This window comes from Kribbella sp. NPDC004536 (assembly GCF_042873835.1).
Classification (GTDB): domain Bacteria; phylum Actinomycetota; class Actinomycetes; order Propionibacteriales; family Kribbellaceae; genus Kribbella.
In genome coordinates, this window is the sequence record NZ_JBIALY010000002.1 from 1066507 (window position 1) to 1123768 (window position 57262).

Consider the following 57262-nt stretch of genomic DNA (forward strand, 5'->3'; position numbering starts at 1 on the left):
GACGGCGTTTCCACCAGGGACTTGAGGTCCGCGAGCAGCCGCGGCCAGCCGTCCTGGATCATGGTCCGGATCGTGCTGCCCGGTTCGAACCCGCTGTGGATCACGGTCAGCTTCACCTGGTCCTCGACCGGCTCGAGCTCGAAAGTTGCCGTCGACAACGGCTCCGTGCTGGCCCGCTCGTACGTCTGCTCGTCGAACCCGACCTCCTTCGCGAACTCCGGCGTGATGTGGTGCCAGGCGTACGACAGCCGCGTGTACGGCGTGTGCTCGACGACGACCTGCCCCGGGCCGGCGATCGCGACGTCGCCCTGGTGCCAGACCATCGCGGACCCGGCCGCCCAGTCGGTCTCGTGGTACAGCCCCCAGTACTCCTTCGTGAAGGCCGGATCGGTCAACGCCTGCCACAGCCGCTCGGGCGTGGTCCGGATGTAGGTGGTGTAGACGAAGTCGTTCACAGGTTCCTCCAAAGCCGTCTTCAGGTCGGCGAACAGCTGCACGCGCCGACGCTCGTACTGATGGATCCACCGGTCCGCGATCGCGTTGATCGGTTCGGCGTTCAGGTGGTGCAACTTCTCCCGCCCGCGCCACACGGTGGTGATCAGGTTCGCGCTCTCGAGGACGGCGAGGTGTTTGCTGACGGACTGCCGGGCCATGTCCAGTTCGGCGCACAGTTCGCGCAGGGTCTGCCCGTTCCGCGCGTTCAGCAGGTCGAGCAGCCGGCGCCGGCTCGGATCCGCCAGCGCCCGGAACACCTCGTCGTCCATCGCACTCCCGATCATTCATGCAGCCAATCGGCTGCATAATCACAATAGGCAGCCAAGAAGCTGCATGTCAACCGTGATGTGATGACCTCGTGGAGATCATCAGCCTCGGCTATCGGACCGACCTGTTGCTGCTCGAGCTGGGCGGCAGCGAGTTCCGCGACACCGGCGAGTACGTCGTCGTCCGGACACCGCAGAACCCGGGCTTCTGGTGGGGCAACTTCCTGCTGTACCGGACGCCGTTCGCGCCGGACGACGCAGAGCTGCGGCTGGCCGACTTCCACCGGGAGTTCCCGGACGCGAAGCATGTTGCCCTCGGCATCGACAGTACGGACGGCGACGTCGGCGCTGTCGACGAGCTGACCGCCGCGGGTCTCACCATCGAGCCCAGCGTGGTGATGACCGCGGAACGGGTCGTACCCCCGCCGCGGCCGAACACGCAGGCGACGTACCGCTTCCTGACCTCGGACGCGGACTGGGAACAGCTGTACCAGCAGAGCCTCGCGACCGCGGAGCTGGAGGTCGACGCCGACTACAAGGAGTTCACCCGCCGCAAGCTGATCGCGAAGCGGGCCGTGGTCGACGCGGGGCACGGGAAGTGGTTCGGGGCGTTCGACGGGGACCGGCTGCAGAGTTCGCTCGGGCTGATCTTCGACGGTCACGGACTCGCGCGGTTCCAGAACGTGCAGACCTCGCCGGAGGACCGCGGTCGCGGCCTGGCCGGGACCCTGGTCCACCACGCGTCGACGTACGGCCTCACTCAGGCTGACAAGCTGGTGATGGTCGCCGATCCCGGCTACCTGGCGATCCGGATCTACCGGTCGGTGGGCTTCGCCGACACCGAGACCCAGCTTCAGGTGGTCCGCCCGCCCGCGTGAAGGACTGCGTGAAAGACTGACGGCATGAGTCGGGTCGTGCTGGTCACCGGTGGCAGTCGTGGGATCGGAGCGGCCGCTGCGGTCGCACTCGCGGCGGACGGCTGGGACGTCGGCGTGAACTACCGTACGCAGGCGGACGAGGCCGCGCGGGTCGTGAAGGCGTGCGAGGAGCTGGGCCGGCGCGCGATCGCGGTCCAGGCCGACATCACCGAGGCGGACCAGATCGAGCGGCTGTTCGACACGGTGACGGCCGACCTCGGCCCGATCGGTGCCGTGATCAACAACGCGGGTGTGGTCTCGCCGTCCGGTCGGGTCGCGGAGTACGACGCCGAGCGCCTGGAGCGGGTGTTCCGGATCAACTCGATCAGCGCGTTCCTCGTGGCGGGCGCCGCGGTCCGGCGGATGTCCACCACGTACGGCGGGAACGGCGGCGTGATCGTCAACGTGTCCTCGCGAGCTGCGGTGCTCGGGTCCGCGGGGGAGTACGTCGACTACGCGGCGAGCAAGGCGGCCGTCGACGCGTTGACGATCGGCCTGGGCAACGAGGTCGCGAAGGAAGGCATCCGCGTCCTCGGCGTCCGCCCGGGGCTGATCGAGACCGACATCCACGAGCCCGGCCGGCTCGACCGGATCGGTACGACGCCGCCGCTGGCCCGCCCGGGCAAGGCGGCGGAGGTCGCCGAGGTGATCGCGTTCCTGGCGTCGGACCGCGCGTCGTACATGACCGGCTCGAGCGTCGATGTCGCCGGCGGCAGGTAAGCAGCGACTGCGCCCGGTCGACCTGGCGCGCAGTGCCGGCGTCTCGACGCAGCTCGTCCGCAACTACGAGGCCGACGGGATCCTCCCGCCCGCGCCGCGCTCGGACACGGGTTATCGCCAGTACGGCCCGGAACACGTCCAGGCCCTGCTGACGTACCGCGCGCTGGCCCCCGGCTTCGGCGCCGAGACCGCGTCCGCGATCATGCGCGCCGTCCACAACGACGACGAGGCGCTCGCGTACCGGCTCGTCGACGCTGCCCACGCAGCCCTCCACGAGCAACGGCAAGCGACGGATGCGGCCAGCGATGCGCTCGCTGCGTTGGCCGCCGAGTACGTCGACGAGCACCCGGTGACCGGGCCGTCGTTGCTGGTGGGGGAGCTGGCGCACCGCCTGGGCATCCGCCCGTCGGCGCTGCGCGTCTGGGAGGCGGCCGGTCTGCTCGCCCCGACCCGCGAACCGGGTACGAAGTACCGCCGGTACGGCCCCGAGCAGGTACGGGACGCGCGCATCATCCACATGCTGCGCCAAGGCCGGTACTACTTCGAGCAGATCAAGCCCGTCCTCGACGGGTTACGACGTACGGGCAGCACCGATGCGCTCCGGAACGCGATCGCCGAACGCCGGGCCGCCCACGACCGCCAGACCAAGGCCATGCTTTACGGTGCCGCGCTGCTGCACGAACTGATCACTGCGGGACGGCCAGCCGGGTCGGAACCGACCGTCCCCGCACCGTGACCAGATCGCTCTGCCGCCACTGATCCGACTCCGCCGTCGACGCCTCGTCGACCGCACTCATCGAGGCGATCAACCGCCCGGGCGCCGTCTTCGCGAGCTCGCTGAGCCGGGCCGCCTCGTTCACCGGATCGCCGATCACCGTGTACTCGTGCCGGCGTACGTCGCCGACCGTCCCGGCCACGACGATGCCGGCGGTGACGCCGAGCCCGGCCGTTGCTTCCGGCAACTCGTCGGCCAGCCGCCGGGTCAGTGCCCGTCCCGCGGCCAGCGCGCTACCCGCCGGATCCGCGAGCTCGACCGGCGCCCCGAAGATCGCCAGCGCGGCGTCACCGGCGAACTTGTTCACGAACCCGCCCTGCCGATCCACCTCGGCGACCACGATCGCGAAGAACCGGTTGAGCAGCTGCACGACCTCGGCCGGCGGCCGCTGCGCCGCGAGCTCGGTCGAACCGACGAGGTCGACGAACAGCACCGCCGCGAACCGCTCCTCACCGCCGAGCTGGTCGCTGCTCAGGGCTTCCTGCACCACGCCGGGTCCGACGTACCGCCCGAACACGTCCCGGATCCGCTCGCGCTCGCGCAGGCCGTCGGCCATCCGGTTGAACCCGGCCTGCAGCGAGCCCAGTTCGGTACCGTCGAAGACCGGAATGCTGACGTCGAGCCGCCCCTCGCCGATCAGGCTGAGCGCGTCCCGCACGGACCGCACCGGCGCCACGACGGACTTGGCCGACAACCAGGTGAGCAGGCAACCGTTGCCGAGCGCCACGATGCCCAGGGCAAGGATGACGACAGACAACCGGGTCGAGGTGACATCACCCTCGATCAGCGCGAGGACGGCCGCGAGCATCAGGCCCGCCACCGGCACGCCCGATCCGACCGCCCAGAAGAACAGCGTCCGCGCCTTGAGTCCGGCTGCCAGCAGCCGACGCGGCGGCGACGAATCGGCCAGGGCCAGAGCAGCGATCGGCCGCAGCGTGAACTCGGTCAGCAGGTACGACACCGTGGCCGTGATGATCGTCGCGTCGATCACCGTGAGCGCGACCCGGAGCGCGTTCTCGGGCTGCATGAACACCGTCATCACGGTGAACAGCACGGCGGCGCCCAGCCAGAGCAGCACCTCGATGAGCGTGAGCCACAGCGGCAGCTGCAGGGTGGCGATCTGCTCCCGGCGGGTGGCCGGCCGATCCAGGTCGACCCAGCGCGTGACCCGGCGGACCAGGCGACTGCTCCAGACGTAGCAGACCGCCATCGCGAACAGGAAGTAGAGCGGGATGACGATCGCGTCGATCAGCTGGAGCCGGTCGAGCAGCGACGGCCCGGGGAGTACGAACACCGCCAGCACGAAGGCGACGAACGCTCCGATCAGATTCGTGCCGATCGAGAACACGGTCATCAGCACGTGCAGCCGGATCCGGAGCCGTTTCGGGCTCTGGCCGGCCGGCCCGAGCAACCAGGACCCGAACGGCCGCCGTTTCAGCACCAACTCCGGATTCCCGTGGGTCATCCCCCTAGTGTGCCAAGTCAGGTGCGTGGGCGGGTTTTGGCACGGTGGTGCGGGTGGCCCAGATTGGCCGTCCGATCGGGCCGGGACGTGGGTACTGTTCCCCGGACGCCTCACTCGGGGAGCATCCCTTGACGCACGATCGCCACTCCTACGCCGAGCCCGCCCTGGTTCGGACTACCCACCTCGAGCTCGACCTCGCGCTCGATTTCGGCCGGCAGGTACTGGCCGGCACCGCCACGCATACCTTGGCCTGGTCCGGCCCGGGTGACAGGCTGGTGCTGGACACCCGGGACATCACCGTGCTGGGCGTCGAAGGGCAGACCGCGGACGGCTGGGAGCCGTTGGAGTACAGCCTCGCCGCGGCCGATCCGGAGCTGGGTTCCGCGCTGACGATCGCGACCGCGGGCCATCCGCGGGTGAAGGTCGAGTACCGGACCGCGCCGACCGCGAGCGGGCTGCAGTGGCTGGAGCCGGCGATGACCGCCGGCGGCGTGATGCCGTTCATGTTCAGCCAGTCGCAGGCGATCCACGCGCGGAGCTGGGTGCCGCTGCAGGACACCCCGAGCGTCCGGTTCAGCTACGCCGCGCACGTCACCGCGCCGCCGGAGTTGATGGTGCTGATGAGCGCCGACAACGGTACGACCTCCCGCCGCACCGGCTCGTACGACGTGGTGATGCCCGAGCCGATCCCGTCGTACCTGCTGGCGATTGCCGCGGGCGACCTGGTGTTCGAGCCGCTCGGCGAGCGCTCCGGGGTGTGGGCCGAGCCCGCGACGGTACGGAAGGCCGCGACCGAGTTCGCCGACACCGAAGAGATGATGCGGGTCACCGAGGAGCTGTTCGGCCCGTACCGCTGGGGCCGGTACGACCTGCTCGTGCTGCCGCCGTCGTTCCCGTACGGCGGGATGGAGAACCCGCGGATGACGTTCGCGACGCCGACCGTGGTGATCGGCGACAAGTCGCTGGTCAGCGTGATCGCGCACGAGCTCGCGCACAGCTGGTCCGGCAACCTGGTCACGCAGGACAGCTGGGACGACATCTGGCTGAACGAGGGCTTCACCTCGTACGTCGAGAACCGGATCGTCGAGGCGGTGTACGGGACGGAGTTCGCGGTGATGGAGACCGCGATCAAGCAGCACGCGACCGTGGTGAAGCTGGACCCGCTGACTCCCGACGAGCTCGCGGTGGAACTGCCCGGCCTGCACCACCGGTCCGAGTACCACGGGACGACCTCGACCGGGCCGCTGAAGGGGTCGTGGTTCCTGTCCTGGTTGGAGGCGCGGTTCACGCGGGAAGTGTTCGATCCGTTCCTGCGCGGGTACTTCGACCGGTTCGCGTTCCGCAGCATCAACACCGACGACTTCGTCGCGCACCTGCAGGAGACGCTGCTCGCGTCGCATCCCGATGTCGTGACGGCCGACGAGCTGGCCGCGTGGTTGTACGAGCCGGGCATTCCGGCGTTCGCCGAGCGTGCGGTGTCGGCGCGGTTCCAGGTCGTGGACGAGGCGCGGACGACCTGGTTGACGACGGGGGAGCTGCCCCAGGGCGCGGAGCAGTGGACGACCCAGGAGTGGCTGCGGTTCCTCGACGCGGCGCCCGACGTACTGAGCCCGCTGTTGCTGCAGCAGCTGGACCGTGCCTTCGGTCTGACCGGTACGGCGAACGGCGAGATCGCCCGTCGGTGGTACCAGATCGTTGCCGCCAGCAGCTACGAGGCGGCCTACGCCGAAATGGCGGAGTTCCTGACGAAGGTGGGCCGGATGAAGCTCGTCCTTCCCGTCTACCAGGCCCTGGCCGGCACCGACCGGGCCTTCGCCGCCGAGGTCTTCGCCAAGGCCCGCCCCGGCTACCACCCCATCACCACAGCCGCCGTACAGAAAATCCTGGGCCAGTAGGCCTTACAGGTCGAGCTTGCGGCGGTTCACCTGTTGGTGAGGGCGGTAGCCCAGGCGTTCGTTGGTGCGGCGCATCGCGTGGTTCGTGTCGACGGTGTCGGTGACCAGGCCGTCGAGGTCGGGGAACTGGTGACGGACCTGGTGGATCTGGGCGGCCTTCATCCACAGCGCGAGACCGCGGCCGCGGTGTTCGGGAAGTACGGCGGTCCCGTACAGCTGGCCGTCGCCCTTCCCGTCACCCGGTACGACGACCTCGGTGAAGCCGGCCATCCGCCCGGTGTGGTCGAGGACCGCGACGACCGACAGGTGTTCGCCGCGCTGCTCGATCACCTGCGCCGCGTGCCGGGTCCGCTCGTTGTCCCACACGTCGACCGGTGCCGCGATCGTGCCGGACGGCGCATCCGCCATCCCGGTGCGCGCGTCGGTGAACGTCTGCAGCAGCTCGTCCGGTACGACGCCGTCCCACGACACCAGCCGGTACCCGGCGACCGCCGGTATGTCGGGCGTCGGCCGGGCGAGGTCGAGCCGGGCGTAGATCAGCCGCAGCCCGATCTCGAACCCGTGGTGCTGCAGGAACCGGTCGCCCACCGACGCGACGTCGACGTCGGCGATCACCGTCCGTACGTCGTGGTCCTGCGCGCCGGCCGCGACCGCGCGGAGCAGCGTCGAGCCGATGCCCTGGCGGCGTTCGGCCGGGTGCACGTTCAGCTCGAAGTCGGCGAGGGGGGCGTGCGTACGGCGGCTGTCCAGGCGCAGGAACGCGGATCCGACCGGCGTACCGTCGGGCCGCGTCGCGAGCCACGCGATGCGCCGGCTGAACGGGCGGAAGTCGGGATCGGTCAGCGGAATCAGTCTGATGCTCAAGCCGTCAACATAACCCGGCCGTGGGATCAGCGGTCCTGCCCGCCAGTTATCCGCTACCGTGGCGCGAAGCCGAGCGGGGAGGAGCCTGGGGTGGAGCTGGACGGGGAACGGGTCATCCGTACGATCGGTGCCGACCATGTCGCGCTGCGTGAGCAGGTCCTGGCGGAGCTTCGCCGCCGGATCGTCGACGGCGAGTACCGCGAAGGTGAACGGCTCACCGAGCTCCGGCTGGCCGACGACTTCGGCGTCTCCCGGAACCCGGTCCGCGAGGCGCTCCGCGTGGTCGAGGCCGAAGGCTTCGTGCAGATCCTTCCGCGGCGTGGAGCGGTGGTCGCGACGCTCGACGAGACGGCGGTCCGGGACCTGTTCGCCGTCCGGGAGCAACTCGAGACCCTCGCCGCCGGCCTGGCCGCCGAGCGGGCGACCCCGGCCGGGATCGCGGCCCTCCGCGCCCTCGTCGACGAGGCAGCCACGGCGACCGCGGCCAAGGACTTCGACCGGGTCGCCGAGCTGAACAGCGAGTTCCACCGCACCGTGATCGAGCTCAGCGCGAACCGCTGGCTGCTGTCGATGTCCGCAGCCATGTACCACCACGTGCATTGGGTCTTCCGAGCCGGGGCCGCCCAGCGCGCTCCGCACTCGTCCGAGGAGCATGTGCGCCTGATCGACGCCATTGAAGCAGGCGACCCGGAGGCAGCAGCTGAGGCCGCCCGCAGCCACGTCGAAGCCGCGGCGAAGGCCGCGCTCGGCTCGTGACTTGGGGAGGATCGTGTGCCGAATCGGGGCAGGAATGCTCCCCGACCCAAGTCAGCGGCCTACCGCGTAGCCCTGCATTCCGCGGGGGTTGGCGGCGGCCGCCAGCACTCCGTCGGGTTCCCGGCGTACGGCGCACAGCCGGCCGAGGCTCCACGGGTCCGACTCGGTGACGACGTGGCCTCGGCGTACCAGTTCGTCCCGGATGTTCGCGCCGACCCGGCTCTCGATGACCAGCCCACCCGGCTCGGTCGCCCGCGGGTAGAACGACGACGGGAAGCTGGTCGTGTGCCACGCCGGGGCGTCGATCGCCTCCTGCAGATCCGCCCCCGCGCCGAGATGCCTCAGCAGGAACAACAGTTGCCACTGGTCCTGCTGATCACCGCCAGGTGAGCCGCACGCCATCACCGGCTCGCTGTCGCGGAGCACCAGCGTCGGCGTCAGCGTGGTCCGCGGTCGCTTACCGGGCGCGAGGGACGCGGGCAGACCCTCCTCGAGCCAGAACATCTGGGCGCGCGAGCCGAGACAGAACCCGAGCTCCGGAATCGTCGGCGAGGACTGCAACCACCCGCCACTCGGTGTCGCCGAGATCATGTTGCCCCAGCGGTCCACCACGTCGACGTGACAGGTGTCGCCGCGCGTCTCGCCGACCGCGGACACCGTCGGCTCGCCGGTCGTCGCATCGCCGGTTTCGTTGCCTGTAGCAATCGAAGGCAGAACGGGCGTACGACCGTCGGGCGACCCCGGGCGAAGCTCCAGCGACGCGTCCGCCCCGACCAGCTTCGCCCGCTCGGCCGCATACGCGGAGGAGAGGAGCGTCGCCAGCGGCACGTCGGCGGCGTCGCCGTACCACGCCTCGCGGTCCGCGTACGACAGCTTCATCACCTCGACCGTCGTGTGCACACCCTCGGCGCTGTCGAGATCCACCTCGCCCAGCGCCGCCAGTACCGCGAGCGACTGCAACAGCCCCGGTCCCTGACCCCAGGGCCCGGTCTTCGCGACCGTGTACCCGTTCCAGTCGTACGTCGCCGCGTCCTCCCAACTCGCCTCGAACGCAGCCATGTCAGCGCCGGTGATCAGCCCGCCGTGGTCCGCCCCGCTCGAATCCCGGTGCGGCAACTTCGAGAACCCGTCGACCGCTTCGGCGACGAACCCTTCCCGCCACGCCCGTCGTGCCCGCTCGAGCTGCTCCTGCCGATCGCCCTCGCCGGCCTCGCGGACCAGCCGCTCCAGCGTCCCGGCGTACGCCTCGTTCCGGAACCGTCCCGACACCGGCCGCCCGCCCTGCAACCACAGCGCCGCCGACGTAGGCCAATGCTCCTCGAACAACTCCTGCACGGTGGCGATCGTGTCGGCCACGCGCGGTACGAGGGGATGCCCGTTCCGCGCGTACTCGATGGCAGGCTCGAGTACGACGCTCAACGGCAGCGTCCCGTGATCGCGCAACAGCAACAGCCACGCGTCCACCGCACCGGGAACCGTCGCCGCGAGCGGTCCCGACCCCGGTACGAGCGTCAGCCCGAGCTCCCGGTAGTGCTCGATCGTAGCCCCGGCCGGCGCGACGCCCTGTCCGCAGAGCACCCGTGGCGCCGGGTTGTCCGCGGTGGCGATGATCGCCGGTACCTCGCCGCCCGGACCGTTGAGGTGCGGCTCGACCACGTGCAGCACGAACCCGGCCGCGGCGCCCGCGTCGAACGCGTTCCCGCCGAGCTCGAGGATCCGCATCGCCGACTGGGACGCCAGCCAGTGCGTGGACGAGACCATCCCGAACGTACCGCGCAGCGTCGGCCGGGTGGTGAACGTCATTTTGCGACTCCTTCTGTAGTCCGTACGTCTGGTCCGGCTCCGTCGTCGGTCACGAGGTGACAGGCCACCTGGTGTCCACCTTCGCCGATCACGCGGGGTTCCGGTACGACGGTCCGGCAGGTGGCCACCGCGACCGGGCACCTGGTGTGGAAGCGGCATCCGGCCGGCGGGTCGATCGCCGACGGCAGGTCGTCGCCGAGCAGGACGGGCCGCCGGGCGCGCTGCTCGGCCGGATCGGGGACGGGCGCGGCGGACAGCAATGCCTGCGTGTACGGGTGGGCCGGCTTCGCGAAGATCCGCTCCCGGGGTCCTTGCTCGACGAGTTGGCCCAGGTACATCACCGCGACCTCGTCGGCCAGGTACTCGACCGCGGACAGGTCGTGCGTGATGAACAGGCACGCGAATCCCAGGTCCCGCTGCAGATCGGCGAGCAGGTTCAGTACGGCGGCCTGGACCGAGACGTCGAGCGCGCTCGTCGGCTCGTCCGCGACGAGCAGGCGTGGTTCGGAGATCAGCGCACGGGCGATGCTGACCCGCTGGCGCTGACCTCCGGACAGTTCGTGCGGTGCCCGCTGGGCGACCTCGGGCCGGAGGCCGACGCGGCGCAGCGCCTCGGCGACCTTCGCCGGGATGTCCTTGCGGCGCATCAGCCGGAGCGGTTCGCCGACGATGTCGCCGACCGACAACCGCGGGTTGAGCGAGCCGGCCGGGTCCTGGAACACGATCGACACGTCGCGACGATGCGGCCGCAGCCGGCGGCGGCTGAGGTGCGTGATGTCGGCGCCGGCGATCCGGACGGTGCCGCCGGTCGGTTCGAGGAGCCGGACGACGCAGCGCCCGACGGTCGACTTGCCGGAGCCGCTCTCGCCGACGAGCGCGACCACTGACCCTTCCCGGATCCGCAGCGTGACGCCGTCGACGGCACGGACCGGACCGAAGTGCATGACGAGGTCGTCGACTTCCAGGGCATCCATCAGACCTCCACTCCGACGTTCCAGCAGGCGACTCGATGTGGTCCATCGGTCAGGGTCGGCTGGGACGTCGTACAGGTGTCGAGTACGCGGGGGCAGCGGTCGGCGAACGTACACGCGTCGGGCTGTTCGGTGAGGACCGGTACGAGGCCGGGAATCTCGTTCAGCCGTTGGGATTCCGCGTACCGGGCAGCTGCGGGGGAGGCGCCGAGCAGGCCGGTCGTGTACGGGTGCCGCGGGTGGGCGAACAACTCGTGGACCTCGGCCGTCTCGACGACGCGCCCCGCGTACATGACCGCGACCCGGTCGGCGAGGTCTGCGACGACGCCGAGGTCGTGCGTGATCAGGACGATGCTGGTACCGAGCCGTTCGCGGAGTCCACGCAGTACGTCGAGAATGCCGGCCTGGATCGTGACGTCCAGAGCTGTCGTCGGCTCGTCGGCGATCAGCACCTTAGGGTCGCAGGCGACCGCCATCGCGATCATCACCCGCTGCCGCATGCCGCCGGACAGCTGGTGCGGGTAGTCGCCGACGCGCCGTTCGGCCGACGGGATGCCGACGAGTTCGAGCAGCTCGATCGCGCGGGCGTGCGCGGCCTGGCGGTTCAGGCCGATGTGCGTACGGAGTACCTCGCTGATCTGGTGGCCGACGGTGAAGACCGGGTTCAGCGAGGTCATCGGTTCCTGGAAGATGTACGCGACCTCGCGGCCACGGATCGATCGCAGGGTGCGCTTGTCGGCGCCGATCAGTTCCGTGCCGCCGAGCTCGACCGAGCCGGTGACGGTCGCGGTACGGGGGAGCAGACCGGCGATGCTCATCGCGGTGACGCTCTTGCCGCAGCCGGACTCCCCGACGACGGCCAGCACCTCGCCGTCGCCGACCTCGAGGCTGATCCGGTCGACCGCCGACAGGAGACCGTCCTCGGTCCGGAACGTGACGCTCAGATCCTTCAGTGCCAGCACAGGTTTCATCGGCGGCTCGCCTTCGGGTCGAGGGCGTCCCGCAGGCTGTCGCCGACGATGTTGAACGCCAACGTGAGCAACATGATCGCGACCCCGGGCATCACCGCGGCCCACGGCGCCCGGGACGCGAACTGCTGGGCGTCGGCGAGCATCGTGCCGAGGCTCGGCGCCGGCGGCTGGATGCCGAGGCCGAGGAACGACAGCACCGCCTCGCCGAGGATGGCGGCCGGGATGCCGACGGTTGCTTGCACGATGATCGCGGAGCCTGCGTTCGGCAGGATGTGCCGGCCCAGCACCCAAGCGTCCCCGGCGCCCTCGACGATCGCGGCCGCGACGAAGTCGAGCGACTTCAGCCGGAGCGTCTCGGACCGGACGATCCGGATCATGCCGGGGATCTGCGCGATCCCGATCGCGATCGCCGCGTTGCCGAGGCTGGCGCCACGGATCGCGGCCAGCCCGACTGCGAGGATCAGGAACGGGAAAGCGAGCACCAGATCGGTCAGCCGGGAGATCAGCGCGTCGACGGTCCGGAAGTACCCGGCGATCAGCCCGAGCGGTACGCCGACCACGAGCGAGAACGCCACCGCCAGGATGCCGACGTGCAACGAGGCGCGCAGGCCGAACATGATCCGGGACAGCACGTCGCGGCCGAGGTCGTCGGTGCCGAGCAGGTACCCGGCCGTACCCGGCGGGGCGAATGCGCGGTCCAGGTGGTTCTGCGTCGGCTCGTGCGGCGCGAGCCAGTTCGCGAAGACGGCGAGGAGCACCGCGATCGCCAGCACCGCGAGCCCGGTCAGGGCGAGCGGGTTGTGGACGATCCGGCGAACCACCCGCCGGCGATTGCTGCGCAGTGGTGCGGCGGTCACCGCCTCGGCTACCGCCATCACGCCTCCCCTCGGACCCGGATGCGCGGGTCGATGATCGAGTACAGCAGGTCGACCACCAGGTTGATGACGATGTACGCCGTCGCGGTGACGAGGACGACCGCCTGGATGACCGGGTAGTCGCGCTGGAAGACGGCGTCGACGGTCAGCTTCCCGAAGCCCGGCAGCGCGAAGATCCGCTCGGTCACGACGGCGCCGGAGATCAGCGCGCCGAGCTGCAGACCGACGATCGTCACCACCACGATCAGACTGTTGCGCAGGGCATGTTTCCCGACGACCGCCCTCGGTGGCAGCCCTTTCGCCTCCGCGGTCCGGACGTAGTCGGCGGACAACGCGTCGAGCATGGACGACCTGGTTTGCCGCATGATCACCGCCGCCAGTCCTGTGCCGAGGATCATCGACGGCAGGATCAGGTGGTGCAGGTTCGCGATCGGGTTGCTGAAGAACGGCACGAAGCCCGACGCGGGAAAGAGGCCGAGGGCAACCGACAGGTACAGGATCGCCATCAGCCCGAGCCAGAAGTGCGGCACCGACAGGCCGAGCAGGGCGAGTGCGTTCGCGGCCCACTCCGCCGGACGCCCGCGCCGTACCGCGGCCAGCACGCCGGCGCCGACGCCGATCACGCTCGCGATCAGGATCGCCAGCACGGACAGCTCGATCGTCACCGGGAGGGCGCTGACGATCATCGACCGGACCGGCGTACCGGTCCGGATCGACCGGCCGAGATCACCACGCGCGGCATGACTCACGAACTGCCAGAACTGTACGAGCCACGACTGGTCGAGGCCGTACTGCTGCCGGATCGCCCGCAACGACTCCGGATCCCGGTCCTCACCGGCCAGCGCCAGCGCGGGATCGCCGGGCAGCGCGCGTACTCCGACGAACACGACGATCGTCGCGAGCACGAGCGTGACCGCGGACTGCCAGAGCCGGTTGAGCAGGTACCGCCTCACTTGGCGAACCCTGCGAAGGCCGTCCGGATCACCCCGTCGGGGTAGACCTGGATGCCGAGCAGCTTCTTCGAGACACCGGTCAGGTTGCGCTGGCGGTACAGGTAGATGATCGGATCGTCCTGCTGCAGCTTGCCGACGACCTCGCCGTACAGCTTCACCCGCTCGGCCTGGTCGGTGGACTCGCGCGCGTCGGTGAGGAGCTTGTCGACGCCCGTGCTGCTGTAGCCGGAGACGTTCTGGCTGCCGGTGGTGCCGACGAAGTTGTAGATGTTCGCGTCCGGGTCGACGCGGCCGGACCAGCCGAGCTGCAGGAGCTCGAAGTCGCCACGGTCCTGCTGGTCGAGCAGAGCGGCGTACTCGACCGGCTTGATGACCAGGTCGAACCCGCCCTCCTTCACCATCCCCTGCAGTGCTTGCGCGAGCCGCAGGCTGTCCGGGTTGTTCGACGTGATCATCTCGACCTTGTACGGCGTACTCACGCCGGCGTCGGCCAGCAACTGCTTCGCTTTCGCCGGATCGTGCGCGGGGCAGACCTGCGCCGCGTCGGAGGTGAACTCGCTCTTCGGCGAGATCGGCGAGCACGCGACCGTGTTCAGGCCGTTGAAGATCGACTTGACCAGCGCGTCGCGGTCGATCGACAACGCCAGCGCCTGCCGGACCCGCGGATCCTTCGCGATCGGGGTGTCGAGCTGCTTCAGCGGATTGCCGACGCCGTTCGCATTGCCGATGTTGACGGTCAGGCCCTGGTACCCGAGCGACTGGGACTGCAGTACGGTGACGCTGCTGTCGCTCTGCAAGGCCGGTGCGTCCTGCGTGGACAGCGAATCCGCGACCTGGGCGTCACCGGACTTGAGGTTCGCGGAGCGGATGCTGGACTCGGTGATGATCCGGTACTCGATCGCGTCCAGGTGCACCTTGGCGGCGTCGTAGTACTGCGGGTCCTTCACCACCTTGATCGAGTTCTGCGCGACCCGGCTGGCGAACTTGAACGGGCCGACGCACACCGGTGCGTTGGAGAAGTTCGCGCCGAGCTTCGCGACCGCGGCCGGGCTCAGCACCATGCCGGCCCGGTCGGCGAGCGCGGCCGTCAGCGGCGCGAACGGCTTCGACAGCTTGATCACGACGGTGTTCGGGTTCGGTGTGTCGATCGAGGTGATCGGGCCGAGCTCGCTCTTGCGGGCGGAGCCGGCCAGCGTCAGGTCCCGGTTCAGCGAGACCTTCACCGCGTTCGAGTCGAACGTACCGCCGTCGGCGAACTTCACGCCCTGCTTGAGCGGGATCGTCAGGCTGAGCCCGTCGGCCGAGACGGTCGGCAGCGCGGTCGCGAGCTGGGGCACCACCTTCGCGTCCGGGCCGAGGTCGTACAGCTTCTCGCACATCGTGTGGAAGACGTAGCGCGAGTACAGGCTGCGGGACAGCGTCGGGTCGAGCTTGTCCGGGTCGGCGGAGAGCGCGACCGTCAACGTGCCGCCCTGCTTGACCTGCGCAGGGTCGGCCGCTGCGCCGAACGCGTCCTGGCCCGTCGGCGCTTTCGAGGAGCTGGTGTCACCACCGGCCGGTTCGACCGGTGAGCACCCGACCACCGCTGCGAGAGCCAGCACGGCCACGGCCGCGCCGGCCCTCGCTGTTAGGACGGAGCTCAGGTTCCGGCGGACGAATCGGTTCCTTGCGCGTCGACGAGTCATCGCTAACTCCTGTGTAGGCGGATTACTGTCGACTGTTTCATGTATACAAGGTGCGTGCGCAAGTGATTCGGCGAGTTTGTCCGAACCTTTTACGACTCGGTCAACACCACCGGGTAGGTGAGGGTGCCGGCCGGGACGGCGGCGTCGCCGAGCGCGAGCGCCATCAGGTGCGGCCCGTCGTACTGCGGGTGATGGATGCCGAACTCGGTCGCCTGCCGGAAACCGAAGCGCGGGTAGTACGTGTCGTGGCCGAGCACGACAACCGCCGGCTCGGTCCGCTCGCGCGCCGCAGCCAGCGCCGCCCGGACGGCGGCACCACCGGCGCCCTGCCGCTGGTACGCCGGCAGCGCGGCGACCGGGCCGAGCGACAGGATCGGTACGTCGCCGACGTGACAGCGGGTGAGCAACGCGTACGCGACCGGTCGATCATCGGGGCCGGTGGCAACGAACATCGACCCGGGGAGCCAGGCCTTCGGCTCGGCCCGGTGTGCGTCGAGGAAGTCGACCTCGAACTGCCGGCCGAACGCGTCGCGGGTGAGGTCACGGAGGGTCTCGACGTCCGACGCGATCTCCACCCGGGTGTTCCAGGAGTTGGACAACGGAGGTCCCTTTCAGAGAGTTGAGGAGATGACCGTTTGCACTCTTTTCAGCACTGCCGGACGGGCGGCAGCGCTCGATCGCGCGGTCATCAACTCACCTCCTGCTCCGAAGTCGGACCAACTTTAGCCGACGGCGAGGCGTCAATCATCCTGAATTCGCCGACACCGACGAGCCAGGGGAGCTGTCATGAACGCTGTCGCCCGGGGGAACCGCAAGGGTCCTGGAGGATTGAGAACCTACGTCGTGGGAGCCGGTGCGGTCGCGGCAGTCCTGACCGCCGCCGCGTGCGGCTCGTCCGCCGCCTCGGACGGCAGCAAGCCTTCGGAGGTGACGACGTCGACGAGCACGACACCCAGCACCACCCCGTCGTCCAGCGCCACCCCGTCGTCCAGCGCAACGACTCCGACCAAGTCGACCACAACCAAGCCGATCGACGACTCGGGCGCCGAACTGTGTGTGATGGCCGACCTGAAGTTCACCGTCACCGACTACGACGCGCCGGGCGAGCCGGTCCGCCACCTGATGCTCGTGGCCACCAACAAGAGCGCGAAGAAGTGCACGGTCCACAGCTATCCCGTGGTCACCCTCGGCGATGCCAAGCAACCCGCACCCGTGAAGGCCGGTGAGGAAGACGAGCCGCTCGTGCTCGCTCCGGGCGACAAGGCGTACGCCGGCGTGCTCGCGACCGGCGGCCACATGGACACCTACACCGTGAAGTTCGTGACGGTCGGCCTCGGCAGCCCCGGCGGTGAGACCGAGCCCGAGCCCCCGGTCAAGGTGAAGATGCCCGTCACCTCCTTCCAGGCCGACGACGGCCAGCGCATCACGTACTGGTCCGGCACCGAGGGCCTCGCGATGCGCCCCGTCACCTCGTCCTGATCACTCGGGCCATTCGAGCACGAGTGGATCCTTGGACGGCGGCCCGACCGGAGTCCAGCTGTCGTCGAGGAGGCGGTACGGATGCCAGCGCCCGTGGCGGTCGAGGCGGAGCTGGAGGTCGACTCCGAGCGTCAACCAGTTCTCGGACACTCTGACGTCTTCGGCCGCGAGCAGTTCGGTGCGGGCGCGGTTCAGTACGGCTTCGTCGGGCGTCCAGGTGCGTTCGAGTACGTCGAGCCCGGACGCCCCGCCGTACCGCCAGGCTTGGATGCCCAGGGCAAGGGATTCGTCGCCGAGTTCGGGGAAGTCGGCAGCCAGCCGGATGGTGTCCTGGTGTTCGTCGAGAGTGTCCGGCACGGCGGTGTCGTGGAGGAGCGCGTTCAGCATCGAGCGCGCCCGGCGGGCGGCGTCCAGCACCAGGAACTGGAGAGTGAACGGTCCGAAGCCATCGGGTGGTTCGATCCCCGCGGCGGCAAGCTGGTCGATGGTGATCTTCGCCGGCAGGCTCGGTGGCTCGGGCAGCGGGGACGGGTCGGCGGCGACGGCTTCGGCGACGGACACGCCGCGCCGGACGGCCGGAGTGTCCGGCACAGCGGTCGACACTTGCAGTGCGTCGAGGAGTGTGTCGCGGGTGCGTCCTCTCAGTAGGAGAAGTACGAACGGGTCGTCGTCCAGCAGCCACGCGACCTGGTAGCACAGCGCGGCCGCGTGCTGGCAGGGCAGCTCCCAGGCGTCGCACGTACAACTCGGGTCGAGATCGCCGATCCCAGGCAGCAACGCGACCCCGGCGTCGGACGCGGCCTCGACCAGGTTGTGCGGCATCTCGCCGTCCAGCAACGCCGCGAGGTGCCCGGCGCGGGCCGCCACCTGCTCCCGGAAACGCCGCCAGTCGTCGTCGCTCAGCTCGTCGACCTGAACGACGGACTCGTACGTGTCCTCAGGCGCGTAGACGGTCGCCGCGATCCGTCCCGGGCTGATCGTGATCGTGCCGACCTGGCCCGAGTTCGCGTACTGCCGGCCTTTCCGGAGCTGGTTGTTGTCGAGCGAGGTGTCCTCCATCGCCTGCACCCACGCGCGTGCCCACCACGACCGCCCACGCGTACTCCGCCGCTGCCGGGAGAACGCCGGGAAGCCCTGTGCGCCACTCATCGCAGACCTCCGCGCAGCTCGACGAGATCGGCCAGTTCGCTGTCGGACAGCTCCGTCAACGCCGCCTCGCCGCCGGACAGCACCGCGTCGGCCAGTTCGCGTTTCGCGGCCAGCATCCCGGCGATCCGGTCCTCGATGGTGCCCTCGGCAATCAACCGGTGCACCTGCACCGGCCGGGTCTGCCCGATCCGGTACGCCCGGTCCGTCGCCTGATCCTCGACCGCCGGGTTCCACCAGCGGTCGTAGTGCACGACGTGTTCGGCCCGCGTCAGGTTCAGCCCGGTCCCGGCAGCCTTCAGTGACAGCAGGAACACCGGCACCTCACCCGCCTGGAACCGGTCGACCATCTCCTCGCGCTGCGGCACCGGAGTGCCGCCGTGCAACAGTTGCGCGCCGATCCCGCGCGACGTCAGGTGCCGCTCGAGCAGCCGGGCCATCGCGACGTACTGGGTGAACACGAGCACCGCGCCTTCCTCGGCGAGAATCGTTCCGAGGAGTTCGTCGAGCAGTTCCAGCTTGCCCGAGCGGCCGGTCAACTTCGCGTCGTCGGCCTCCTTCAGGTACTGCGCCGGGTGGTTGCAGATCTGCTTCAGCCCGGTCAGCAGCTTGACGATCAGGCCGCGGCGGGCCATCCGGTCGCTGGCGCGTACCTCGTCCATCAGCTCGCGAACCGTTGCCTCGTACAACACGACCTGCTCGCGGGTGAGCGACACCGGCTGGTCGGTCTCGGTCTTCGGCGGGAGCTCGGGCGCGATCCCCGGATCGGACTTCTTCCGCCGCAGCAGGAACGGGCGGACCAGCTTCGCGAGCCGCGCGGCGACCTCCTCGTCCTTGTCCGCCTCGATCGGCGTCGCCCACTGGTTCCGGAACGTGCCGAGGCGGCCGAGCAGCCCGGGCGTCGTCCAGTCGAGGACCGCCCACAACTCGGACAGGTTGTTCTCCACCGGAGTGCCGGTCAGGGCGACGCGTGCCTTCGCCGGAACGGTCCGCAGCGCCTTCGCCGTACCGGACGAGGGATTCTTCACGTGCTGCGCCTCGTCCGCGACCACGAGCGCCCACGGATGAGCGGCCAGCCGTACGGCGTCGCGGCGCAGCGTGCCGTACGTCGTGAGCACGAAGCCGTCGTGCGCGTCGTCGAGGGATCGGGACGTGCCGTGGAAACGCCGGACCGCGGTGCCGGGCGCGAAGCGTTGGACCTCGCGCTCCCAGTTGCCGAGGAGGGACGCGGGGCAGACGACGAGCGTCGGGCCGGCGGTGTCCTCGGACTGCTGGCGGTGTAGGTGCAGCGAGATCAGCGTGATGGTTTTGCCGAGGCCCATGTCGTCGGCGAGGCAACCGCCGAGACCGAGCGACGTCATCCGGGACAGCCAGCGCAGACCACGGAGCTGGTAGTCGCGGAGGGTCGCGTGCAGGCCGGGTGGTGCCTCGATCGGTTCGTCTGCGCGGTCCGGGTCGGCGATCCGCGCGCGGAGCTCGTCGAGCCACTTCGCCGGGGTGACCGCGATCTGCTGTCCGTCGACCTCGGCGGTGCCGGTCAGCGCGGCGCCGAGGGCGTCGATCGCGGTGACGGGTTTCAGGATCCGCTCGCGGGCCTTGCGGGCCAGGTCGGGGTCGATCAGCATCCACTGGTCGCGGAGCCGTACGACCGGACGGGTCGCCTCGGCGAGCTGGTCGAGCTCAGCCTCGGTCAGCGGGTCGTCGCCGACCGCGACCTGCCAGCTGAAGTCGAGCGTCCGGTCGCCCTGGAAGAAGCTCGGCAGGCTGCTCGGCGGGCCGTCGGCGGAGGTGATGGCGGCGCGCGCGGTGAGGGCGCGGCCGAGGCTCTTCGGCCAGTGCAGGTCGATGCCGGCGGCCGTGAGCCGCTGGGCGGAGCCGGCCAGCAGCTCGGCGACGTCTTCGTCGGCGAGTTCCATCCGGTCCGGTACGGCGGAGTCGAGCAGCCGGGCGAGGGGCGGCCAGACGCGAGCGGCCCGGCGGATCGCGAGCGTGGCGTCGATCCGTGCCCGCGGACCGAAGCCCGGTACGTCGGCCGACCAGACGTCGTACGCGTCGCTGACCAGGGTCGGGTCCTTGAGACTGTGCAGCTGTACGACGGCACCGAACGACTGGTGCTCGCTCAGCTCGAGCCGCAGCGAGATCCGTACACCGGAGTCGAGTCCGGCGGAGACCTCGTCCGCCCAGGTTCTCAGCCGATCCGCGCTCTGTGGGGTGGATGCGGCGAAGAGGTTCGTCTGATGCAGCTTCGCGGCCGCGGGGGAGCGGGGCATGCCGTCGGCCACCGCGTCGAGGAACTGCCTGAGCAGGTCCTCCGCCACGGGCAGCCGTACGTCGCCCGTGGTGTCGAGCGGGAGAGCTCGCGCAGAGACCGGCATGGCCTCGGCCAGCTCCAGGACCCGGGTGATGTCGTCCGGGTCGAGCGGCCCGATCCGCCAGGCGTCGTGCCCGTCCGGCGAGACGCCCGGCAGAAGCTTGCCGCGAGCAACCAATTGCAACGCGACCAGCGAAGCCCCACCCCAGAACGCCCCCGACGGATGCACCCCCACCCCCCGCCGCAACCGCCCCAACACCGGCACCGCCTCCGCCACCGCCAACTCAACCGCCCGCACGGTCTGCACCCGACCCGCCTCGGCCTGCGGGTCTGTGAGCAGGGTCAGCTCGACCTGTTCACCCACACCGAGGGGGAGAGGAGCGCCGGTTGGCTGCCAGAAGGCGACTGTGCTTGTGCGTGGTGGATCGGCCGGCCGGAAGACCACCGCGCATCCGGCCAGCTCCTGCCCCGTGCCCTGCAAACCGACGACCTCCGTAGTAAGGAAACGAACCCTCAGACAGTTACTGCTTCACCCGGCTGCTCGAACTGCGTCCGATAAAGCTCCTCGTACCGCCCGCCCGCAGCGAGCAGTTCCGCGTGCCGGCCCTGCTCCACGATCCGCCCGTCCTCGATCACGAGGATCTGGTCCGCCGCGCGGATCGTCGACAACCGGTGCGCGATGACGACCGCCGTACGACCGGCAAGTGCCTCCGTCAGCGCCGCCTGCACCGCAGCCTCGTTGGTCGAGTCGAGCGCCGCCGTCGCCTCGTCGAGGATCACGACCCGCGGTTGCGCGAGCAGCAACCGCGCGATCGTCAGCCGCTGCCGCTCACCACCCGACAGCCGGTACCCACGCTCGCCGACGACCGTGTCCAACTGATCCGGCAACGACTCGATCAGATCCCGCAACCGTGCCCGCGACAACGCGTCCCACAGGTCGTCCTCGCTCGCCTCCGGGCGCGCGAGCAGCAGGTTCTCCCGGATGGAGTCGTGGAACAGGTGCCCGTCCTGCGTCACCATCCCGAGCGTCTGCCGCAGCGATTCCGCGGACACGTCCCGTACGTCGACCCCCGCCAGCCGCACCGCGCCGGAGTCCACGTCGTACAACCGGGGAATCAGCTGCGCGATCGTCGACTTCCCGGCGCCGGACGAACCGACCAGCGCGACCATCTGCCCGGGCTCGGCCCGGAACGAGACCCCGTGCAGCACCTCGACGCCGCCCCGCGTGTCCAGCTTCGCGACCTCTTCCAGCGAGGCCAGCGACACCTTGTCCGCCGACGGATACGCGAACTTCACCTCCGCGAACTCCACCGACACAGGCCCGTCCGGCACGCGCCCCGCGTCGGGCTTGTCCTTGATCAACGGCTCCAGATCGAGCACCTCGAAGACCCGCTCGAAGCTCACCAGCGCCGTCATCACCTCGAGCCGGGCGCTCGCCAGCGCCGTCAGCGGTGAGTACAACCTCGTCAGCAACAGCGCCATCGACACGACCGCGCCGGCCTCGAGCTGGTCCCGCAGCGCGAGGAATCCGCCGAGCCCGTACACGACGGCAAGCGCGAGCGCCGACACCAGCGTCAACGCAGTCACGAAGATCCACTGCACCATCGCCGTCCGGACGCCGATGTCGCGCACCCGCCGCGCCCGGATCGCGAACTCCTGCGACTCCCGCGCGGGCCGCCCGAACAGCTTCACCAGCGTCGCTCCCGGCGCCGAGAACCGCTCGGTCATCTGCGTACTCATGGTCGCGTTGTAGTCCGCCGCCTCCCGCTGCAGGCCGGCCAGCCGTCTGCCGATCCGGCGCGCCGGTACGACGAAGAGCGGGAGGATGACCAACGCCAACAGGGTGATCTGCCACGAAACCCGCAGCATCACCACGAGCGTAAGGACCAGCATCACCAAGTTGCTGACGACACCGGACAACGTGTCGCTGAACGCCCGCTGCGCTCCGATCACGTCGTTGTTCAGCCGCGACACGAGCGCGCCGGTCCGGGTCCGGGTGAAGAAGGCGATCGGCATCCGCTGGATGTGGTCGAACACCGCCGTCCGCAGATCCAGGATCAGCCCTTCACCGATCTGCGCCGACAACCATCTGGTCAGCATGCTCAGCCCGGACTCCGCGACCGCGATCGCCGCGATCAGCAAAGAGAGCCAAAGGACGACGCTGAAGGCCTTCCCGCCGACGATCGCGTCGACGACCCGCCCGGCCAGCACCGGTGTCGCGACCGCCAGGACCGCGGCGCCCGTGCTCAGTACGAGGAACCACGCCAGTTGTGTCCGGTGCGGTCGGGCGAAGGCGAGGATCCGGCGCAGGGTCGCGCGGGAGAACGGTCTCTTCTCGTCTTGTGCGTGCATCGCGTGGTAGAGCGAGTTCCACGCGGTCATTTCCATACTCACGGCAGTGCTCCGCTGGATCGGTCGGCTGGGGAGGTCGATGATTCCGGACACCACCGACAAAACCCGACGCTAGAACCTCCACTGAACTCGAGGTCAACTGCGTACACTGTACGAAGAATAGCCGATCGAGCAAGGCGGCGCACATGAACCAGGAGTACAGCGGCAGCGGCGACCCGGCCCGAAGCCTCGAACTGCTCTGGCGGCGACGCCAGGACCGCCCGCAGCCGGCCCGCGGCCCCAAGCCCGCGCTGACCGTCGACCAGATCGTCGCCGCCGCCCTGAAGATCGCCGACGCCGAGGGTCTGCCCGCGATGTCGATGCGCCGTGTCGCCGACGAACTGGGCGTCGGCGCGATGACGCTCTACCGGTACGTCCCGGGTAAGGCCGAGCTGCTCGACGTCATGCTGGACACCGTGTACGGCGAGCTGCCGCGGCGCGCCGTACCGGGGGAGTGGCGGGCCCGGCTCGAGGACGTCGCCCGCGAGAACCGGGAGCTGTATCTACGGCACCCGTGGCTGCTCCAGGTCGCGACCAGCCGGCCGCCGCTCGGCCCGAACGTGATGGCGAAGTACGAATGGGAGCTGACCGCTGTCGAGGGCATCGGGCTGACCGACGTCGAGATGGATGCGACCGTCGCACTGGTGAACGGCTACGTGCACGGCGCCGTCCGGACGGCGGTCGAGGCGCGACAGGTGATCCAGCGGTCGGGGATGACCGACAAGGAGTGGTGGCTGGCGCACGTCCCGCACCTGGACCAGATCGGCGACCTGGCGAAGTTCCCGCTCTCGGCCCGGGTCGGGACCGCTGTCGGGAATGAGTTCGACGCCCCTTATGACGTCGAACATGCGTTCGAATACGGTCTGGAACGGCTGCTCGACGGCGTTTCCGCGCTGGTCGGGAACCGGACTGCGCCGGAGCGGTAAACGGTGTTGTGAGTGAGTACTCACTCAGTTACCTTGGAGGACGTGAGTCCACGAGCCACTCCACTGCCACCTGAGGAGCGCCGGGCTGCCATCGTGCAGGCGGCGCTGCCGCTGCTCGAGGAGTTCGGCGCGGAGGTGAGCACCAAGCAGATCGCCGAGGCGGCCGGGATCGCCGAGGGGACGATCTTCCGCGCGTTCGGCAGCAAGGACGCGCTGATCGAGGCCGCGATGGCGACGGTGTTCGACATGTCCGACCTGATCCAGGCGGTGCAGCGGGTCGACCCGGCGCTGCCGCTGCGAGAGCGCACCATCGCCGCGGTGGAGATCCGGCAGGCCGGGCTCCGGCGGGTGTTCAAGCTGCTGTTCTCACTGCGCCTGCGGCGGCCGCCGGACTTCGGCAAGTCGTCGCCGCTGGACGAGGCCCGGCGGCAGCGCCAGCAGGATCTGGCGAACCTCGCGTTCGCCGACCTGCTCCGTCCCGACGCGGACCAGTTGAGCTACTCGCCGGAAGAGGTCGTCCGCCGGCTCGGCATGCTCGTCTTCTCCGCCACCCACCCAATGATTTCCGGCGGCCAGGTGCTGACCGCCGAGGAGATCGTCGACTTCGCGTTCGACGGTGTCCGCAAACGCACCACAACAGGTCAGCCACCTGCCACCGAGGACGCCGTCGAGTTCGTACCCGCCGGCGCCCGCCGTCACGACTCTGGGGATGATTGATGTTAGTTCGCGTCTTGCGTACGCACCTGCGTCCGTACGCGGGAAACCTGCTCCTGGTGGTGGTCCTGCAACTCGTCGGGACGATCGCCTCCCTCTACCTGCCCACCCTGAACGCCGACATCATCGACAACGGTGTGGCCAAGGGGGACACCGGCTACATCATGGGCACCGGCGGCTGGATGCTCGGCGTCAGCCTGCTGCAGATCGCCTGCACGATCACCGCGGTGTACTTCGGTGCGAAGACGGCCGCGCTGTTCGGCCGGGACGTCCGCTCGGCGGTGTTCCACCGGGTCGGCGAGTTCTCCGCCCGGGAGGTCAACCAGTTCGGCGCGCCGACGCTGATCTCCCGCAGTACCAACGACGTCCAGCAGATCCAGATGCTGGTCGTGATGACCACGACGATGCTGGTCGCGGCGCCGATCACGATGATCGGCGGCATCATCATGGCGGTCCGCCAGGACGTCGGACTGTCCTGGCTGGTGGTGGTCGCGGTGCCGCTGCTGGCCGGCTGTGTCGGCTTCATCGCGAGCCGGATGGTGCCGCAGTTCCGGAAGATGCAGAAGAACATCGACGGGGTGAACCGGGTGCTGCGCGAGCAGATCTCCGGGATCCGGGTGGTCCGCGCGTTCGTCCGCGAGCCGCACGAGGTCGAGCGGTTCGGCGAGGCGAACGCGAACCTGACCGACACCGCGATCCGGGCCGGCCGGCTGATGGCGCTGGTGTTCCCGACCGTGATGCTGATCCTGAACGTGTCCAGCGTGGCGGTGCTCTGGTTCGGTGCCTCGCGGATCGAGGACGGCAAGATGCAGGTCGGCGCGCTGACCGCGTTCCTGAGCTACCTGATCCAGATCCTGTTCTCGGTGATGATGGGCGTGTTCGTGATGATCATGGTGCCGCGGGCCTCGGTCTGCGCGGACCGGATCTCTGAAGTGCTCGACACCGAGTCGTCGGTACGGCCGCCGGTCACGCCGATCAAGAGCTTCACCGGGCGCGGCCAGCTGGTCTTCGAACGCGCCTCGTTCCAGTACCCAGGCGCTGCCGAGCCCGTACTGCGCGACATCAGCTTCGTCGCCTCGCCGGGGCAGACGACCGCGATCATCGGCAGTACCGGCGCGGGCAAGACCACGCTGCTCTCGCTGGTGCCGCGGTTGTTCGACGCGACCGAGGGACGGGTGCTCGTCGACGGGATCGACGTCCGCGACATCGAGCCCGAGGCGCTGTGGGAGCGGATCGGCCTGGTGCCGCAGCGGCCGTACCTGTTCTCCGGGACGGTCGGCAGCAACCTGCGGTACGGCAATCCGGACGCGACCGACGAGGAGCTCTGGGAAGCGCTGACGATTGCTCAGGGCAAGGACTTCGTCGAGGCGATGCCGGAGGGCCTGGAGGCACCGATCGCGCAGGGCGGTACGAACGTGTCCGGCGGTCAGCGGCAGCGGCTCGCGATCGCGCGGGCGCTCGTTCGGAAACCGGAGATCTACCTGTTCGACGACTCGTTCTCGGCGCTCGACCTGGCCACCGACGCCCGGCTGCGGGCGGCGCTGCGGCCGGTCACCCGGGACGCGTGCATGGTGGTCGTCGCGCAGCGGGTCTCGACGATCATCGACGCCGACCAGATCGTGGTGATCGAGGACGGCGCGATCGTCGGCAAGGGAAACCATCAGGAGTTGCTCGACAGCTGTCCGACGTACGTCGAGATCGTCGAGTCGCAGCGTTCCGCGGAGGAGGCGGCATGAGCGAGAACGAGAAGCCGTCCTCGAACGGACAGCGCCCGCAGGATCAGCCCCCGAACGGCCAGGCTCCGGGTGGCCAGGCTCCGGGTGGGCAGGCTCTGGGTGGGCAGCCGGCGGGTGCGCAGGTTCCGGGTGGGTCGGCCTCGGACGGGGAGGCGCCGGAGGGTGGTGGGCCGGCGACCGTGAAGGCGACGGAGCGCCCGACGACCGGTCGCGCGTTCGGTCCGCCCGGAGGTATTCCGGGCGACAAGTCCATGAACTTCCTGCCCTCGGCGAAGCGCCTGCTCGGCCGGCTGCGGCCGTACCGGCTCCAGGTGTTCGGTGTCATCCTGCTCGCGATCGCGAGCGTCGGCCTGTCGGTGCTCGGCCCGAAGATCCTCGGCCGCGCGACCGACATCATCTTCGCCGGTGCCATCGGCAAGCACCTTCCGAGCGGCGTGACCAAGGCCCAGGTGATCGAGCAGTATCGCGCGTCCGGCAACGGCCGGCTCGCGGACCTGCTGCAGGGGATCGACCTGATCCCGGGTGTCGGCATCGACTTCGATGCCCTGCGCAACGTTCTGCTGCTGGTCCTGGGGCTGTACGTCGGCGCCTTCTTCCTGTCCTGGGCGCAGGGTTACATCCTGAACGGCGTCGTCCAGCGGACGATCCTCGGGCTGCGGGCCGAGGTCGAGGAGAAGCTGAACCGGCTACCGCTGAGCTACTTCGACGGCGCGCCGCGCGGCGAGCTGCTCAGCCGGGTGACCAACGACATCGACAACATCTCGACCAGCCTGCAGCAGACGCTGAGCCAGCTGCTCACCTCACTGCTGACGGTGATCGGCGTGATCACGATGATGTTCGTGATCTCGCCGGTGCTGGCGCTGATCGCGCTGATCACGATCCCGGTGTCGATGGTGCTGACCGCGGTGATCGCGAAGCGCTCGCAGGTCCGGTTCGTCCAGCAGTGGCGGCACACCGGTGCGCTGAACGGCCAGATCGAGGAGGCCTTCACCGGGCACGAGCTGGTGAAGGTGTTCGGCCGGCAGAAGGAGATCGAGGCCAGCTTCAACGCGAAGAACGACGAGCTGTTCAAGGCCGCGTTCGGCGCCCAGTTCATCTCCGGGCTGATCATGCCGCTGATGATGTTCATCGGGAACGTCAACTACGTGGTGATCGCGGTCATCGGCGGTCTCCGGGTCGCGTCCGGCACGATGTCGCTGGGTGACGTGCAGGCGTTCATCCAGTACTCGCGGCAGTTCACCCAGCCGCTCACCCAGGTCGCCTCGATGGCGAACCTGCTGCAGTCGGGCGTGGCGTCGGCGGAGCGGGTCTTCGAGGTACTGGACGCCAAGGAGCAGGTGCCGGACGACGCGACGCCGGAGCAGGTGACCGACGCCCGCGGGCGGGTCGAGTTCGAGCACGTGTCGTTCTCGTACGACCCGGACAAGCCGCTGATCACCGACCTCAGCCTGGTCGCCGAACCCGGCCAGACGGTCGCGATCGTCGGCCCGACCGGGGCCGGCAAGACCACGCTGGTCAACCTGATCATGCGGTTCTACGAGCTGAACGGCGGCCGGATCACGCTCGACGGTGTCGACATCACCGAGCTCACCCGGCACGACCTGCGCTCGCGGATCGGCATGGTGCTGCAGGACACCTGGCTGTTCGGCGGCACGATCCGGGACAACCTGCTGTACGGCAACCTGGATGCCACCGAGGAGGACATGCTGGCCGCGGCGAAGGCGACGTACGTCGACCGCTTCGTGCACAGCCTCCCTGACGGCTACGACACGGTCATCGACGAGGAAGGCAGCAACGTCAGCGCCGGTGAGAAGCAGCTCCTCACCATCGCGCGCGCGTTCCTGGCCGACCCGCAGTTGCTGATCCTCGACGAGGCAACGAGCTCGGTCGACACCCGTACGGAGGTCCTGGTCCAACGCGCCATGGCCGCCCTGCGCTCCGACCGCACCAGCTTCGTCATCGCCCACCGCCTCTCCACCATCCGCGACGCCGACCTGATCCTGGTGATGGAGAACGGCGCCATCGTCGAACAGGGCAACCACACCGAACTCCTCGCCCTCGACGGCGCCTACGCCCGCCTCTACAACGCCCAGTTCAGCGGCGCCGTAGTAGACATCGACGAAGAAGCCGCAGCCCTCGCAACCCCCACCCCAGCCGGCCGCCCCATGTCCCGCTGACCAACCGGAAAGGCGACTCCTCGACGGAGTCGCCTTTCCGCACCTGCTCAGCCCGATAACCTTCGGGACAACCAAACCGCCTGCGCGATGAGCCACGCGCCAAGGACTGCCTCCGCGATGAAGACCAGTGTCCAGATGTTCCACTGAGGTTTGACCAGCTCAGCGTTTCGGTCGTCAATACTGCGAAGTTGCGCCCGCCATTGGCGTCCAGCCATCGGGGTGATTTCGACGTCAGAGGAGCGCTGGAAGCTCACTGTCACATTCTTTGCGGCAATAGCGCCGCTGTCGGAACGGAAGTCTCCGCGACAGGTCGCAGTGAAATAGCCTTTGGATGTCGGTTCGTAAGAGCATCCGGTAACGGTAAGGACTCCAGTATTGCGACTGCTTGTGGCTAGGTGAGCTGCTGCATGCAACGGAATGTAGAGCATAGTCAGGCTGAGCGCCACCATCAACAATGCGCCCATAAACGCCGCATGCGACGAATGCCTACTCCGCAGGACACCTTCAATCACTGATCGATACTATCCAGATGATCGAAGGTGTCCAGGAAAATCATAAATTCAGGGCCACTTCAGCACGAATTCAGTGTAATCCGGATAATGCCCACCTGAATCGTGTGCCGGTACTCAGCGTGCGAGCCGCCGTACCGCGAGTTCGGCCAGCAGGGCTGCGCCGTCGGGGAGGACCGAGTCGTCGAATGTTGCCAAGGGGGAGTGGTTGTCGGCGGCTGCGTCGGGATCGGCGGCGGCGCAGGCGCTGAGGTTGAGGTAGACGCCGGGGACCTCGTTCAGGACGTACGACATGTCCTCGGCACCGCAGCGCGGGTTCTGCCGTTCGCGGAAGCGGTCCGCACCGAACAGGTCCTCGATCGTCGAACGGGCGAACTCGTACTCCGCCGCGTTGTTGACGGTCACCGGGTACCCGACCTGGTACTCCGCCTCGACCTGCAACCCGTGCGCCGCCGCGAGCCCCTCGACCAGCTGGATCGACGCCTTCTGGATCTTCGCGCGGGCGGCCTCGGAGAACGTCCGCACGGTCGCGTCGAAGAACGCGTCGTCCGGGATGATGTTCTCCTTCGTCCCACCGGCGATCCGGCCGACCGTCAGCACCACCGGGTCGAACACGTCGAACTGCCGGGTGATCATCGTCTGCAGCGCCGACACGATCTCGCACAGCACCGGGATCGGGTCCTTGCCGCGGTACGGCGTCGACCCGTGCGTACCCGCGCCGATCACCCGTACGTGCAACTGGTCCGCCGCGGCCATGAACGACCCCGGCCGGCTGCTCCACATCCCGAGCGGCTGCGAGGACGCGCCGACATGCAACCCGTACGCCGCGTCCGCCCGCCGGCCGGCCGCGTCGAGGACGCCCTCGCGGATCATGATCGGCGCGCCGCCCGACGTCTCCTCGCCCGGCTGGAACATGAACACCACGTCGCCAGGCAGGTCGGCCTGCATCGCGGACAGGATCTTGGCCGCGCCGACCAGGCCCGCGACATGCAGGTCGTGGCCGCAGGCATGCATCATCCCGTCGTGCCGGGAGGCGTACGGTACGTCGACGCGCTCGGTCACCGGCAGCGCGTCCATGTCACCACGCAGCAGTACGACGGGACCCGGCCCGCGGCCGCCGCGCAGTACGGCGGTCACCGACGAGAGCTCCTTGCCGAGCGTGATCTCCAGGGGCAGGCCCTCGAGCGCGTCGAGGATCAGCTGCTGCGTCTTCGGCAGGTCGAGGTCGTACTCCGGCACCTGATGCAGGGCGCGCCGCAGCGTGACGATCTCCGCACGGAACCGCTCCGCCAGCTCACGGGTCCTCATGCTTTCGGGCCGAGGTCGAGGGCGGACATGACCCGTTGGGCGCTGCTGCCGAGTTCGAGCAGTTCGACCAGGTCGAGCCAGCGTTCCGGGTCCTTGATCTCGCGTGGCAGCGTCGCGTCGTACGTCCCGACCGGGGCGTCCTTCGCGACCGCGACCACCTTCGGCGCGACGTCGAGGTAGGCGCTGTCGGCCAGGATCTTCTTCTTCACCCCGGGCGCCATCGGCGTACTCGGGTCGGCGGCCGCGGCGCGGATCGCGTCCAGGTCGCCGTACGACGTGACGAGGGCGGCGGCCGTCTTCTCGCCGATGCCCTTCACGCCGGGCAGTCCGTCGGACGCGTCACCACGCAGCGTGGCGAAGTCGGCGTACCGCTGGGCCGGGATCTCGTACTTCGCGAGCAGCGCAGCCTCGTCGTACACCTCGGCGCGACCGACGCCGCGGGCCGCCGTGTAGACGATCCGGATGCCGCGGCTGTCGTCGATCAGCTGGAACAGGTCGCGGTCGCCGGTGACCACGTCGACCGGCATCGTCGCCTGGTGCGAGAGCGTGCCGATCACGTCGTCGGCCTCGTGGTCCGGGGCGCCGACGATCGCGATCCCGAGCGCCTCCAGGCAGGCCCGGATGTACGGCACCTGGACCTCGAGGCGATCCGGTACGTCCTCGACCTGCTCGCCCTTCGGGGTCACGAACTCGACCCGCTGCGCCTTGTACGACGGGATCAGCGCCACCCGCCAGGACGGCCGCCAGTTGTCGTCCCAGCAGGCGACCAGGTGGGTCGGCCGGTGGTTCTCGGTCAGTCGGGCGATGAAGTCCAGCAGCCCGCGGATCGCGTTCGTCGGCGTACCGTCGGCGGCCTTCATTGTGTCCGGTACACCGAAGAACGCGCGGAAGTAGAGGGACGCCGTGTCGAGCAGCATCAGCCGCTGTCCTGTCCCCAGTCCTGTCTCAGCCATAGGGCGATGCTTTCATGCCCGGCGTCCGGGGCAGTAGGGTCTTCGGGATGGAGGACCTGGACCGAAAGATCGTCGGGCTGCTCGCGACCGACGGCAGGATGAGCTTCACCGACCTGGGCAAGGCGACCGGCCTGTCCACGTCGGCCGTACACCAGCGGGTGAAGCGGCTCGAGCAGCGCGGCATCATCCAGGGGTACGCCGCGAACGTCGACCACACCGCGCTCGACCTGCCGCTGACCGCGCTGATCTCGATCCGCCCGATCGACCCGTCCCAGCCGGACGACTCCCCGGAACGCCTCCGCGAGGTCCGCGAGATCGAGTCCTGCTACTCGGTCGCCGGCGACTCCAGCTACGTCCTGGTCGTCCGCGTCGCCTCCCCGGCCGCCCTGGAGAACCTCCTCGCCGTCATCCGCGCCCGCGCCAACGTCTCCACCACAACCACGATCGTCCTCAGCACCCCATACGAACGCCGCCCACCGGCCCTGTGAAGACCCTGCTGTCGGATCTCTTCAGCACGCTGATCCCGGGCGGTGATGCGGCCCGCAATGCGGTGAACGCCCGGATGGGTGCCGCGCTCGGTGTCGATCCTTCGGCGTTCCAGGCCGCCTTCGACGCCTCGTCGTACGAACGCTTCATCGGCGCGTACGGCGATCTGCCGAGCACGCTCCGGGTGATCGCCGAGCGCTGCGGCGGCACGCCCACCGACGAACAGGTGCAGGAGGCAACGAGCCTGCGCCGAACCCTCGCTCGGCGCCTGCTCGGCGCGGCACCGAAGGCGACGACGGAAACGCTCGCCGCGTTCAAGGGTGCCGGCTGGGGGATCGGACTCGTCAGCAACATCACCTCCGAGACACAGCTCCAGTGGACCGGCAGCCCGCTGGCGCCGTACTTCGACGTGACCGCGTTCTCCGCGGAGGTCGGCGCAGCCAAACCCGAGCCGGCCATCTACCTGTCCGCCTGCAGTGCACTCGGCGTCGAGCCGGGTGACTGCATCTACGTCGGCGACGGAAGCGATGGAGAACTCCCTGGGGCGGCTGCCCTCGGGATGCACGTCGTACGGACTACTGAGCACGCCAACAGCGATCCGTCGTGGACCGGCCCGTCAATCGCGTCCTACAGCCTGCTACGCGAGTTCCTCTGAGTCACGGAACGAGGGTGACTTTTCCTTGGTTCGCGCGGTCCGCTAGTAGCTGGTACGCCTTGGCGGCTTCTTCCAGGGAGAGTTCGGCGGCGATGGCCGGCCGCACTTGACCGGTGGCGAGGAGGGTCCACAGTTGGCGGCGCCATGTGCCGATGAGGTCGGGGCGGTTGCGGGCGACCTGGCCCATGGACAAGCCGGTGACCGTACGGAGCCCCGTCAGCAGATCGTGTGATGCGAGCCGGCCGGGCGCGGCGCTGAGCGTGATCAGCCGGCCGAACGGCTTCACGCACTGCAAGGCCCGCTCGAGGACGACCCCGCCGACGCCTTCGACGACGACGTCCACCTCGACCGGCCACCGTGCTTCGTTGCTGAGGACAACTTCATCGGCACCTTGCCGCCTCACGAACTCCGCCTTGGACGCGTCGCTCACCGTACCGACAACGCGCCCCGCGCCGAGCGACTTCGCGAGCTGTACGGCGAGATGCCCGACCCCACCCGCCGCGGCCGTGACCAGAACGGAATCGCCCGGCTGCAACCGCGCGAGCTCGAGCGCCGCGAGTGCCACCTGCCCGCTGCGCAGGAGCGCCATCGCGATGACGGGCGGGACATCCTCGGGTACGACGTCCAGCAGAGCCGCGGGCGCAACGGCGTAGTCCGCCATCGCGCCGCTCATCGTCAGTCCGGCGACCCGCTGCCCGACCGCGAAGCCCTCGACACCGTCGCCCACGGCAACCACCCGTCCGGCGAGCTCGCCGCCGGGGCGTTGCGGCAGTTCGAGGTCGCGGAGGTGGAACAGCCCGGGCAGCGTGACCCCGACCGCGTCGACCTCCAGGAGGACCTCACCGGGACCGGGCGACGGCACGTCGACCTCCTCGACCTGTAGAACCTCAGGCCCACCGTGCTCGCCGTACCAAACTCTGCGCATCCACTCTCCTTAGGTCGAACCTAAGAATAGGTCGAACCTAAGGAATTATGTCAAACTCTTGACCCATGGGACTACGTGAAGAACGCCGGCTGCGCACCCGCCAATCGATCTCGGACGTAGCCACCCGGCTGTTCATCGAGCACGGCTTCGAATCGGTGACGATCGCGGCGATCGCCGCCGCCGCGGACGTCGCCAAGATGACGGTCACGAACTACTTCCCACGCAAGGAAGACCTCGCGCTGGACATCCACGAGTCGTTCGTCCGAAGCCCGGCAGCCGTCGTAGCCAGTCGCCCCGCCGGCACCACGCCGTTGGAGGCGCTGCGAGCTTGGTACGACGAAGCGCTCGATCGCCGCGACCCACTCCTCGGCTACTCCGGCCCGGAGTTCGCCCGAATGATCCTCGACAGCCCCACCCTCCGGAGCCGCCTCCGAGAACTCCACGACCTCCGCGAAGAAGCCCTCGCCGCGGCAGTCCCGAAACTCGAAGCCGCCCTACTGTCCGCCCGCCTCCGCTACCTCTTCAACGAAACCCTCCACCGCACAACCACCAACGACCTCGACGCCCTACCCGCGTTGGCCGCCGAAGCGTTCCGTCAATAACCGCCGGCATCCACGAGAGCGCTCGCCAGGGAGAGGACCTGGATCTTGCCGTGGCCCTTCGGCGGGATCAGCAGCACCGCGTCGTGAATCGTCGTCGACGTGAGGGCGCTCTCATAGTGCGCCGTGGCCGGACTGAATCCGACCTGCGGGAAACCAGTCCACGAGTATTGCCAGTTCGCTCCGATGAGCATCGTGTAGTCGTGGGTGATGGAGGCGAAGACCAACGCCGAGCCCGACTTGGTCATGAACGCTGGTGCCGCTGCGGGGGATGTAAACGCGTTGGTGATGCCGCGGACAGCCGGGCCGTCCTTCTTGAGCCTGGCTTTGTCCGCGGCGATGTCCGCGAACAGTTTCGTGATGTCTTCGCTCGGCTGGAACGCCGCCGCGCGCGGTGACTTGGGTCCCTCGGTGAGGTACTTTGCCAGGCCGTCGACGGCGCCGCGAGGCGCTGCTGCGAGCCGATCGTCGTCGGCAGCGGTCGCCGGTCTGAGATCGGTCACGTCCGGGAGCTTCACCGTCGACTTCACGTTGCCGGCGAATGTCATCAGCCACGGGCTTCCGGCGGCGTGCCGTTCCCAGAGGCCCAGGTGTCGAGACTCGCTGTGCCCAGTGAACCGGGAAACGCTGAGAAAGCGCATCGGATAGCTACCGAACTGTGGAACGCCGATCTCCGGCGCAGCCAATGGCCAGGTCCCTCCCGGCTTGCCCTTCACTGCGCGTACCGCCTTGTACCAGGCCTGGGTCTCGCGCAGGAGGGTGCCGCCTTCGACGGAAGCAAGAAGCTTGTCATCGCTGGTCTCGTTGGCCTGAGCGCTGACCTGGTTGTGGTGCTCGATCAGGCCGGCGGCTGCTTCGGAAGTTATTGCTGGGCGGGTGAGGGTGGTCACCGTGTCGGCCTGTGGGATCGCAGCGCAAGCGGTCAGCAGGGTGAAGGCGCCGACGAGCGCGATGACGCGTCTCGCGGGCTCGGACGGTGCGCCCTGCCGCGTGGGTGATTGCGGCAAGGCGTGAACCGGAGTCTGCGGCGTGGGCCTACGGCGGACCAGGATGAGAAGGAGTCCCACGACCAGCAGGACGAGCCCGACGGCGAAGATGATCACGGCTGTGCGGAACGCCTGTGGGATCTCGATGCCGAAGTCGACCCGGACCTCGGGGGCGGTGTTGCCGTCGGCATTCATGATGACTATCTCGTACGGGCCGTCCTCGATGGGCCAGGCGATGGACTGGGTACCAGGCCCGTTTGCCTTGGTGATCCACCAGTCGAGGGTGTTCGGTGCGGTGAGCGGGCCGGCGGCACCCTTGGAATCCTCGGTGGACAGCGCGATCGGGAACCGGATCTGGACGAGCTTCGTGTGAGCGATGCCCGTGAGGTAGCTGGCGACGTCGAAGTCTCGGGCCACTCCTAGGAAGACCGGCTGGTTCTTCGTGGAGCGTACGTCGACGTGCAGGACGGGGCCGTTTCGGTTGAGCAGCTCCGGGGTGCTGGCGATCGCCAATCCCTTGCTGCTCAGTGACTGCTCGCCCGAGTGGACCGTGTCGTCCGGACCGATCAACCAGAACGCGACCACGCCACCCACAGCAGCAACAATCAGGCCCACCAATGCCAGCGCTACACCGACAACCCTACGAATCACCCCAGGATGCTAACGGTTGCCGAGCGCATCCAACGGGTCACGCTGAGGAAGTTGCAGGAAGTTGCAGTCTTCGGTGCCGCCCCCTGCGGTGGCACCGAAGACTGGTCTGGTCAGTTGAGGTCGAGGAGTTTCTGGGCCTCGGCGGCGGTGCGGGAGGCGGCGGCTCGGGCTTCGGCTTCGGCGAGGTGGTTGCCGGCGTGTTCGCGCCACCAGTTCTGGCCCTCGAGCGGGAGCGAGTCGATCGGGTCGTAGTACTCGTACGTCCGGTTCAGCGCTTCCGGGTCCTGCTGTTCGATGCCGGTGCGGTAGTTCTTCTTCCAGTACGAGATGCCGCGGACCTCGTCGTACTCGGACAGCTGGTGCACCCAGCGCTTCCCGACGTACGGGACGTCGCAGACGATCCGCGGCGTCGCGAAGCCGGGCAGGTACCCGAGGATCCCGTGCTGCAGGTGCTGCGCGTCCCGGACCGACACCCGCCAGTGCTCCGAGAACGGGATCATGTCGCACATGTAGAAGTAGTACGGCGTGACGTTCGCGCCGTCGAGCAACGCGAAGCACAGGTCGAGCAGCTGCGGGATCGAGTCGTTGACGCCGCGCATCAGGACGCCCTGGTTGCGTACGTCCCGCAGACCCGCCTCGAGCATCGCCTTCGACGCCTCGGCGACCAGCGGCGTCACCGACTGGGCCGCGTTCACATGAGTGTGCATCGCCAGCATCACGCCCCGGTCGCGCGCGATCGAAGCGACCCGCTCCACACCCGACAGGACGTCGGACGACAGCCAGTGCTGTGGCATTCCCATCAGCGCCTTGGTCGCCATCCGGATGTCGCGGATGTTCTCGATCTCGAGCAGGCTCATCAGGAACGCCTCGAGCCGCGGCCACGGCATGTTCGCGACGTCACCGCCGGACACGACGACGTCCCGGACGCCCGGCGTACGGCGCAGGTAGTCGAGCATGTCGTCGAGCCGGGTCTGCGGCTTCGCGACGAACTTGAGCTTGTCGATCACCGGTGTCGAGTTGCCGACCAGGTCCATCCGGGTGCAGTGACCGCAGTACTGCGGGCACGTCGGCAGGATCTCCGCGAGGACCTTCGTCGGGTACCTGTGGGTCAACCCCTCCGTGGCCCACATCTCGTGCTCGTGCAGCGAGTCCCGGGTCGCATGCGGATGCGACGGCCAGTCCGTACGGCGGTCGGTGAACACCGGGAGCATGTACCGGCGGACCGGGTCGGCGTAGAACGCCTCCGTGTAGTCCGGCGCGCCCGAAGGAACGATCGTGTTCAGCATCTGTGGCGGCAGCAGCATCGACATCGTCGCGCGCTCGGCCTGGTCGCGGGTCAGGTCGTCGTAGAACCGGTCCTCGAGCAGGTCGCCCATCACGTCACGCAACTGCTTCACGTTCTTCACGCAGTGCGACCGCTGCCACTGCACCGAGCGCCACTCCTCGGCCGTGACGTCCTTCCAGCCGGGTAGCCGGGTCCAGTCCGGTTCCACCAGCTCGGCCCGCCGGTATACGTACGGCTGGCCGTCGCCGGGCTCCGAACGAGCCAGCTCCGGGGTGATCAGGTCGGTCACGGGTGCCTCCGTGGCGTCAAGGGATGATGCGGTCTGATGTGAGGATAGCGATAGAACTTCCCTCAGATCCAACAGTACGCCGGAAGAATTCTCGTCCAGGCCTACTTTGGGTAGTATTTTGCCTGACCCGCTCAGAGGAGGACCCGTGTCGTCGAGCCCGGTAGGACTGCATCGCGTACTCGCGCCGTCCGGCGTGTTGCCGCAGGCGGCGGAGAAACTCGACGCGCGTCCCGAGATCTGGCCCGACGAGGTCCGGATCGCCGTAGAGCGCCTGAACCTCGACGCCGCGTCGTACCGCCAGCTCGCCGAGGCGCACGACGGTGACGGTACGGCGATCCGCCGCGCGGTCCTGGACATCGTCGAGACCCGCGGCAAGATGCAGAACCCGGTGACCGGTTCCGGCGGGATGCTCGTCGGCGTCGTCGACGAGGCCGGCCCGGACTCGCCACTCGGAGTCAAGCCCGGCGATCGGGTGGCGACGCTGGTGAGTCTCACGCTGACCCCGCTGCGGATCACCGACGGGCTGAAGGACTGGGACGGCAGGAGCGAGCAGGTCCCGGCGCAGGGTCACGCGATCCTGTTCGCCCGGTCGATCGTCGCGAAGCTCCCCGACGACCTGAAGCCGGAGCTGTCACTGGCCGTCATGGACGTGTGCGGCGCGCCTGCGCTGACGGCTCGAGTGGTGAAATCGTATGTCGACAAAGGCATAAAGCCTGTCGTGTCAGTAATTGGCGGCGCAGGCAAGTCCGGCTCGCTCTCGCTGGCCGCCGCGCGCCGGGCAGGTGCGGCGCGGACCATCGGCATCGTCCCGTTCCAGGCCGAGCACGATCGGCTGACCGAGGCCGGCCTCGCGGACGTCGTCGCGTTGGCGGATGCGCGCGATCCCGTCGCGCTCGCAGCGGCCGTGGGGGAGCCCGCGGACATCACCGTCGTCTGCGTCGACGTCCCCGGCTGTGAGCACGGCGCCGTACTGTCGACGGCCGCCGGCGGCACGGTGATCTTCTTCTCGATGGCGACGTCGTTCTCGGCCGCGGCCCTTGGTGCGGAAGGGCTGGCGGCGGACGTGACGATGCTCGTCGGCAACGGGTACGTGCCAGGTCATGCGGAGTACGCCATGGAGCTGTTGCGGTCCGAGCCGGGTGTCCGTGGTCTGTTCGAGAGCAGGCTGGCGGAGGATTAGGGCGTGCGCACACTTCTGACGAACGGTTCCGTCTACTCGCCCGCCGATCCGCATGCGACCGCGATCGCCTTCGACGACGGGGTGGTGACCTGGCTCGGCGACGACACCGGCGCGGGTGCGTACGCCGACGGCGCCGACGAGGTGATCGACCTCGACGGCAAGCTGGTCACGCCGGCCTTCGTGGACGCCCACGTCCACACCGCCGGCACAGGCGCGGTGCTGACCGGTCTCGACCTCACTGGTACGACGTCCCTCGCGGACGCCCTGGACCGCTTGGCAGCGTTCGCCGCCGGCCTCCCCGAGGACGCGGTGATCGACGGCGCCGGATGGGACGAGACCAAGTGGCCCGAGGGTCGCCCGCCGTCGGCCGAGGAGCTGGACGCGGCGGCCGGTGGGCGGCGGGTGTACCTGGCGCGCGTCGACGGTCACTCGGGCGTGATCTCCTCCGCCCTGTTCCCGGCGGCGAAAGGCTCCGGCTTCGACAGTTCTGGGCGGTTGGAGCGGGATGCTCACCACGCCGTTCGGGACGCGTTGAGCGAGCTGATCGGGCCGGACCAGGTACGAACTCACATCGAAGCGGCCCTGCGGGCGATGGCCTCGAAAGGTATCGGGGCGTTCCACGAGATGGCTGCGCCGCACATCGGGCCGTTGTGGGAGTTGCCGATCGTGCGTGAGGTCGCGGAGGAGCTCGGGTTGTCGGCGACGCTCTACTGGGGTGAGCCCGGCGCGTTCGAGCACCTCGGGACGTACGGACTGGCCGGTCTGGCCGGTGACCTCAACGCGGACGGTGCCCTCGGTTCACGTACGGCCGCGTTGAAGGCGCCGTACGCCGATCGGGCCGACCACCGCGGGCACGCGTACCTGACGCCCGAGCAGATCGCCGAGCACGTGATCGCGTGTACCGAACGGAACGTGCAGGCAGGGTTCCACTGCATCGGCGACCAGGCCCTGGAGAACATCGCGCGCGGCTTCGAGCTCGCCGCCGAGAAGGTCGGCGTCCAGGCATTGGTTGCCGCGCGCCACCGTCTCGAGCACGTCGAAATGGTCGACGAGGCAACGATCGCGACGCTCGCCCGCTGTGGTGTGGTGGCCAGTGTGCAGCCGATGTTCGACGGGCTGTGGGGCGGTCCGGACGGGATGTACGCCGAGCGCGTCGGCGACCGCTGGCAGGGCATGAACCCGCTCGGTTCGCTCGCCCGCGCGGGCGTCGTCCTCGCCTTCGGATCGGACGCGCCGGTGACCGAGCTCGGTGGTTGGGAGGCCGTCCGCGCGGCCGCGTTCCACCACGAGCCGTCCGAGCGGATCACCGTCCGCGCGGCGTTCCAGGCGCATACCCGCGGCGGTTGGCGGGCGGTCGGGATCGACGACGCCGGCGTCCTCGCGCCGAGTACGGCCGCGACGTACGCGATCTGGCAGAGCGACGCCGAGCTCGTGGTCCAGACCCCGGACCAGCGGGTCGCCGCCTGGTCGACGGATCCGCGCGCCGGCGTGCCGGTACTGCCGGATCTCAGCGAAGGTACGCCGACCTGCTTGCGGACCGCTGTCGGCGGCCGCGTGATCTACGAAGCCGAGGGATGGTCGTCACAGTGAAGAAGCTCGACCTTGATCCGGTCACCGTCCGGAAGGCGCGCAGCCTGGCCCGCAAGGCCGGCAAGCCGATCGTCAACCTCGCTCAACAGCACACCACGGTGTCGGTGGAGCGAGCGGTACTGCGGCTCGCCGGGCTGACCGGCGCCGACACCGAAGGCATCCCGTGGGTGAACCGGCTCGCCGACACCGTCCGCGCCGACGTCGGGCTGGAGCACGGGCTCGCGCTGCCTGTCTGGGACGCGTTGCTCCGCGGTGAGGCCGAGGACCTGGCCGTCCTCGCGCAGAAGGCCGCGTCTGGCTCGGTCACGTTCCGTCTCCCGGAAGGACGTGACGCAGCGAAGGCTCGTACGGCAGCGCGCAAGGCCGCGGCGGCCGGGATGAAGCGGATCGACGGGCGGCGGCGTGAGCGGGACCGGCTGATCAAGCGGCACGGCGATCCGGAGCAGCGGCCGTGGATCTACCTGATCGTTGCCACCGGCGACATCTACGAGGACATCCCGCAGGCGCAGGCGGCCGCCCGCGAAGGCGCCGACATCATCGCGGTGATCCGCTCGACCGGGCAGTCGCTGCTCGACTACGTACCGGAGGGCGCGACCCGCGAGGGCTTCGCCGGTACGTACGCGACGCAGGAGAACTTCCGCCTGATGCGCGCCGCCCTGGACGAGTCGTCGAAGGAACTCGGCCGCTACGTCCGGCTGACCAACTACGCGTCCGGGCTGTGCATGCCGGAGATCGCGACGCTGGCCGGGCTCGAACGGCTCGACATGATGCTGAACGACTCGATGTACGGGATCCTGTTCCGCGACATCAACCCGATCCGGACCTTCGTGGACCAGCGGTTCAGCCGGCAGATCCACGCCCGCGCCGGGATCATCATCAACACCGGCGAGGACAACTACCTGACCACCGCGGACGCGGTCGAGGCCGCGCACACGGTGACCGTCTCGCAGCTGCTCAACGAGTACTTCGCGAAGGAAGCGGGGCTCGAGGACTGGCAGCTCGGGCTCGGGCACGCGTTCGAGATCAACCCGGACATTCCGGACTCGTTCCGGCTCGAGCTGGCGCACGCGATGCTCGCGCGGCAGCTGTTCCCGAACGCGCCGCTGAAGTGGATGCCGCCGACCCGGCACATGACCGGCGACGTGTTCCGCGGGTACCTGCTGGACGGGTTCTTCAACCTGGTCGGCGCGATGACCGGACAGGGCATCCTGCTGGTCGGGATGATGACCGAGGCGGTCGTCACGCCGTGGATCTCGGACCGCGACCTGGCCCTGCAGAACGTCCGCTACGTACTGGGTGCCGCCGGCAACCTGCACGAGGACTTCCGGCCGGAGCCCAACGGGTTCATCGCCCAGCGGGCGCGACAGGTGCTGGGGGAGTCCGTGGAACTGCTGGAGCGGATCGTCGACGACGGACTGCTGAACGCGATCGGCGACGGCACCTTCGGACTGATGAAACGTCCGCAGGACGCCGGCCGCGGTCTCGACGGCGTCGCGCGCAAGTCGTCGGAGTACTACAACCCCGCTATCGAGTTGCTGGAGTCGAAGTGAGCATCATTCGTCCGTACGGCGACACCACCGGTGACGGCATGGTCCAGTTGTCGTTGACGCTGCCTGTCCCGCACGACAAGCGGGCCGAGGGCGCCGCGGTGCAGCTGGCCAACAAGATGGGCATGGACCCGGCGCTGGTCGTGCACTCCAAGCCGATCGGCCCGGACTTCACGTTCTTCGTCGTCTACGGCCCGGTGAACCACCTCGTCGACACCTCCAAGGTCGAGGTCGTCGAGCGCGACTACCCGCTGCTGTCGCCGAAGGAGGTCAACCTCGCGATCCGGAAGAGCCTGCGCCGCCGGCTCACCGTGGTCGGTGCGTGCATCGGCACCGACGCGCACACGGTCGGCATCGACGCGATCCTCAACATCAAGGGCTTCGCGGGCGAGAAGGGCCTGGAGTACTACCGCGAGGTGAAGGTGGTGAACCTCGGCGCGCAGGTCGCCGTACCGGAGCTGGTCCGGCGGGCGCGGGCGGAGAAGGCGGACGCGATCCTGGTCTCCCAGGTGGTGACGCAGCGCGAGGCGCATGTGCTGAACACCAAGGAGATGTCGGCCGCGTTCCGGGAGGCGTACTCCGAGGACACCCGTCCCGTACTTGTTGCCGGCGGCCCCCGTTTCACCGAGCAGATGGCGGGCGAGCTGGGGGTGGACCGGGTCTTCGGCCGCGGTACGACGCCGGGTGAGGTGGCCAGCTACCTGGTCGACGCATTGGTCACGAAGAGGAGCGCTTAGGTGTCGAAGGCAACTATTGGTCTGACCGTCACGCATCGCCGGTACGTCCCGTACAGCCACGCGCACTACGCCGGGAACCTGGTCGACGGCGCGTACGTGCTCGGCCTGTTCGGGGATGTGGCGACCGAGGTCTGCATCCAGGCCGACGGCGACGAGGGCCTGTTCGCGTCGTACTCCGACGTGCAGTTCCTGCAGCCGCTGCGGGCCGGCGACGTCGTGGAGGTGAAGGCAACGATCTCCCGGGTCGGCAACCGCAGCCGGGAGCTCGACTTCAGCGCGTACGTGGTCTGCCGCGGCCGTCCGGACGTGTCCGAGTCGGCGGCCGAGGTGCTGGACGTGCCGCTGGAGATCACCCGGGCCAAGGGGACCGTGGTCGTACCGGTTGGGTGACGATTGGTTGCCCTGGGTAACGATCACGTGGAGTGCCGACATCGCTCTGTAACGTGACTTGAATGAGGGTAATTCGTTTTCCCTTGTAGGGCAGGCGATAGTGTTACAACGGGCTCAAAGAGCCGGGGGAGAGGTTGACACCGTCGCCGCCAGCGAGCATCGTTTTGGGAGTCGTCATATCCCGTTTGTTCAACGGTCACACGAAGTTCGGCCACCGGATGATCCCGCGACGCTGACCAGGCCAGTGCCAGGCTTGAGTCGACGGGGGCTGAGATCGCCGGTGGTAAGCCCCCCGCGGGGCAGAGGTGGAAGAGGCTCGGCGGCCAGTAGACAACAGCCGGACGGTTCGCAGCCAGCGCATCGCCGGTTGGTCCGAAGGCGCGCCGAGCCTCTTTCCTCTTTTACCGGGTGAATTCCATCGGTGTGACTAGTTGAGGCGGGTGATCCGGCCGAGCGCCGGCACCTTCACCGGGGTGTTCTTCTGCAGGTAGCTCTCGAAGGCCTCGAGGTCGCGCGCCTTCTCGACCCGGTCGGTGCCCTCGGTCAGCACGCTGAAGCCGTCACCACCGGTAGCGATGAACGAGTTCGCTGTCACCCGGTAGTTCGCGGCCGGGTCGATCGGGACGCCGTTCAGCTTGATGCTCGCCGGGTCGATCTTGTCGCAGGCCGGCCGGGCGTTGTCGTAGGTGAACGTGAAACCACGCGAGACACCGAGCACCCGGGCCGTGGTCTGCCCGCACCACTGCTGTTCGAGCAGCCGGTGTACCTGCTCACCGGTCAGCGTCATCGTCACCAGCATGTTGCTGAACGGCTGCACCCGCAGCGCCTCGCCGTGCGTGACGACGTTGGGCAGGTCGTTCCCGGTCGGGCTGACGATCAGGTCGCCACCGATGCCACCGCCGTACGGCGGCTGGATCGCGATCTGCGCGCCGCCCTTGTCCGGCGCCGAGGTGGCGTCCAGCCGGGCGTCCGCGAGTACGTACGCCATCGTCGACTCGCCGGCCGCGTTCCGGGTCGCGGTCAGGTCGCCGGCGATCATGCCGACCGGCCGGTCGACCAGCGGCTGCGACCGCAGGTCGCTGGCCCGCTTGAGCTGGGTGAAGCGGCCGTCCGGGGTGATGTCGTGGGTGACGGTGACGTTCTCCGCCTGGTGTGCGACGACCTGGTCGGTCTTCCGGTCGACGGTGAGCGTGATCCGGGCGATCTCCCGGCCGTACCCGGAGGTCTGGATCACCGGGATGCCGTTGATCTCGCAGTTGTAGGCGTTGTGCGTGTGCGCCGAGAACACCGCGTCGACCTCGGGGTCGAAGTTCGCGACGATGTCCTTGATCGCGCCGTTCAGGGTGTTGCACTGGTTCGGCAGTCCGCCGCCGGTCTGCCCGCCGCCCTGGTGGATCAGTACGACGATCGTGTGCACACCCTTCGCCTTGAGTTCGGCGGTGTACTTGTTGACCGTGGCGGCCTCGTCGAGCCCCTCGAGCGGCGCGGTCGGGCCGGGTGCCTCCTTGAGCGAGTTCTTGTGCGTCAGGCCGATGATGCCGACCTGAACCCCGTTCACGTTCTTCACGATGTACGGCGGCATCACCGGTGCGCCGGTCCGCGGGTCGACGATGTTCGCGGCGAGGAACGGAAAGGCGGCGCCGCGGAAGCCCGGTACCGAGCAGCCGTCGATCGGGTGACAGCCGCCGTTCTGCATCCGGCGGAGCTCGGTCAGGCCCTCGTCGAACTCGTGGTTGCCGACGCTGGACACGTCCAGCCGGAGCTTGTTCAGTGCGTCGATGGTCGGCTCGTCGTGCTGCACGGTCGCGTTCACCGAGGTCGACGAGATGTTGTCACCGGCGGCGACCCGCAGCGTGCCGGTCGGGTTGGTGCGTTGCAGCCGGTCGAACTGCGCGGCGAGGTAGTCGATGCCGCCGGCCGGCACCGGCCCGTTCGGGGTCATCCCGAAGCTGGACGAGAGACCGGAGTGGAAGTCGTTGAGACCGAGCAGTTGGACGTCGACGGTACGGCTCTGGGCCGCGCTCGACGTGTGGTCGGTGGCGAGGCTGACGGCCCCGGCCTGACTGGGCAGCAGCACGGTGCCGGCCAGCAGCGCCAGTGCGGCGATCGGTTTACGCATGAGCGTCCCTCCCGGGAAGGTCTGGTCGGCGGTGACTGTAGACAGGACCACCCGATGAGTAAAGAGTCCCGCCGGATCCGGCCATTAGTGGGAATAGTTCACATCAGTTCCAACGATGCAGGCTGCAAATCAGAGTGAACTGTTGACATCAGAAGTGTGAATGGAGCAAATTCCTCTCATGGCAGAGCGCGATGAGAGGTATTCACCGACGGCCGGCGGGATCCTCACCAGGATCCGCGGCGTCGAGCCGACGCTGTCCGCGGCACACCGCCGGATCGCGGAGGTGATCCTCGCCGAGCCCGACGTGGTTGCCGCCTGCACGATCACCGAACTCGGGGAGCGCTGCGGTACGTCGCTGACCACGATCACGCGGTTCTGCCGTGGCCTCGGCCTCGGCGGGTACCCGGAGCTCCGGCTCGCGCTGGCCACCGAGCTCGGCCGCAGCCGGGCGAACGGTCCGTTGCGCAGGGCAATCACCTTCGCGCCGGACGACCCGACCAGTCAGGTTCTGCAGAGCCTCGTCATGAGCGACACCGCCGCGATGGACGAGACCGCCGCCCAGCTGGACGTCGCCGCGCTCGACCGGGCCGCCGCCGCACTGGTCCGGGCCAGGTTCACCGACTTCTTCGCGGTCTCCGGCAGCGCGGGCATCACGCTGGACCTGCAGCTGCGGCTGCATGCGGCGGGACGCCCGTGCGCGCTGTGGACCGACGTACACAACGCGCTCGCCAGTGCGAACGCCCGTGACCACCGAGACGTCGCCGTTGCCGTCTCGCACAGTGGCACGACCGCAGAGGTGGTCGAACCGCTGACCGTCGCCCGTGACCGCGGTGCCACCACCATCGCGATCACCAACTTCCCTCGCAGTCCGCTGGCCGAGGTGGCCGACATCGTGCTGACCACCGCGGCCGGCGAAAGCAGCCCGTTCCGGGCCGGCGCCATGGCGGCCCGGCACCCACAGATGCTCGTACTGGACTGCCTGTACGTCGGCGTCGTCCAGCGCACCCACGAGACCACGGACCTGCTGCTGACCTCGGCCACCGAGGTCATCGACAGGCATCGCCTGCCGCAACGTTGAATCCATCGCAACGCTGACCCCAGGAGACATCCGCCATGCGCCGTCTAGCCGGCCTGGCAGCCGCAGCCCTGCTCTGCGTCACTGCCGCGTGTGCACCCAGCAACAACAACTCCTCCTCGTCCGACTCCGGCTCGTCCGGCAGCAAGATCACGCTGTCGGTCTGGGGCTGGGGACCGGAGGAGAACTACGACAAGATGTTCGCCGAGTACGAGAAGGAGAATCCGAACGTCCACGTCGACGCGCGGTCCTTCACCGCGGCGACCGAGTACGACACGATCCTGGCCACCGGTCTCGCCGGTGACAGCGGTCCCGACCTGGCCTGGCTGCGCCCCGGCGCCCAGCTCCAGCCGCTGGTCGAGGCGGGTCGCCTGACCCCGCTGACGACCGAAGAGGTCCCGGCCCTGAAGGACTTCGACAAGAACGTCCTGCGCGCCGCGACCGGCGACAAGGACGGGAAGGTGTACGGCGTCCCGTTCGCCGTCCAGACGCTGCAGGTCATCTACAACAAGAAGATCTTCGCCGACAACGGCATCGAGCCGCCGAAGACCTGGGCCGACATGACCGCCGCGGCCGACAAGCTGAAGGCGAAGAAGATCGTCCCGTTCGCGTTCGGCGGCAAGGACGACTGGGTGCTGCCGATCGCGGCCAGCATCTTCGGCACCTCGCAGTGGGGTGGTGACGCGTTCCTGGCCGACGTGAAGGCCAAGAAGAAGAAGTTCACCGACCCGGCGTTCGTGGCCGGTGTCGACGAGCTCAACAAGCTCAAGCCGTACTTCCCCGACAACGTCGCCGGTGTGTCGTACACCGACGCGCAGATCCTGTTCTCGTCCGGCAAGGCCGCGATGTACCCGGGCGGTCTGTGGGAGCTCGGCTTTTTCAAGAAGAACGCCCCGGGCATCGACCTCGGCGTCTTCACACCGCCGGCGCCGGCGGGTGGCCAGGGCCTGATGCCGGGCTTCACCGACGGCTCGTACGGCGTCAGCGCGAAGACGAAGCACAAGGAGGAGGCACTGAAGTTCGCCTCCTGGCTGGCGACGAAGCAGTACGGCCAGCTCTACACCGACACGCTCGAGCAGTTCTCCGCCGTACCCGGCGTGGAGCCGAAGAACCCGCTGCTGAAGGACGTGTCGACGACCTTCAAGGAGCACGGCGCGGCGTACTTCATGAACGAATTCGCCTACGGCAACCCGTCGTCCCAGACCGTGTTCTCGAAGGCGTTGCAGGAGATGCTGCTCGGCCGCATCACGGCGCAGCAGGCGGCGGAGCGGCTCGACAAGAGCGTGGCCACATGGCTCTGAGCGGCACCCGGCGGAGGACGGCGTACCTGTTCGTCGTCCCCGCCTTCCTGCTGTACTCGATCTTCGTCGTCTATCCGTTGTTCACCGGCCTGACCTACAGCGTGTTCGAGTGGAAGGGCACGCTGCGGTCGACCTTCGTTGGGCTGTCCAACTACTCGCACCTGTTCACCGAGGTGTTCCGGAACGAGTTGCTGGCCGCGCTCGGGCACAACTTCCTGCTGCTGGCGGGCACGATCCTGGTGCAGAACACGCTCGGGCTCGCGTTCGCGGTCGCGCTGTTCGCCGTCCGCCGGGGCAAGCGCGCACTGCAGACGATGTTCGCGCTGCCGTACCTGGTGAACCCGTTGGTGATCGGTTACCTGTGGACTTTGTTGCTCAGCCCAACGTTCGGGCCGGTGAACTCGCTGTTGCGGGGCGCCGGCCTGGAATCGCTGGCGATGCCGTGGCTCGGCGACCCCAATACTGCATTGCTGACCGTGATCCTGATCAACACCTGGCAGTGGGTCGGCTTCCCGATGCTGCTGTTCAGCGCGGCGCTCGGTGGGATCCCGCCGGAGTACTCCGAGGCCGCGCGGACCGACGGCGCGAGCTCGTGGCGGGTGTTCTGGCACATCACGCTGCCGCTGCTGCGGCCGGCGATGGCGACCGTCACGATCCTGAGCTTCATCGGGTCGATGAACGCGTTCGCGCTGATCTACGCGCTCGGCGGCTCGAACGGCGCGCCGGCGGGTGCGACCGACGTACTCGGCCTGCTGTTCTACCGGACCGCGTTCGCCTCGGGTGACGTGAACGCGATCGGTACGTCGTCGGCGCTCGCGGTGTTCATGTTCGCGTTCATCTTCGGCTCGACGCTGGTACTGCAGCGGGTGCTTCGGAGTCGCTCGTGAAGACCCTGTGGGTGAAGGTTCTGCTCTGGGGGTACGCGGCGTTCTCGATGACCCCGTTGCTGGTGATGCTGATCAGCTCGCTCCGGCCGACCAGCGAGATCTTCGACAAGCCGCTCGGACTGCCGTCGCGGCCGAGCCTGGCGAACTACTCGAAGGCGTGGACCGAGGCGTCGTTCTCGACGTACGTCGTGAACTCGGTCGTGGTCGTGGTTGCGGCCGTGCTACTCGGTGCGGCCGTGTCGCTGCTGGCGGCGTACCCGCTGGGGCGGCAGGTGTTCCGTGGACGTTCGCTGTTCACGGCGTACTTCATCGGCGGCATGACACTGCCCGCGCACCTCGGCGTACTGCCCCTGTTCTACCTGTTGCAGAGCATGGGGCTGGTGGACTCGCGGCTCGGGCTGGTGCTCGTCTACGCGGCGGGGTCGATCCCGTTCAACGTGTTCGTACTGACCGCGTTCTTCCACCAGTTGTCCGACGAGCTGGACGAGGCGGCATCGCTGGACGGCGCCGGCATGTTCGCGACGTTCTGGCACATCATGATGCCGCTGGTGCGGCCCGCGATCGCGACCGTCGTGGTGTTCCAGTTCGTGCCGATGTGGAACGACTTCTTCTATCCGCTGGTGCTGATGCGGGACGAGAGCAAGCTGACGCTGCCGGTCGGCCTGACGCACTTCTTCGGCGAGTTCCAGAACGACTGGGGCACGCTGTTCGCCGGCCTGGTGATGACCACGATCCCGCTGGTGGTGCTGTTCGTCCTGGCCACGCGCCAGATCGTCGCCGGCCTGACTGCCGGCATGAACCGATGAGGACCTGATGACGCTGACGATCGCGGCCTTCTGGCCGCCACCTCCGCACGAGACGACCGTGGAGCGGTACCAGGAGATCGCCGATGCCGGGATCGATCTGGTGATCACGGGCAACTATCTGAGCGACAAGACGATCCTCAAGCATGCGCTGTCGTGCGCCTCGAAGGTGGGTCTGGGTGTGCTGGTCGCCTCGGACCCGCGGGTCGACGTCGTGATGCGGGACCTCGCGTTGCCTTCGGAACAGACGCGCGCGCTGATCGGGAAGGTGATCGACGACTACGCGCCGTACGACTCCTTTCGTGGGATCAGCTTGATGGACGAGCCTTACCCGGATCGGTACTCCGAGCTTGCCGTCGGGGTCGAGGCGGTGCGGGAGCGTGGATACCTTCCGTACGTCAACCTCTTCCCGAGTCACGCGACGGGGGAGTACTCGGCGTACGTCGGAGACTTCGTCGACCAGGTCCGGCCGGAGCTGGTGTCGTTCGACCGGTATCCGTTCCTGTCGTCCGGTTTCGACGAGGGGTACTTCGCGGATCTGTCGGCGATCCGGTCGGCGGCTTCGCGGGCCGGGGTGCCTGCGTGGATGTATGTGCAGACGCTCGGGTACGACGGGCACCGTACGCCGACCGCCGCCGAGATGGCCTGGCAGGTGAACACGGCGCTCGCCTACGGGTACACCGGGATCCAGTACTTCACCTACTGGACGCCGGACCCGTCGCGGGGCGAGGGGTTCCAGCCGGCGCTCGTACACGACGGGGTGCCGACGCCGCGGTACGACGCCGTACGGCAGCTGAACAACGACTGGCTTCGGCCGGTCGGGGCGGCGCTGGACGGGCTGGCGTGGCAGTCGGTGCGGCACGAAGGGGAGTTGGTCATCGGGGCGTACGGCGATCGTCATCTTTTTGTCTGCAACGCCCGATACGATTCGGTCAGTGAGGTGACACTGGGAGTGACCGGCCCGGTGAAGGCGTTCGATCCGGCCACTGGCTCGTTCGGGGAGTGCCCGGCGAGTTTCACGCTGGAGCCGGGTGCCGCGCGTCTGGTGGTGACTGACTGACTGGATACATTGGCGCCTCCGGGACGTTGTACGGTCGTGCGACCGGCGTCCGCCGGTGAAGTGAGGACAAGGGGTACCGCGTGGACCGGTTGAAGGCGCTGGGGCGGCTGTTGCCGCGGGTGGCGGTGGCCGTTGGCGCCGGGGCGCTGCTCGGGTTCGCGTTCGAGCCGCACGACCTGCCGTGGCTGACGATCGTCGCCGTGCCGCTGCTGCTGGCCGCGCTGCACGGGATCTCGATGAAGGCCGGCTTCCTGGTCGGCGCCGGCTTCGGGATCACGTACTACGCCGTCCTCGTTCCGTGGCTGAGTGTGATCGGCGGGGACGCCGCGATCGCGCTCGCGGTTCTCGAGGGGCTGTTCTACGCGGTCTTCGGGCTGTTCGCGACGCAGGTGCTGAAGCTGCGGTTGTGGCCGCTGTGGATTCCCTGTCTGTGGGTGGCGACCGAGTTCGCGACCGCGTCGGTGCCGTTCGGCGGGTTCCCGTGGGGACGGCTCGCGTGGGCGTTCGCGGACGCTCCGCTCGGGCGGCTGGCGGCGTACGTCGGGATCCCCGGGCTGAGCTTCGTCGTCGCGTTCCTCGGCGTGCTCGTGTACGCCGTACTGCGCCGGGGGACCGCGCTGCGGATGCGCGCCGTGTCGCTGGTCGCGGGGCTCGCGATCGTGTTCGGCACTGCGCTGATCCACCTGTCGCTCGCCGGCGACGGGAAGAGCGTGACGGCCGCGATGGTGCAGGGCAACGTACCGGGCAAGGGGCTGGAGTTCCTCGGCCGGGCGCGGACCGTGACCCGCAACCACCTGCAGGCGACGCTCGACCTGCAGAAGGACGTCGAGGCGGGAACGGTGAAGAAGCCGGACCTGGTGATCTGGCCGGAGAACTCCACGGACATCGACCCGTACAAGGACGACGAGACTCGGGCGGACATCGAGGAAGCCGTGCACGCCGTCAACGTGCCGATCCTGGTCGGCGCGGTCACCGAGGGGCCGGGGGAGAACGAGCGGCAGACGACGGGCATCGTGTGGGACCCGGTGAGCGGCCCGGGCCAGCGGTACGCGAAGCGGCATCCCGTTCCGTTCGGTGAGTACATCCCGTTCCGCGACCAGTTGCTGCCGTACATCCACCGGCTCGAGATGGTCGGCGCGCAGACCGTGCCCGGCGTCGGGCCCGGGGTGATGCCGATTCGCGGGGTGAAGTACGGGGACGTGATCTGCTTCGAGTTGGCGTACGACAACGTCATCTCGGACGTGGTGAAGGGCGGCGCGCAGGTCCTGATCGTGCAGACGAACAACGCGACGTACGGGGGTACGGGGCAGCCTGAGCAGCAGTTCGCCATCACCCGGATGCGCGCGATCGAGACGGGCCGTACGGTGCTGATCGCCTCCACCAGCGGCATCTCCGGCGTGATCCGGCCCGACGGGTCGGTCGAACACAAGTCGGCGCAATTCACCCGCGACGTGTACGTGACCCAGGTCCCCCTGAAGGACGGCCAAACCCTCGCGACCATCATCGGCGGCTGGCCCCAGTGGATTCTGACCGCCCTGGGACTCCTCGGCTTGGTACTCGCGTTGGTCGGCCGTCGTCGTACGCGCACCGACAAGACCCCGCCGCCTGCGTCGGGTTCCGCGGTGGAGCGCGAGAAGGTGCCGGCCTGACAGTCGGGGTATCCCCTGAGCGGCCCCCGAGCGCGGCGGTAGGGCGTGGGAACGGCTGCCGCGACCTGTAACACTGGGGTGAACTTGCGGGAAGGAACCTGACAATGCCGTGGCTCATCGGACTGGCTCTGTTGCTCGTGCCCATCGTGGAGATCTACGTGATCATCCAAGTAGGCCATGCGATCGGCGGCTGGCCGACCATCGGCCTGCTGATCCTCGAAAGCGCGCTGGGCGCCTGGTTGGTGAAACGCGAAGGCCGCCGTGCTTGGAAGGCTCTCCAGTCGGCCCTGCAAACCGGCAAGCTCCCCGGCCGCGAACTGACTGACGGAGGCCTCGTACTGATCGGCGGCACCCTCCTGCTCACCCCAGGCTTCGTCACCGACATCTTCGGCTTCTTCTTCATCCTCCCCTTCACCCGCCCCCTGGCCCGCCGCGCAGTAACCCGCTTCATCAACCGCCGAGCCACCACCCTCACCCCACCCGCCTTCACCACCTTCATCCCCGGCCCCACCCAACCCCACCACCCCTCCGGCGACGTAATCCAAGGCGAGGTCATCGACCCGGAAAAGAAGTAGCCCTACGCCCGCTCCGCGGGTGCTCGGGTCGCTCCGCTCCCTCCCGCACCCACTCCACGCGCCCCACCCACCCCCGGGCTTGCGCCCGGTGCGGCCGGCTACCGCCGGCACTTGCTCGCTGGCGCTCGCGGGTCCCTGGCTGGCGCCGGGGGCTGCTCGCTGGCGCTCGCGGTGACTCGTCGCTGAGCGTTTACGCGTGACCCAGACAGCACCGTGTGTCGGCCCGAAGGAATCCGCGCCGTCTGTCAGCCCCGACCGTGCGTGCGAACTGTTCTTCCCAGACACCCGGTGAATCGCGCGGTGGGTCAGACAGACCGAAGTGCCTCCTGCAGCCCGCCTACAGTGCCCTCGCCGGGAAACCGCCGCCGCAGCTCCTGATCCAGCTCGCTAGCAATCATCCGTAGATGGACTTTGCTCTGCCGACCGTCCTTCAACCCTTCGACGCCGAGCCCGACAGCCTGCTCGAGATCACCCTCGCGCCCGGCGACGAACGCCAACGTCAGTCTGCACTCGGACACCCGCATCGGGCTCAACTCGGTGCCGTCGGTGCGATGTTGTCGCGGACGACGGATACGGCGTACTCACCGGCGTGGACGTTGTCCTCGGCCATCCGGTGAATGTCCATCGAGTAGTAGTCCCACTTCGCCGGATCCACCTTGAAGTGATTGTCCGGCCGGTCCGGGTACGGCAGAGCCGCGAGGAGATCACGGCCTGATTCGAGCAGCGTAGACAGACCTGATTCACCAAGCCGCGCCCGCGCCTTGGCCTCCTGAGCGAGCAGCTGCACCTGGACACTGGTGCCCTGAGCAACAGCTTGCCCCCGCCTCGAAGCCTCGACCGCCTGCCGGAACCGGCCCTGCGTCAGAGCGAACCACGCTGTCATCTCGTGACCCCACCCAACAATCTCCGGATGGCCCGCCTCCGCACCGAGCTGCGCGGCCGCCACCCGCGTGGACTCCGCCGCCGTACCCATCCCAAGGTCGTACTCAACACAGCCCGCGAGCAACGCAAGCCATCCGCCGGCCACCAACAGGTCCGTATGTGCCCTCAGCCCAATCGGACGCCGCAGGAGGCTCCCGACGTACTGCAGCCATTCATGCGCTTCTTGACGCAGCTCGAGCGCATCGCGCCGGTTGTACTGGCAGCACAGCTCCTCAACGGTCGAGTGCAGCGCCTCGATGGTGTTCGGCGTTGTGTCAGACGACTGCAGACGAGAGACCAGCTCGGCCGTCTGCCAAGGTGTGTCGTTGAGTTTCGCGGTTGCGTCCTGGTGGGCCGCCGCGATCAGCTCGCCCTTCGCACGCAATGCGGAGTCACAAGCCCGCGCGACCTCATCGGTCGCGGGCTTCCGGCCGTTCTCGATATTCGAGAGATAGGACCGGCTGAAGTGCGTCGCTCGTGCCAGATCACCAAGCGACCACCCGCGATGGTCGCGGTACTCCTGGAGACGACTCCCGAACGACATGACCCCAGTGTCACCCAAGCTCTGTATCCCTGTCTCCCGCTACCAAGGGATACGCGGGAATGATCGATCCGCCCCGCCGCATGGGCCAGGATCTGGCCATGACCGAAACGAGGCCGGGGCCAGAGAACAGGTCCGCAGAGTGGCCGATCCTGCGGGCTGCACAAGACTTCGACTGTGACGGAAGGAATCCCGCCAACGGCCGTAGCTGCATCCTTGGTCACCACCACGGCTACCACCGAGATGAGATCGGCTCGGAGTGGCTGGACGACTGATGCGCCGCAAGATCCACCGCCTGCTTGACCGCTACTCGCCCTGGCGACGCGGATACGACGAAGGCTTTGAGGGAGGCATCTGGATAGCCGCCGCCTACGTCGACCGGTTGTTGTCGACGCAACGCGGCTGGACCATCACCCGCCCCGAGGTTCAAGATCTCGCAGCCCAGATCCGCAGGGAGCTGCGCTAGTCCGGTCAGGTCGGCATGTAAGCCCGTGTTTCCCCCGCCTTGCCGACCTGACCGCTCCACTCACATATTCGAAGTCGGAGAATTCGAAGGCTCAACGGCCTGGGAGGCCGCCTCCAGGGCAGTGATAGCGAACAAGGCTCGCTGAAACAACCCGATGACGACGACCCTTCGTCTAGCAGCTATTCGGGGGCCTCGCCCGGTGCGGTCCCGGCGCTGTCGGAGTGATTCGCCTGCTGATCCACCCATTCTTGTTCTTGCTCGCGCCGCATATTTACCAGATCTTCGTCCTGCAGAAATTCGGCAAGTTTCCATGCTGGCGCGACATGCATAATTCCGGAATTCTGCTCCACCACCCAACGCCCCGGGACTCGCGTTACCCTGTCTGGCTCGAGGACCGGCCTGTAGTCGGCATCATGACCCCAGTCAATCCCAATGAAGCCTATGACTCCCCGCCTGCCGGGCGCGGACCGCAGGGCTTGCCCGGGCTCGGGCGCGTCCTCATCCCATTCCATGCGGTAGGGGCTCCCGGGCTGCCGGTTCAGGAATACAGGTGACCCGCTATAGCCGCTCAGAGACCGCGCTTCGACCAGGAAGCTATCAACGAGAGTTCCCCGTGGATGGAGTATCTTCTCGCTCGGGAGCATTGAGATAATTCCCAGGCGCACTGTCGGACTATTCTCCTGCCGACCCTCATGATTAATGTAGCGTCCGACAAAGAACACGTCGTCCCCTGGCCCTACGTTCAATGTTGCCAACTCGTCCTCTGTCATAAACCAGTGAGTCCGCTCGATCGCGAAGTACCGGTGTGCCTCCGACAGGTGGATCGGGCAGATCGCGATGTCATCCCCGTCTGGATGGTGCAGCCATTGGTCGCCGTCCAGCTCAAGAACGTCTATGCCGCCCTGCTTGTTGTTCAACCTGACGACGGGTGATCTTCCTTCTCGGATGACGTGGCTGTTGGTTACGGCATAAACGGCGCGTGGAGCGCCCTGTGTCGTGGCCGGCTCAGAAATCAGGAAGCCCGTGCCGCCGACCTGCTCTCCGGCCTGCGCGTCCTGGTGTGACGGGTAGAGGTAGATCACGGAGTCGAGCAGGAAGTCAGGGATGCGCGCCAAGATCGGCTCCCAGCACTCGGATAGGCTGCAGAATCAGCTCAGACGCGTCAGACGTCGCCATTGGCCCATCATAGATCGGCCGATCGGTCTGTCATCCGCCTAGCACACCGCGCCGGCAACGGGTAGCGGTGGAGCGGATTTAGAGAAGTTCTGGTCTATCCACGACGTGGATTGTCAATGCACCCGTCGTGCATCACCGCTCCTTGGACTTGTCACCTTCATATACACCTGTTCGATATGTGACTGAAGACCACCCGCATGTTCCAGCTATCACGAGCCGATTCCCGAGGGCTGGAACATATGAGGCGGGCCATAGCACGGATTCTGCGCTGCCAACCGAAACCGACGATCGTCGTCGGACAGGGCCAGACCCAGTCAGATGCCTGCCACATGGGTGTGTGTTGCCGCAAGTCAAGGCGACGTTCTCGACGAGAAGGCGGGGGCGTGGGATTCGAGTCGCCGGCCATACTGGTTCTCAAGATCGGAGCGCCCATGACTGGGTCAGGTTGACATCGGATCTCATATGCGCATGCTCGTTCCTCAGATGGCGAGGTCCAGGGCTTGGACATAGCTTGCGCCGCTGGTGAGTGGATGGATCCGACTAGGGGCATTCGTTGCGGTAGGCGGATCGCGTGGGTTCTGTCGGTGACGCTCCCGCCGGCGGGCGCTTCGGTAGTTCGCTGGCCCGGGTAGTCACTCGCGAGCGGTAGCGAGCAGCTCGCCGGCGGGAGCCGGCAAATCCCGGCGGGAGCCGGAAGGGGATGCAACCGCGCTAAGCGGGGGGCGGGAGGGAGTGCGCGGAGTGGGCGCGTCTGAGGAGCGGAGCGACGAAGGGAGCGGCCGCGTAGCGCGCGGGGGTCTTCTACCTGTAGATGGTTCTGGCGGTTTGGGTGAAGGAGAGGGTTAGGGGCGTGGAGGTGGTCCAGGCGATTACTACTGGGCTGGGCGGGAGGTCTGTGAGGGGGATTGTGGTTAGTTCTGGGCCGGGGTTGGGGTGGGGCAGGGGAGTCAGGCCGATGGTTGCGTTCCAGAGGACGGATTGGAGGCATTCCTGGACGGCGCGGACTACCGGGCCTTCGCGGGGTTGGTTGCCGTTCCAGTAGGACTGCCAGATCGGGTCGGTGCCGGCGGGGAACTGGAACCAGCGGCGGTCGGCGAGGTCGGCGAGGGTGAGGGATTCGCGGATGGCGAGCGGGTCGTCGGAGCGGAGTACTACGCCGACCGGGTCGGATCGGAGTTCGACGACGTGCAGGCCCGTCTGGTCGAAGGGGCCGCGGGTGAGGGCGATGTCGACGAGGCCGGCGCGGAGGCCGCAGGTGGGGTCGTCGAGGTCGGCTTCGCGGATGTGGATGTCGACGTTCGGATGGCGGGCGCGGTAGGCGGCGGCAAGTCTGGAGATGTCCGGGTCGGTGCTGTCGCTGAGGATGCCGACGGTCAGCGAGGTGGCGCCGGCGACCGCGGCGACCCGGGTGCGGACCTGGTCGGCTTGGGCGAGTAGGTTGCGGGCATCGGCCAGCAGCGCGGTTCCGGCGGCGGTCAGGGTGACGCCGGCCGAGGAGCGGTTGAACAGCGCCGTACCGAGGTCGGCTTCGAGTTGGCGGATCGCCCGACTCAGCGGAGGCTGGCTCATGTAGAGACGGGTGGCGGCGCGGCCGAAGTGGAGCTCCTCGGCGACGGCGACGAAGTACCGGAGCGTGCGTAGTTCCATCACCTGCGACGATACCTGTCGGGTATCGGCGATGCCGGACAAGTCTTGGACGCGACACCACCGTCGGTGGTCGGCTGGACGCATGCTCGAAGACCCCATCGTCAATCTGTCCGACATCCAGGAACTCGCCCGCGACCTGGTCGTGATCCCGAACCGGAACGTCGACCTCGTGCCGAACATCGCGCTCATCGGCGGCACCGAAGCGGTACTCGTCGTCGACACCGGCCTCGGTCCGCGGAACGCACGGCGTGTACTGGAGTTCGCGGAGGAGTACGCTGCCGGCCGCCGGATCCACCTCACGACAACGCACTTCCACCCGGAGCACGCATTCGGTGCGGGCGTGTTCGCGGGCGAGGCGACGTACCTCGTGAACCGTGCGCAGGCCGACGACCTGACCACCAAAGGCGAGGGGTACCTCGCGATGTTCCGTCAGCTCGGCGAGCCGGTCGCGCGTCAGCTGGAGGCCGCGACAATCCCGGTGCCGGACCTGACGTACGACGAAACGTACGAGCTGGACCTCGGCGGCCGGGTGGTCGAGCTCCGGGCGACCGGACGCGCGCACAGCAAGGGGGATCAGGTCGTGTCGGTCCCGGATGCGGGCGTACTGCTGACCGGCGACCTCGTCGAGACGGACCAGTTCGCGATCTTCCCGTGGTTCCCG

51 protein-coding genes (3 of these 51 only partly in view) are annotated in these 57262 nt (G+C 68.4%); 28 read left to right on the top strand and 23 right to left on the bottom strand.

The window, feature by feature from the left end:
- Positions 1-2, top strand: a 2-nt sliver of a protein-coding gene (locus ACFYRU_RS19880; RefSeq protein WP_387660792.1) for a RecQ family ATP-dependent DNA helicase. 2125 nt of this gene lie to the left of the window's left edge; just 2 of its 2127 coding nucleotides fall inside the window; its start codon lies beyond the left edge, outside the window; its stop codon straddles the left edge of the window (only 2 of its three bases are visible, at positions 1-2).
- On the opposite strand, the gene ACFYRU_RS19885 is transcribed toward ACFYRU_RS19880, so the two are convergent.
- Positions 1-779, bottom strand: partial view of an ArsR/SmtB family transcription factor gene (locus ACFYRU_RS19885; protein WP_387660795.1) — the 5' portion only. It extends 22 nt beyond the left edge of the window; the window shows 779 of its 801 coding nt (coding positions 1-779); its start codon is at positions 777-779; its stop codon lies beyond the left edge, outside the window. The genes ACFYRU_RS19880 and ACFYRU_RS19885 overlap by 24 nt on opposite strands.
- 74 nt (positions 780-853) lie before the next feature.
- Between ACFYRU_RS19885 and ACFYRU_RS19890 the strand changes: the two genes are divergently transcribed.
- From ACFYRU_RS19890 to ACFYRU_RS19900, 3 genes are read left to right on the top strand one after another with little or no spacing between them, the layout of a single operon-like run.
- Positions 854-1639, top strand: a complete 786-nt coding sequence (locus ACFYRU_RS19890) for a GNAT family N-acetyltransferase (RefSeq protein ID WP_387660797.1) — start codon at positions 854-856, stop codon at positions 1637-1639.
- 24 nt (positions 1640-1663) lie between these two features.
- Positions 1664-2398 (top strand): SDR family NAD(P)-dependent oxidoreductase, encoded by a 735-nt coding sequence (locus tag ACFYRU_RS19895; protein ID WP_387660799.1) that lies wholly within the window; start codon positions 1664-1666, stop codon positions 2396-2398.
- The gene (locus ACFYRU_RS19900; RefSeq protein WP_387660802.1) at positions 2379-3134 is read left to right on the top strand and encodes a TioE family transcriptional regulator; all 756 of its coding nucleotides are present in this window, start codon (positions 2379-2381) and stop codon (positions 3132-3134) included. Before ACFYRU_RS19895 ends, ACFYRU_RS19900 begins: the two co-directional genes overlap by 20 nt.
- On the opposite strand, the gene ACFYRU_RS19905 is transcribed toward ACFYRU_RS19900, so the two are convergent.
- Positions 3085-4638 carry an adenylate/guanylate cyclase domain-containing protein gene (locus ACFYRU_RS19905; RefSeq protein ID WP_387660804.1) on the bottom strand — a complete coding sequence of 518 codons (1554 nt, stop codon included), beginning with the start codon at positions 4636-4638 and terminating at the stop codon, positions 3085-3087. The genes ACFYRU_RS19900 and ACFYRU_RS19905 overlap by 50 nt on opposite strands.
- A 128-nt stretch (positions 4639-4766) precedes the next feature.
- Between ACFYRU_RS19905 and ACFYRU_RS19910 the strand changes: the two genes are divergently transcribed.
- Positions 4767-6533: a M1 family metallopeptidase gene (locus ACFYRU_RS19910; protein ID WP_387660807.1), complete on the top strand. Its 1767-nt coding sequence runs from the start codon at positions 4767-4769 to the stop codon at positions 6531-6533.
- 3 nt (positions 6534-6536) lie between these two features.
- On the opposite strand, the gene ACFYRU_RS19915 is transcribed toward ACFYRU_RS19910, so the two are convergent.
- Positions 6537-7397: a GNAT family N-acetyltransferase gene (locus tag ACFYRU_RS19915; RefSeq protein ID WP_387660810.1), complete on the bottom strand. Its 861-nt coding sequence runs from the start codon at positions 7395-7397 to the stop codon at positions 6537-6539.
- 90 nt (positions 7398-7487) lie between these two features.
- Between ACFYRU_RS19915 and ACFYRU_RS19920 the strand changes: the two genes are divergently transcribed.
- Positions 7488-8153 (top strand): GntR family transcriptional regulator, encoded by a 666-nt coding sequence (locus ACFYRU_RS19920; RefSeq protein ID WP_387660813.1) that lies wholly within the window; start codon positions 7488-7490, stop codon positions 8151-8153.
- Positions 8154-8204: 51 nt separating this feature from the next.
- Here ACFYRU_RS19920 and ACFYRU_RS19925 read toward each other — a convergent pair whose 3' ends face one another.
- From ACFYRU_RS19925 to ACFYRU_RS19955, 7 genes are all read right to left on the bottom strand, one after another.
- Positions 8205-9956, bottom strand: coding sequence for a gamma-glutamyltransferase family protein (locus ACFYRU_RS19925; protein ID WP_387660815.1), 1752 nt, complete (start codon positions 9954-9956; stop codon positions 8205-8207).
- Positions 9953-10930: an ABC transporter ATP-binding protein gene (locus ACFYRU_RS19930; protein WP_387660818.1), complete on the bottom strand. Its 978-nt coding sequence runs from the start codon at positions 10928-10930 to the stop codon at positions 9953-9955. Before ACFYRU_RS19930 ends, ACFYRU_RS19925 begins: the two co-directional genes overlap by 4 nt.
- The gene (locus tag ACFYRU_RS19935; RefSeq protein WP_387660821.1) at positions 10930-11898 is read right to left on the bottom strand and encodes an ABC transporter ATP-binding protein; all 969 of its coding nucleotides are present in this window, start codon (positions 11896-11898) and stop codon (positions 10930-10932) included. Before ACFYRU_RS19935 ends, ACFYRU_RS19930 begins: the two co-directional genes overlap by 1 nt.
- Positions 11895-12773, bottom strand: coding sequence for an ABC transporter permease (locus tag ACFYRU_RS19940; RefSeq protein WP_387660824.1), 879 nt, complete (start codon positions 12771-12773; stop codon positions 11895-11897). The genes ACFYRU_RS19935 and ACFYRU_RS19940 overlap by 4 nt, the downstream gene beginning before the upstream one ends.
- Positions 12773-13726, bottom strand: coding sequence for an ABC transporter permease (locus ACFYRU_RS19945; RefSeq protein WP_387660827.1), 954 nt, complete (start codon positions 13724-13726; stop codon positions 12773-12775). Before ACFYRU_RS19945 ends, ACFYRU_RS19940 begins: the two co-directional genes overlap by 1 nt.
- Positions 13723-15411 (bottom strand): ABC transporter substrate-binding protein, encoded by a 1689-nt coding sequence (locus tag ACFYRU_RS19950; RefSeq protein ID WP_387660830.1) that lies wholly within the window; start codon positions 15409-15411, stop codon positions 13723-13725. The genes ACFYRU_RS19945 and ACFYRU_RS19950 overlap by 4 nt, the downstream gene beginning before the upstream one ends.
- 89 nt (positions 15412-15500) lie before the next feature.
- Positions 15501-16010, bottom strand: coding sequence for a GNAT family N-acetyltransferase (locus ACFYRU_RS19955; protein WP_387660833.1), 510 nt, complete (start codon positions 16008-16010; stop codon positions 15501-15503).
- 187 nt (positions 16011-16197) lie between these two features.
- Here ACFYRU_RS19955 and ACFYRU_RS19960 point away from each other — a divergent pair, with 187 nt between their 5' ends.
- Entirely contained in the window at positions 16198-16890 is a 693-nt protein-coding gene (locus tag ACFYRU_RS19960; RefSeq protein WP_387660836.1) for a DUF4232 domain-containing protein, read from the top strand.
- Here ACFYRU_RS19960 and ACFYRU_RS19965 read toward each other — a convergent pair whose 3' ends face one another.
- The 3 genes from ACFYRU_RS19965 to ACFYRU_RS19975 form a co-directional block, all read right to left on the bottom strand.
- Positions 16891-18039 carry an SWIM zinc finger family protein gene (locus ACFYRU_RS19965; RefSeq protein WP_387660839.1) on the bottom strand — a complete coding sequence of 383 codons (1149 nt, stop codon included), beginning with the start codon at positions 18037-18039 and terminating at the stop codon, positions 16891-16893.
- Positions 18036-20711: a DEAD/DEAH box helicase gene (locus ACFYRU_RS19970; protein ID WP_387660842.1), complete on the bottom strand. Its 2676-nt coding sequence runs from the start codon at positions 20709-20711 to the stop codon at positions 18036-18038. The genes ACFYRU_RS19965 and ACFYRU_RS19970 overlap by 4 nt, the downstream gene beginning before the upstream one ends.
- 149 nt (positions 20712-20860) lie before the next feature.
- Entirely contained in the window at positions 20861-22729 is a 1869-nt protein-coding gene (locus ACFYRU_RS19975; RefSeq protein ID WP_387662913.1) for an ABC transporter ATP-binding protein, read from the bottom strand.
- 155 nt (positions 22730-22884) lie between these two features.
- On the opposite strand from ACFYRU_RS19975, the gene ACFYRU_RS19980 reads away from it, so the two are divergent.
- Genes ACFYRU_RS19980 through ACFYRU_RS19995 form a run of 4 tightly spaced genes read left to right on the top strand, consistent with a single transcriptional unit; the run spans position 22885 to position 28291 of the window.
- On the top strand, positions 22885-23664 hold the full coding sequence (locus tag ACFYRU_RS19980; RefSeq protein WP_387660845.1) for a TetR/AcrR family transcriptional regulator: 780 nt from the start codon (positions 22885-22887) through the stop codon (positions 23662-23664).
- Positions 23665-23706: 42 nt separating this feature from the next.
- Entirely contained in the window at positions 23707-24381 is a 675-nt protein-coding gene (locus ACFYRU_RS19985) for a TetR/AcrR family transcriptional regulator (protein ID WP_387660848.1), read from the top strand.
- Positions 24381-26114 carry an ABC transporter ATP-binding protein gene (locus tag ACFYRU_RS19990; protein WP_387660851.1) on the top strand — a complete coding sequence of 578 codons (1734 nt, stop codon included), beginning with the start codon at positions 24381-24383 and terminating at the stop codon, positions 26112-26114. The genes ACFYRU_RS19985 and ACFYRU_RS19990 overlap by 1 nt, the downstream gene beginning before the upstream one ends.
- Complete coding sequence (locus ACFYRU_RS19995) at positions 26111-28291, top strand: ABC transporter transmembrane domain-containing protein (protein WP_387660854.1); 2181 nt, start codon at positions 26111-26113, stop codon at positions 28289-28291. The genes ACFYRU_RS19990 and ACFYRU_RS19995 overlap by 4 nt, the downstream gene beginning before the upstream one ends.
- A gap of 47 nt (positions 28292-28338) precedes the next feature.
- On the opposite strand, the gene ACFYRU_RS20000 is transcribed toward ACFYRU_RS19995, so the two are convergent.
- The 3 genes from ACFYRU_RS20000 to ACFYRU_RS20010 all read right to left on the bottom strand — a co-directional run bounded on the left by ACFYRU_RS20000 (position 28339) and on the right by ACFYRU_RS20010 (position 31025).
- Positions 28339-28803 carry a hypothetical protein gene (locus ACFYRU_RS20000; protein ID WP_387660857.1) on the bottom strand — a complete coding sequence of 155 codons (465 nt, stop codon included), beginning with the start codon at positions 28801-28803 and terminating at the stop codon, positions 28339-28341.
- A 114-nt stretch (positions 28804-28917) separates the two neighbouring features.
- The gene (locus ACFYRU_RS20005) at positions 28918-30108 is read right to left on the bottom strand and encodes a M20 family metallopeptidase (RefSeq protein WP_387660860.1); all 1191 of its coding nucleotides are present in this window, start codon (positions 30106-30108) and stop codon (positions 28918-28920) included.
- Positions 30105-31025 (bottom strand): 5'-3' exonuclease H3TH domain-containing protein, encoded by a 921-nt coding sequence (locus ACFYRU_RS20010; RefSeq protein ID WP_387662915.1) that lies wholly within the window; start codon positions 31023-31025, stop codon positions 30105-30107. The genes ACFYRU_RS20005 and ACFYRU_RS20010 overlap by 4 nt, the downstream gene beginning before the upstream one ends.
- 83 nt (positions 31026-31108) lie before the next feature.
- Between ACFYRU_RS20010 and ACFYRU_RS20015 the strand changes: the two genes are divergently transcribed.
- Together ACFYRU_RS20015 and ACFYRU_RS20020 are read left to right on the top strand one after the other, a co-directional pair.
- On the top strand, positions 31109-31549 hold the full coding sequence (locus ACFYRU_RS20015; protein ID WP_387660863.1) for an Lrp/AsnC family transcriptional regulator: 441 nt from the start codon (positions 31109-31111) through the stop codon (positions 31547-31549).
- Positions 31546-32202 carry an HAD family hydrolase gene (locus tag ACFYRU_RS20020; protein WP_387660866.1) on the top strand — a complete coding sequence of 219 codons (657 nt, stop codon included), beginning with the start codon at positions 31546-31548 and terminating at the stop codon, positions 32200-32202. Before ACFYRU_RS20015 ends, ACFYRU_RS20020 begins: the two co-directional genes overlap by 4 nt.
- A gap of 1 nt (position 32203) precedes the next feature.
- Here ACFYRU_RS20020 and ACFYRU_RS20025 read toward each other — a convergent pair whose 3' ends face one another.
- On the bottom strand, positions 32204-33127 hold the full coding sequence (locus tag ACFYRU_RS20025; RefSeq protein WP_387660868.1) for a zinc-binding alcohol dehydrogenase family protein: 924 nt from the start codon (positions 33125-33127) through the stop codon (positions 32204-32206).
- Positions 33128-33192: 65 nt separating this feature from the next.
- Here ACFYRU_RS20025 and ACFYRU_RS20030 point away from each other — a divergent pair, with 65 nt between their 5' ends.
- Positions 33193-33729, top strand: a complete 537-nt coding sequence (locus ACFYRU_RS20030; protein WP_387660871.1) for a TetR/AcrR family transcriptional regulator — start codon at positions 33193-33195, stop codon at positions 33727-33729.
- Here ACFYRU_RS20030 and ACFYRU_RS20035 read toward each other — a convergent pair.
- Entirely contained in the window at positions 33723-35363 is a 1641-nt protein-coding gene (locus ACFYRU_RS20035; RefSeq protein WP_387660873.1) for a hypothetical protein, read from the bottom strand. The two genes, ACFYRU_RS20030 and ACFYRU_RS20035, sit on opposite strands and share 7 nt — an antisense overlap.
- Positions 35364-35473: 110 nt before the next feature.
- Positions 35474-36937 (bottom strand): KamA family radical SAM protein, encoded by a 1464-nt coding sequence (locus ACFYRU_RS20040; RefSeq protein WP_387660876.1) that lies wholly within the window; start codon positions 36935-36937, stop codon positions 35474-35476.
- 145 nt (positions 36938-37082) lie between these two features.
- Here ACFYRU_RS20040 and ACFYRU_RS20045 point away from each other — a divergent pair, with 145 nt between their 5' ends.
- Genes ACFYRU_RS20045 through ACFYRU_RS20065 form a run of 5 tightly spaced genes read left to right on the top strand, consistent with a single transcriptional unit; the run spans position 37083 to position 42381 of the window.
- Entirely contained in the window at positions 37083-38117 is a 1035-nt protein-coding gene (locus ACFYRU_RS20045) for an L-erythro-3,5-diaminohexanoate dehydrogenase (protein WP_387660879.1), read from the top strand.
- Positions 38118-38120: 3 nt separating this feature from the next.
- Positions 38121-39707, top strand: a complete 1587-nt coding sequence (locus ACFYRU_RS20050) for an amidohydrolase (protein WP_387660882.1) — start codon at positions 38121-38123, stop codon at positions 39705-39707.
- Positions 39692-41257 carry a lysine 5,6-aminomutase subunit alpha gene (locus ACFYRU_RS20055; protein ID WP_387660885.1) on the top strand — a complete coding sequence of 522 codons (1566 nt, stop codon included), beginning with the start codon at positions 39692-39694 and terminating at the stop codon, positions 41255-41257. The genes ACFYRU_RS20050 and ACFYRU_RS20055 overlap by 16 nt, the downstream gene beginning before the upstream one ends.
- The gene (locus ACFYRU_RS20060; protein ID WP_387660888.1) at positions 41254-41991 is read left to right on the top strand and encodes an OAM dimerization domain-containing protein; all 738 of its coding nucleotides are present in this window, start codon (positions 41254-41256) and stop codon (positions 41989-41991) included. Before ACFYRU_RS20055 ends, ACFYRU_RS20060 begins: the two co-directional genes overlap by 4 nt.
- A complete protein-coding gene (locus ACFYRU_RS20065; RefSeq protein ID WP_387660891.1) occupies positions 41992-42381 on the top strand; it encodes a hotdog domain-containing protein in 390 nt (129 codons plus the stop codon). It begins immediately after the preceding gene.
- A gap of 427 nt (positions 42382-42808) precedes the next feature.
- On the opposite strand, the gene ACFYRU_RS20070 is transcribed toward ACFYRU_RS20065, so the two are convergent.
- Positions 42809-44500 (bottom strand): bifunctional metallophosphatase/5'-nucleotidase, encoded by a 1692-nt coding sequence (locus tag ACFYRU_RS20070; RefSeq protein ID WP_387660894.1) that lies wholly within the window; start codon positions 44498-44500, stop codon positions 42809-42811.
- A gap of 178 nt (positions 44501-44678) precedes the next feature.
- Here ACFYRU_RS20070 and ACFYRU_RS20075 point away from each other — a divergent pair, with 178 nt between their 5' ends.
- From ACFYRU_RS20075 to ACFYRU_RS20105, 7 genes are all read left to right on the top strand, one after another.
- Positions 44679-45578 (top strand): MurR/RpiR family transcriptional regulator, encoded by a 900-nt coding sequence (locus tag ACFYRU_RS20075; protein ID WP_387660897.1) that lies wholly within the window; start codon positions 44679-44681, stop codon positions 45576-45578.
- A 35-nt stretch (positions 45579-45613) separates the two neighbouring features.
- Positions 45614-46876, top strand: coding sequence for an extracellular solute-binding protein (locus ACFYRU_RS20080; RefSeq protein WP_387660899.1), 1263 nt, complete (start codon positions 45614-45616; stop codon positions 46874-46876).
- Complete coding sequence (locus ACFYRU_RS20085; protein WP_387660902.1) at positions 46867-47763, top strand: carbohydrate ABC transporter permease; 897 nt, start codon at positions 46867-46869, stop codon at positions 47761-47763. Before ACFYRU_RS20080 ends, ACFYRU_RS20085 begins: the two co-directional genes overlap by 10 nt.
- Entirely contained in the window at positions 47760-48569 is an 810-nt protein-coding gene (locus ACFYRU_RS20090) for a carbohydrate ABC transporter permease (RefSeq protein ID WP_387660905.1), read from the top strand. The genes ACFYRU_RS20085 and ACFYRU_RS20090 overlap by 4 nt, the downstream gene beginning before the upstream one ends.
- Positions 48570-48576: 7 nt before the next feature.
- Positions 48577-49626, top strand: coding sequence for a hypothetical protein (locus ACFYRU_RS20095; RefSeq protein ID WP_387660908.1), 1050 nt, complete (start codon positions 48577-48579; stop codon positions 49624-49626).
- Positions 49627-49706: 80 nt separating this feature from the next.
- Positions 49707-51275, top strand: a complete 1569-nt coding sequence (lnt, locus tag ACFYRU_RS20100) for an apolipoprotein N-acyltransferase (protein ID WP_387660911.1) — start codon at positions 49707-49709, stop codon at positions 51273-51275.
- A gap of 104 nt (positions 51276-51379) precedes the next feature.
- Positions 51380-51850 (top strand): FxsA family protein, encoded by a 471-nt coding sequence (locus tag ACFYRU_RS20105; protein ID WP_387660913.1) that lies wholly within the window; start codon positions 51380-51382, stop codon positions 51848-51850.
- A gap of 529 nt (positions 51851-52379) precedes the next feature.
- On the opposite strand, the gene ACFYRU_RS20110 is transcribed toward ACFYRU_RS20105, so the two are convergent.
- Entirely contained in the window at positions 52380-53315 is a 936-nt protein-coding gene (locus tag ACFYRU_RS20110) for a helix-turn-helix domain-containing protein (protein ID WP_387660916.1), read from the bottom strand.
- A 271-nt stretch (positions 53316-53586) separates the two neighbouring features.
- On the opposite strand from ACFYRU_RS20110, the gene ACFYRU_RS20115 reads away from it, so the two are divergent.
- Positions 53587-53778 (top strand): hypothetical protein, encoded by a 192-nt coding sequence (locus ACFYRU_RS20115; RefSeq protein WP_387660919.1) that lies wholly within the window; start codon positions 53587-53589, stop codon positions 53776-53778.
- 179 nt (positions 53779-53957) lie between these two features.
- Here the strand turns inward: ACFYRU_RS20115 and ACFYRU_RS20120 are convergent, their stop codons facing one another.
- Both ACFYRU_RS20120 and ACFYRU_RS20125 read right to left on the bottom strand, forming a co-directional pair.
- The gene (locus ACFYRU_RS20120) at positions 53958-54893 is read right to left on the bottom strand and encodes a trypsin-like peptidase domain-containing protein (RefSeq protein WP_387660922.1); all 936 of its coding nucleotides are present in this window, start codon (positions 54891-54893) and stop codon (positions 53958-53960) included.
- Between the two features lie 862 nt (positions 54894-55755).
- On the bottom strand, positions 55756-56601 hold the full coding sequence (locus tag ACFYRU_RS20125) for a LysR substrate-binding domain-containing protein (RefSeq protein WP_387660925.1): 846 nt from the start codon (positions 56599-56601) through the stop codon (positions 55756-55758).
- Between the two features lie 82 nt (positions 56602-56683).
- Between ACFYRU_RS20125 and ACFYRU_RS20130 the strand changes: the two genes are divergently transcribed.
- A protein-coding gene (locus ACFYRU_RS20130) for an MBL fold metallo-hydrolase (protein WP_387660928.1) crosses the window boundary here: on the top strand, positions 56684-57262 show its 5' portion. It continues 342 nt past the right edge of the window; 579 of the gene's 921 nt are visible here — the first part of the coding sequence; it begins with the start codon at positions 56684-56686; the stop codon falls past the right edge of the window.

Excerpts from the sequence above, each read along its gene's own strand:
- ACFYRU_RS20125 (WP_387660925.1), bottom strand. The coding sequence starts at position 56,601 with ATGGAACTACGCACGCTCCGGTACTTCGTCGCCGTCGCCGAGGAGCTC.
- ACFYRU_RS20115 (WP_387660919.1), top strand. The coding sequence starts at position 53,587 with ATGCGCCGCAAGATCCACCGCCTGCTTGACCGCTACTCGCCCTGGCGA.
- ACFYRU_RS19940 (WP_387660824.1), bottom strand. The coding sequence starts at position 12,773 with ATGGCGGTAGCCGAGGCGGTGACCGCCGCACCACTGCGCAGCAATCGC.
- ACFYRU_RS20110 (WP_387660916.1), bottom strand. The coding sequence starts at position 53,315 with ATGTCGTTCGGGAGTCGTCTCCAGGAGTACCGCGACCATCGCGGGTGG.
- ACFYRU_RS19960 (WP_387660836.1), top strand. The coding sequence starts at position 16,198 with ATGAACGCTGTCGCCCGGGGGAACCGCAAGGGTCCTGGAGGATTGAGA.
- ACFYRU_RS20095 (WP_387660908.1), top strand. The coding sequence starts at position 48,577 with ATGACGCTGACGATCGCGGCCTTCTGGCCGCCACCTCCGCACGAGACG.
- ACFYRU_RS19950 (WP_387660830.1), bottom strand. The coding sequence starts at position 15,411 with ATGACTCGTCGACGCGCAAGGAACCGATTCGTCCGCCGGAACCTGAGC.
- ACFYRU_RS19930 (WP_387660818.1), bottom strand. The coding sequence starts at position 10,930 with ATGGATGCCCTGGAAGTCGACGACCTCGTCATGCACTTCGGTCCGGTC.
- ACFYRU_RS19925 (WP_387660815.1), bottom strand. The coding sequence starts at position 9,956 with ATGACGTTCACCACCCGGCCGACGCTGCGCGGTACGTTCGGGATGGTC.
- ACFYRU_RS20030 (WP_387660871.1), top strand. The coding sequence starts at position 33,193 with ATGGGACTACGTGAAGAACGCCGGCTGCGCACCCGCCAATCGATCTCG.
- ACFYRU_RS19965 (WP_387660839.1), bottom strand. The coding sequence starts at position 18,039 with ATGAGTGGCGCACAGGGCTTCCCGGCGTTCTCCCGGCAGCGGCGGAGT.
- ACFYRU_RS20105 (WP_387660913.1), top strand. The coding sequence starts at position 51,380 with ATGCCGTGGCTCATCGGACTGGCTCTGTTGCTCGTGCCCATCGTGGAG.
- ACFYRU_RS19900 (WP_387660802.1), top strand. The coding sequence starts at position 2,379 with ATGTCGCCGGCGGCAGGTAAGCAGCGACTGCGCCCGGTCGACCTGGCG.
- ACFYRU_RS20010 (WP_387662915.1), bottom strand. The coding sequence starts at position 31,025 with ATGCTGCTCGACACGGCGTCCCTCTACTTCCGCGCGTTCTTCGGTGTA.
- ACFYRU_RS20080 (WP_387660899.1), top strand. The coding sequence starts at position 45,614 with ATGCGCCGTCTAGCCGGCCTGGCAGCCGCAGCCCTGCTCTGCGTCACT.
- ACFYRU_RS19895 (WP_387660799.1), top strand. The coding sequence starts at position 1,664 with ATGAGTCGGGTCGTGCTGGTCACCGGTGGCAGTCGTGGGATCGGAGCG.
- ACFYRU_RS20070 (WP_387660894.1), bottom strand. The coding sequence starts at position 44,500 with ATGCGTAAACCGATCGCCGCACTGGCGCTGCTGGCCGGCACCGTGCTG.
- ACFYRU_RS20085 (WP_387660902.1), top strand. The coding sequence starts at position 46,867 with ATGGCTCTGAGCGGCACCCGGCGGAGGACGGCGTACCTGTTCGTCGTC.
- ACFYRU_RS20075 (WP_387660897.1), top strand. The coding sequence starts at position 44,679 with ATGGCAGAGCGCGATGAGAGGTATTCACCGACGGCCGGCGGGATCCTC.
- ACFYRU_RS20025 (WP_387660868.1), bottom strand. The coding sequence starts at position 33,127 with ATGCGCAGAGTTTGGTACGGCGAGCACGGTGGGCCTGAGGTTCTACAG.
- ACFYRU_RS19905 (WP_387660804.1), bottom strand. The coding sequence starts at position 4,638 with ATGACCCACGGGAATCCGGAGTTGGTGCTGAAACGGCGGCCGTTCGGG.
- ACFYRU_RS19980 (WP_387660845.1), top strand. The coding sequence starts at position 22,885 with ATGAACCAGGAGTACAGCGGCAGCGGCGACCCGGCCCGAAGCCTCGAA.
- ACFYRU_RS19975 (WP_387662913.1), bottom strand. The coding sequence starts at position 22,729 with ATGACCGCGTGGAACTCGCTCTACCACGCGATGCACGCACAAGACGAG.
- ACFYRU_RS19935 (WP_387660821.1), bottom strand. The coding sequence starts at position 11,898 with ATGAAACCTGTGCTGGCACTGAAGGATCTGAGCGTCACGTTCCGGACC.
- ACFYRU_RS19990 (WP_387660851.1), top strand. The coding sequence starts at position 24,381 with ATGTTAGTTCGCGTCTTGCGTACGCACCTGCGTCCGTACGCGGGAAAC.
- ACFYRU_RS20055 (WP_387660885.1), top strand. The coding sequence starts at position 39,692 with ATGGTCGTCACAGTGAAGAAGCTCGACCTTGATCCGGTCACCGTCCGG.
- ACFYRU_RS20005 (WP_387660860.1), bottom strand. The coding sequence starts at position 30,108 with ATGAGGACCCGTGAGCTGGCGGAGCGGTTCCGTGCGGAGATCGTCACG.
- ACFYRU_RS19995 (WP_387660854.1), top strand. The coding sequence starts at position 26,111 with ATGAGCGAGAACGAGAAGCCGTCCTCGAACGGACAGCGCCCGCAGGAT.
- ACFYRU_RS20015 (WP_387660863.1), top strand. The coding sequence starts at position 31,109 with ATGGAGGACCTGGACCGAAAGATCGTCGGGCTGCTCGCGACCGACGGC.